Source organism: Streptomyces sp. NPDC037271 (assembly GCF_055603605.1).
Genome location: NZ_JBVJVN010000018.1, coordinates 106977 through 164647 on the forward strand (window position 1 = coordinate 106977; position 57671 = coordinate 164647).

General features: G+C 73.4%; 27 protein-coding genes and 1 pseudogene (1 of these 28 only partly in view). 7 read left to right on the plus strand and 21 right to left on the minus strand.

Annotated features, from left to right (window positions below; translation table 11 throughout):
* Positions 1-159 precede the first annotated feature (159 nt).
* The 3 genes from argG to ACZ7G3_RS26110 form a co-directional block, all read right to left on the minus strand.
* Positions 160-1605: an argininosuccinate synthase gene (gene argG, locus ACZ7G3_RS26100; RefSeq protein ID WP_426521924.1), complete on the minus strand. Its 1446-nt coding sequence runs from the start codon at positions 1603-1605 to the stop codon at positions 160-162.
* Between the two features lie 56 nt (positions 1606-1661).
* The gene (locus ACZ7G3_RS26105; RefSeq protein ID WP_470928472.1) at positions 1662-3101 is read right to left on the minus strand and encodes an NAD-dependent succinate-semialdehyde dehydrogenase; all 1440 of its coding nucleotides are present in this window, start codon (positions 3099-3101) and stop codon (positions 1662-1664) included.
* Positions 3102-3163: 62 nt separating this feature from the next.
* Positions 3164-4432: an aspartate aminotransferase family protein gene (locus ACZ7G3_RS26110; protein WP_470928453.1), complete on the minus strand. Its 1269-nt coding sequence runs from the start codon at positions 4430-4432 to the stop codon at positions 3164-3166.
* A 224-nt stretch (positions 4433-4656) separates the two neighbouring features.
* Between ACZ7G3_RS26110 and ACZ7G3_RS26115 the strand changes: the two genes are divergently transcribed.
* The gene (locus ACZ7G3_RS26115; RefSeq protein ID WP_470928454.1) at positions 4657-6369 is read left to right on the plus strand and encodes a PucR family transcriptional regulator; all 1713 of its coding nucleotides are present in this window, start codon (positions 4657-4659) and stop codon (positions 6367-6369) included.
* A 5-nt stretch (positions 6370-6374) separates the two neighbouring features.
* On the opposite strand, the gene ACZ7G3_RS26120 is transcribed toward ACZ7G3_RS26115, so the two are convergent.
* The 5 genes from ACZ7G3_RS26120 to ACZ7G3_RS26140 all read right to left on the minus strand — a co-directional run bounded on the left by ACZ7G3_RS26120 (position 6375) and on the right by ACZ7G3_RS26140 (position 12630).
* A complete protein-coding gene (locus ACZ7G3_RS26120; RefSeq protein WP_470928455.1) occupies positions 6375-6989 on the minus strand; it encodes a DUF6629 family protein in 615 nt (204 codons plus the stop codon).
* Positions 6990-7165: 176 nt separating this feature from the next.
* Positions 7166-9547 (minus strand): beta-xylosidase/alpha-l-arabinosidase, encoded by a 2382-nt coding sequence (locus tag ACZ7G3_RS26125; RefSeq protein WP_470928456.1) that lies wholly within the window; start codon positions 9545-9547, stop codon positions 7166-7168.
* Positions 9544-10362 (minus strand): carbohydrate ABC transporter permease, encoded by an 819-nt coding sequence (locus ACZ7G3_RS26130; protein WP_426601982.1) that lies wholly within the window; start codon positions 10360-10362, stop codon positions 9544-9546. The genes ACZ7G3_RS26125 and ACZ7G3_RS26130 overlap by 4 nt, the downstream gene beginning before the upstream one ends.
* A complete protein-coding gene (locus ACZ7G3_RS26135; RefSeq protein ID WP_426601983.1) occupies positions 10359-11315 on the minus strand; it encodes a carbohydrate ABC transporter permease in 957 nt (318 codons plus the stop codon). The genes ACZ7G3_RS26130 and ACZ7G3_RS26135 overlap by 4 nt, the downstream gene beginning before the upstream one ends.
* Positions 11316-11325: 10 nt before the next feature.
* Entirely contained in the window at positions 11326-12630 is a 1305-nt protein-coding gene (locus ACZ7G3_RS26140) for an ABC transporter substrate-binding protein (protein WP_470928457.1), read from the minus strand.
* Positions 12631-12768: 138 nt separating this feature from the next.
* Between ACZ7G3_RS26140 and ACZ7G3_RS26145 the strand changes: the two genes are divergently transcribed.
* On the plus strand, positions 12769-13827 hold the full coding sequence (locus ACZ7G3_RS26145) for a LacI family DNA-binding transcriptional regulator (protein WP_470928458.1): 1059 nt from the start codon (positions 12769-12771) through the stop codon (positions 13825-13827).
* Between the two features lie 447 nt (positions 13828-14274).
* Here the strand turns inward: ACZ7G3_RS26145 and ACZ7G3_RS26150 are convergent, their stop codons facing one another.
* A complete protein-coding gene (locus tag ACZ7G3_RS26150; RefSeq protein ID WP_470928459.1) occupies positions 14275-14688 on the minus strand; it encodes a ribosomal maturation YjgA family protein in 414 nt (137 codons plus the stop codon).
* 384 nt (positions 14689-15072) lie between these two features.
* On the opposite strand from ACZ7G3_RS26150, the gene ACZ7G3_RS26155 reads away from it, so the two are divergent.
* The 5 genes from ACZ7G3_RS26155 (at position 15073) to ACZ7G3_RS26175 (ending at position 19905) form a co-directional block, all read left to right on the plus strand.
* The gene (locus ACZ7G3_RS26155; protein ID WP_470928460.1) at positions 15073-17298 is read left to right on the plus strand and encodes an MMPL family transporter; all 2226 of its coding nucleotides are present in this window, start codon (positions 15073-15075) and stop codon (positions 17296-17298) included.
* Between the two features lie 98 nt (positions 17299-17396).
* Positions 17397-18608 (plus strand): sensor histidine kinase, encoded by a 1212-nt coding sequence (locus ACZ7G3_RS26160; RefSeq protein WP_470928461.1) that lies wholly within the window; start codon positions 17397-17399, stop codon positions 18606-18608.
* Positions 18605-19282: a response regulator gene (locus ACZ7G3_RS26165; protein WP_470928462.1), complete on the plus strand. Its 678-nt coding sequence runs from the start codon at positions 18605-18607 to the stop codon at positions 19280-19282. The genes ACZ7G3_RS26160 and ACZ7G3_RS26165 overlap by 4 nt, the downstream gene beginning before the upstream one ends.
* Positions 19283-19352: 70 nt before the next feature.
* The gene (locus tag ACZ7G3_RS26170) at positions 19353-19517 is read left to right on the plus strand and encodes a hypothetical protein (RefSeq protein WP_426601991.1); all 165 of its coding nucleotides are present in this window, start codon (positions 19353-19355) and stop codon (positions 19515-19517) included.
* A gap of 169 nt (positions 19518-19686) precedes the next feature.
* Entirely contained in the window at positions 19687-19905 is a 219-nt protein-coding gene (locus ACZ7G3_RS26175) for an EF-hand domain-containing protein (RefSeq protein WP_426601992.1), read from the plus strand.
* Positions 19906-20189: 284 nt separating this feature from the next.
* On the opposite strand, the gene ACZ7G3_RS26180 is transcribed toward ACZ7G3_RS26175, so the two are convergent.
* The 12 genes and pseudogenes from ACZ7G3_RS26180 to ACZ7G3_RS26235 form a co-directional block, all read right to left on the minus strand.
* Positions 20190-21296: a diiron oxygenase gene (locus ACZ7G3_RS26180; RefSeq protein WP_470928463.1), complete on the minus strand. Its 1107-nt coding sequence runs from the start codon at positions 21294-21296 to the stop codon at positions 20190-20192.
* A gap of 22 nt (positions 21297-21318) precedes the next feature.
* Positions 21319-22692, minus strand: coding sequence for a hypothetical protein (locus ACZ7G3_RS26185; RefSeq protein ID WP_426601994.1), 1374 nt, complete (start codon positions 22690-22692; stop codon positions 21319-21321).
* On the minus strand, positions 22689-30074 hold the full coding sequence (locus ACZ7G3_RS26190) for an SDR family NAD(P)-dependent oxidoreductase (protein WP_470928464.1): 7386 nt from the start codon (positions 30072-30074) through the stop codon (positions 22689-22691). The genes ACZ7G3_RS26185 and ACZ7G3_RS26190 overlap by 4 nt, the downstream gene beginning before the upstream one ends.
* Positions 30075-30170: 96 nt before the next feature.
* Complete coding sequence (locus ACZ7G3_RS26195) at positions 30171-32531, minus strand: MMPL family transporter (RefSeq protein ID WP_470928465.1); 2361 nt, start codon at positions 32529-32531, stop codon at positions 30171-30173.
* 142 nt (positions 32532-32673) lie between these two features.
* Positions 32674-33606 (minus strand): short-chain dehydrogenase/reductase, encoded by a 933-nt coding sequence (locus ACZ7G3_RS26200; RefSeq protein WP_470928466.1) that lies wholly within the window; start codon positions 33604-33606, stop codon positions 32674-32676.
* Between the two features lie 11 nt (positions 33607-33617).
* Complete coding sequence (locus ACZ7G3_RS26205) at positions 33618-33767, minus strand: hypothetical protein (protein WP_426601998.1); 150 nt, start codon at positions 33765-33767, stop codon at positions 33618-33620.
* 313 nt (positions 33768-34080) lie between these two features.
* The gene (locus ACZ7G3_RS26210; RefSeq protein WP_470928467.1) at positions 34081-36888 is read right to left on the minus strand and encodes a SpoIIE family protein phosphatase; all 2808 of its coding nucleotides are present in this window, start codon (positions 36886-36888) and stop codon (positions 34081-34083) included.
* Between the two features lie 218 nt (positions 36889-37106).
* A pseudogene (locus ACZ7G3_RS26215) lies at positions 37107-37625 on the minus strand (type VII secretion system-associated protein); the annotation flags it as partial.
* Between the two features lie 29 nt (positions 37626-37654).
* Positions 37655-55591 (minus strand): lonely Cys domain-containing protein, encoded by a 17937-nt coding sequence (locus ACZ7G3_RS26220; RefSeq protein ID WP_470928468.1) that lies wholly within the window; start codon positions 55589-55591, stop codon positions 37655-37657.
* Positions 55592-55939 (minus strand): hypothetical protein, encoded by a 348-nt coding sequence (locus ACZ7G3_RS26225; RefSeq protein ID WP_470928469.1) that lies wholly within the window; start codon positions 55937-55939, stop codon positions 55592-55594. It lies immediately after the preceding gene.
* Positions 55940-55941: 2 nt separating this feature from the next.
* Positions 55942-56454, minus strand: a complete 513-nt coding sequence (locus ACZ7G3_RS26230) for a YbaB/EbfC family nucleoid-associated protein (RefSeq protein ID WP_426602002.1) — start codon at positions 56452-56454, stop codon at positions 55942-55944.
* A gap of 16 nt (positions 56455-56470) precedes the next feature.
* Positions 56471-57671 carry part of the coding region annotated (locus ACZ7G3_RS26235; protein ID WP_470928470.1) for a coiled-coil domain-containing protein on the minus strand (this coding region is incomplete at its 5' end). 941 nt of the annotated region lie beyond the right edge of the window, so 1201 of the 2142 annotated nt are shown.

Genomic DNA, 57671 nt, shown 5'->3' on the forward strand with positions numbered 1-57671 from the left:
ACCCCCCCCCCCCCCCCCCCCCCCCTCCCCCCCCCCCCCCCCCCCCCCCCCCCCCCCTCCCCCCCCCCCCCCCCCCACAACCCCCCCCCCCCCCCCCCCCCCCCCCCCCCCCCCCCCCCCCGCCCCATCGCCGGTGTGCGGGATCCTCTCGGGGACCGGTCAGTCCGTGCCGGACTCCATCGCGGCGCGGTCCAGCAGCTCGTCGTCGCCGGAGACCTCGCCGCGGGAGGCGATGGCCTGCGCGCCGCCCTCCGGCATGGCACCGATCAGCCCGGTCGCGGCGGCCTGGGCGGCACCGATGGCGGGGTTGGCGGTGCCGATCAGACCGAGCCCGGCGTACTGCTCCAGCTTGGCGCGGGAGTCCGCGATGTCGAGGTTGCGCATGGTGAGCTGGCCGATCCGGTCCACCGGGCCGAACGCGGAGTCCTCGGTGCGCTCCATCGACAGCTTGTCCGGGTGGTAGCTGAACGCCGGGCCCGTGGTGTCGAGGATCGAGTAGTCCTCACCGCGCCGCAGCCGCAGCGTGACCTCGCCGGTGACCGCCGAGCCGACCCAGCGCTGCAGCGACTCCCGGATCATCAGCGACTGCGGGTCCAGCCAGCGGCCCTCGTACATCAGCCGGCCCAGGCGCCGCCCCTCGGTGTGGTACTGGGCGAGGGTGTCCTCGTTGTGGATCGCGTTGACGAGGCGCTCGTAGGCCGCGTGCAGCAGGGCCATGCCGGGCGCCTCGTAGATGCCGCGGCTCTTGGCCTCGATGATCCGGTTCTCGATCTGGTCCGACATGCCCATGCCGTGCCGGCCGCCGATGGCGTTGGCCTCCATCACCAGGTCGACCGGGGAGGCGAACTCCTTGCCGTTGACCGTCACCGGGCGGCCCTGGTCGAAGCCGATGGTGACGTCCTCGGCGGCGATCTCGACGGACGGGTCCCAGAACCGCACGCCCATGATGGGCTGCACGGTCTCCACGCCGGTGTCGAGGTGTTCCAGCGTCTTGGCCTCGTGGGTCGCGCCCCAGATGTTGGCGTCGGTGGAGTACGCCTTCTCCGTCGAGTCCCGGTAGGGGAGGTCGTGGGCGAGCAGCCACTCCGACATCTCCTTGCGGCCGCCGAGCTCGGTCACGAAGTCGGCGTCCAGCCACGGCTTGTAGATCCGCAGCTGCGGGTTGGCGAGCAGGCCGTACCGGTAGAACCGCTCGATGTCGTTGCCCTTGAAGGTGGAGCCGTCGCCCCAGATCTGGACGTCGTCCTCGAGCATCGCCCGGACGAGGAGCGTGCCCGTGACGGCACGGCCGAGCGGCGTGGTGTTGAAGTAGGCGCGCCCGCCCGAGCGGATGTGGAACGCCCCGCAGGTGAGCGCGGCCAGGCCCTCCTCGACCAGCGCCGCACGGCAGTCGACCAGGCGCGCGATCTCGGCGCCGTAGGTCTTCGCACGGTCGGGCACCGAGGCGATGTCGGGTTCGTCGTACTGACCGATGTCGGCGGTGTACGTGCAGGGGACGGCGCCCTTGTCACGCATCCACGCGACCGCGACCGAGGTGTCGAGGCCGCCCGAGAAGGCGATACCGACGCGCTCGCCGGTGGGAAGGGAGGTGAGGACCTTGGACATAGGAAGAGTATGCATGATTACGCATGACCATGCAAAGCCGGTGGTGGTCCACTCCGTCACCGGGCCGGCATCGCGATGTACTGGTACTCCAGGAACTCCTCGATGCCCACCGTTCCGCCCTCGCGGCCGAGCCCGGACTGCTTGACCCCGCCGAAGGGCGCGGCGGGGTTGGAGACGAGGCCGGTGTTGAGGCCGACCATGCCGGTCTCCAGGCGTTCGCTGACGCGGAGGGCGCGGTCGAGGCCCTCGGTGAAGACGTAGCCGACGAGCCCCCACGGGGTGTCGTTGGCGCGGCGTACGACCTCGTCCTCGTCGTCGAAGGTGAGGATCGCCGCCACGGGGCCGAAGATCTCCGTGCTCATCAGGCTGCTGTCCGCGGAGACGTCGGTGAGCACCGTGGGCGGGTAGAAGCAGCCGGGGCCTTCGGGCGTACGGCCGCCGGCCAGGACGCGGGCGCCGCGCTCCACCGCGTCGGACACCAGGGCCTCGACCTTGGCCCGCCCGGCGGCGTCGATGAGCGGGCCGACGTCGACGCCGTCCCGGATGCCGGGGCCCACGACGAGCGCCGCCATCCGCCGGGCGAGGCGCCGCGCGAACGCGTCGGCCACCGACCGGTGGACGAAGAAGCGGTTCGCGGCCGTGCACGCCTCACCCATGTTGCGCATCTTCGCGATCATCGCGCCGTCCACGGCCGCGTCCAGGTCGGCGTCGTCGAAGACGATGAACGGCGCGTTGCCGCCCAGCTCCAGCGACGTGCGCACCACCGTGTCCGCGCACTGGGCCAGCAGCAGGCGCCCGACGGCCGTGGAGCCGGTGAAGGACAGCTTGCGGATGTGACCGCCGCGCAGGAGCGGTTCGCACACCTCGCCCGCCCGGGAGGTGGCGACGACGTTCAGCACGCCGCCCGGCAACCCGGCCTCGTCCAGGATCGCGGCGAGGGCCAGGCTGGACAGCGGTGACTGCGGGGCCGGCTTGAGGATCGTCGTACAGCCGGCCGCGAGCGCCGGGCCGATCTTGCGGGCGCCCATGGCCAGCGGGAAGTTCCACGGGGTGATCAGCAGACAGGGACCCACCGGGCGCCGGGAGAGCAGCATGCGGTGGCGTCCGTCGGGAAGGATGCCGTGGCCGCCGTCGATGCGGACGGCCTCCTCGGAGAACCAGCGGAAGAACTCGGCGGCGTACGCGACCTCTCCCCTGGCCTCCGCCAGCGGCTTGCCCATCTCGGACGTCATCAGGCGGGCGAGGTCGTCGCCGCGGTCGAGGACGATCTCGTACGCGCGGCGCAGGATCTCGCTGCGCGCCCGCGGCGCCGTACGGGCCCACTCCTCCTGCGCCCGGACCGCCGCCTGCTCGGCGAGCCGGGCGTCCTCGGGGCCCGCGTCGGCGACGTGGCAGAGGGTCTCGCCGGTCGCCGGGTCGTCCACGGGCATGGTGGCGCCGTCCGCGGCGTCCGCCCAGGCACCGCCGATGAAGAGCCGGGTCGGGGTGCCGGCCATGAGGGTCGCTGCGTCGGCCATGGCGGGCTGGGTGTCGGCCATGGGGCCCCTCCGGGCGGTGCTCACCGGTTCGCCGCTTCCGAGGTGCCGGCCTCCACGGCGGCCGCCCAGGCCCGCAGCCCCTCGTCGATCCCCGGCTCGTCGATCACCAGCGCCGGGATCATCCGGACGACCTGGTTCCAGGCTCCGCAGAGCAGCAACAGCAGGCCCTCGTCGACGGCGGCCCGCTGGACCCGCGCCGCGGTCCCGGGGTCGGGCTCGCCGTCCTCGGTGACGAACTCGGAGGCCAGCATCAGCCCCATGCCGCGTACGTCCCCGACGGCCGGCGTCCGGGCCGCCACCGCCTCCAGTCCGTGGCGCAGCCGCGCCCCCATGGCCTCGGCGTTCTCCACCAGCTTCTCGTCGCGTACGACGTCGAGCGTGGCGCAGGCGGCCGCGCACGCCACCGCGTTGGCGCCGTACGTGCCGCCCTGCGAGCCCGGCCACGCCCTGCGCATCAGGTCCTCGGAGGCGGCGATCCCGGACAGCGGGAACCCGCTGGCCAGTCCCTTGGCGGTGACGAGGACGTCGGGAGTGATGCCGAAGTGCTCGTGGCCCCAGAACCGGCCGGTGCGGCCGACACCGGTCTGCACCTCGTCGAGGATCAGCAGGAAGCCGTGCCGGTCCGCGCGTTCCCGCAGCCCCTCCATGAAGGCGCGGGTCGCGGGTACGTACCCGCCCTCGCCGAGTACCGGCTCGACGATGACGGCGGCGGTGTCGGCGGGAGAGGAGATCGTCTGGAGGGTGTGGTCGAGTTCCCGGAGGGCGAAGCGGGTGGCGTTCTCCTCGTCCCAGCCGTAGCGGAAGGCGGTCGGGAACGGGGTGACGACCACACCGCTCATGAGCGGCGAGAAGCCGGCCCGGAAGCGGGTGCCGGAGGTGGTCATGGATGCGGCGGCCACGGTCCGGCCGTGGAAACCGCCGTGGCAGACGACGACGTTGGGCCGTCCGGTGGCCTGGCGGGCCAGGCGCAGCGCCGCCTCCACCGCCTCACTGCCGGAGTTGGTGAAGAACAGGCTGTCCAGACCGGCCGGCAGCACCTCGCCGAGCCTGTCGACCAGGCGCCGCAACGGCTCGTGCAGGACGGTCGTGTACTGCCCGTGGATCAGGGTGCCCACCTGCTCCTGTGCGGCGGCCACCACCCGGGGGTGGCAGTGTCCGGTGCTGGTGACGCCGATTCCGGCGGTGAAGTCCAGATAGCGGCGGCCGTCCTCACCATGGATGTGGACGCCCTCGCCCCGGACCGCCACCACAGGCGTGGCCTGGCGGAGGTGCGGCGACAGTGCGGTCATGCTCGTCTCCCGGCGTGATCGTCGGTCTGCTGCGGTCTCCCGAGCCTTCCCTCGGTCCGGAACCCGGCAACGCCTGATCTGTCCGGCCGGGCCGCGGTATCCGGACGTTGTGTCAACCGCTCCGCTCCCGCCGCGCCGCCCGTCCGCGCCGGATGCGCCGCCCGAGCGCTCTTGCGCAGGTCAGTGAGGCTTGTCAGAGTGACAGGGGCGCGCAGGGAGGCACCGTGGGCGAGAAGCGGCACCCGGCTCCGGAGCACGGCCGCGACGGCCCCGGCACCACCGCCGGTCGCGGCGGCCGGGACGCCTCGTCGGCCGGGTGGTGCCCGGGCCCGGCAGGCCGTTCGCCCACCGTCGCCGACGTACTGGCGCTGCCGGTCCTGGCCGCGGGAGACCCGCGGGTGGTCACCGGCCGGGACCACATCGACCGGCCGGTCCGCTGGGTCCACATCACCGAACTGACGGACCCGGCCTCCTTCCTGAAGGGCGGCGAGCTCGTCCTCACCACCGGTATGCCGCTGCCCGACGACCCCACCGGGGTGCGCCGCTACGTCGACGAACTCGCCACCGTCCGCGCCGCGGCCCTGGTCATCGAACTCGTACGCCGTTACCACCGGCCGCCCGACGCCCTGGTCGACGCGTGCCGGGCCCGCGGCCTGCCCCTGGTCACGCTGGCCGAGGACGTCAACTTCCTGGAGGTCACCCAGGTCGTCCACACACTGATCCTCGGCGACCAGGCGGAAGCGATCCGCAGGACGCAGCGCGTCCACGAGGCGTTCACCGCCCTCACCCTGCGCGGCGCCGGCCCCGAGGACGTCCTGCGCGCCGCGGCGGAGATGAGCGGCCGCACGGTCGTGCTGGAGAGCCTGGTCCACCAGGCGCTGCTCTGCGAACCCTCCGGCGGCACGGCACACGCCGCGCTCACCGGCTGGGAGCAGCGCTCCCGGGCCACCCCACCCGCCGACCGCACAGGTGTCCGCGGCCCCGAGGGCTGGCTCGTGGCCCCGGTGGAGTACCAGGGCGAGGGCTGGGGGCGGGTGGTCATGCTCCCCGGCCCGCCCGGCACGCCCGCGCCCGCGGCCTTCGGCCCGGAGGACGTCACCGTGCTGGAGAGAACCGCGATGGCCCTCACCATCGCCCGCCTCACCCACCCCGCGTCCTGGGAACGCACCGCACACCGCAACGCGCTGCGCGACCTCGTCGAGCAGCGCCACCGCTCCCCCGCCGACGCGCGCGCCCGGGTCGCGGCGCTGGGGCTGCCGACGGAGCGCACCCGCTTCGTCGGCGTACTCGTGGACGTCCCGGCGGAAGAGGACACCGCGAGGACCGAGACCCGCCTCGCCGAGGAGCTGACGACGACGGGGGTCCCGGCACTCGTCGGTCTCCTCTCCCCCACCCGCCTCGGCATCCTGCCGGCGCTGCACCCGTCCCGGCCCTGGCGGCAGAGCGTCGAGCGGCTGAGCCGCGCCGCACGGGACCCGGCCCCGGGCACCACCGTGAGCGTCGGCTCCCCGGTCTCGGACCTCGCCGACGTCGCCCGCTCGTTCCGTGAGGCGGCCCGGGTGGCCGAGGCCACCGCGCCCGGTGAGCCCCTCCCGGCGGACCGCTCCTTCCACGAACGGTCCGACATCGGCCTGCGCCGCCTGCTCTTCGCGCTCCGCGACGACACCCGGATCCAGGAGTACGCGGAACGGCAGCTGGGCCGGCTCCTCGACCACGACGCCCGCCACGGCACCGACCTCCTGGCGACCCTGCGCGGCTACCTGGACGCCGCCGGCAACAAGACCGCCGCCGCCCGGGCCGGCGGTCTGTCCCGGGAGACCTTCTACCAACGGCTGCGGACGATCGAACGGCTGCTCGGCCGCGACCTCGGGTCCGGCGAGCAGCGCACCGAACTCCACGTGGCGTTGCAGGCACTCGACGCCCTGCGGGGCCGCTGACCCGCTCACCGCGCTCCGCGTCCGGTCACCCAGCCGAAGAGGACCACCGAGCACACCGCCGCGAACGCGCACCAGGTCGAGACGAACTCCAGCCGCCACAGGGCCCAGCAGACCAGCGCGCCCGCGCCGGCCAGGTACCCCAGCACGCGCAGGCCGCGGTCCCCGGACAGCAGCAGGGAGCCGACCGTGGCCACCAGATAGCCCGCGACCAGCAGCCCGGCGAGGGGCAGGTCCACCACGTAGCCGACGGTGCGGCCGCGGATCTCCGCGCGCACGGGGCGTGTGGCGAGTACGTACGAGAGCACCGTCGCCGTCGCGGCCCCGGCGGCGAGCGGCACGGTCAGCCGGCGCCGCGCGGACCGCGGCGCGGCGCACAGCACGCCCGCCGGCACCCAGAGGGCGAGCAGCGGGAGGGCCATGACCGTCCAGGCCAGGGTGGCCGGACCGGTCCCGCCGTCGGAGGCCCAGACGGCCGCCTCGACCATCTGATGGGCTCCGAGCAGCAAGGGCAGCGCGGCCAGCGGAAGGTCACGGCCCCGCCGTGCCCGGACCACACAGCCCACGCCGACGGCGGCGACCCCGATTCCCGCGACGAGGTCGGCCTCCGCGCTCCAGCACATCCTTGCGTCCTCGGGTCGGCCGACGGGCCCTCCATCGTCACCGATCCGGTGGGGCACGGCCGCGTCGACACGGCCGCACCGCCGAGCCCCCGTTGTGTTCTTCGCGGCTCCGCACTCGAACGAGCGGTGCCCCCCGGGAGTCGCCGGGTGGCACCGCTCGTGGTCCGGCCGGCGGATCAGGCGTCGGCAGCGGCCTCCTGGCCGAAGACGGCGTGCAGTCGCCGCGTGTGGTCGACACGGCGTTCCGGTCCGGTGAGGGTCACCGTCGCCGTCAGGAGCGGGGCGGTGCTGGACGCGGCGAGCCGCAGTTCCAGGTCACCCGGCTCCACCACGCGGTGGCCGTCGCGTCCGGTGAAGGAGGCGACGTCGGCCGGGACCTCGACCCGCACCCTGCGGGCCTCGCCGGGGGCCAGCGGCACCCGCGTGTAGCCGATGAGGCGCTGCACCGGCTGGACGACGGAGGCGACCGGGTCGTGCAGGTACAGCTGGACGACCTCGGTGCCGTGCCGTTCGCCGGTGTTGCGGACCGTGAGTCCGAGCGAGAACGCGCCGTCGGTGGGGGCCTCCTTCTCGTGCACCACGAGGTCGCTCCAGTCGAACGTGGTGTACGTCAGGCCGTGCCCGAAGCCGAAGGCGGGCGTCGGGTCGATGTTCGACACCTCGCTGGCGTGGGCGAGCCGCGCCCCGAGGTAGGTGGTCGGCTGGGTACCGGCTCCGCGCGGCACGCTGACGGGCAGCCTGCCGGTCGGGCTGGTGCGCCCGCCGAGCACTCCGGCGATGGCGGCGGTGCCCTCCTCGCCGGGGAAGAAGGACTGCACGATCGCGGCGGACTCCGCCACGGCCCGGCCCAGCGCGTACGGCCGGCCGGCGAGCAGCACCGTCACGACCGGCTTGCGGGTGTCCAGCAGCGCGTCGAGGAGCTGCTGCTGGGCGCCGGGCAGGGCCAGTGACTCGGCGTCGCAGCCCTCCCCGCTGGTGCCGCGGCCGAACAGCCCGGCGCGGTCGCCGAGCACGGCGACGACGACGTCGGCGTCCAGGGCCGCGCGGACGGCCTCGGGGATGCCGAAGACGTCGCCGTCGTCGACGCCCGTGCCGGGCACGACCGTGAACTCGGTGTCGGGGAACTCGGCGGCCAGGGTGTCGCGCAGGGTGGGCAGCGCGATGCCGACCGGGGTGTCGGGGTGGTGGACGCCGATGTGCTGGGGGAAGGAGTAGCAGCCCAGTACGGCGGTGGGCTCGTCGGCGTTGGGTCCGACCAGGGCGATGCGGCGCGGCCGGTCGAGCGGCAGGGTGCCGTCGTTGCTGAGCAGCACGACCGCCTCCTCGGCGACCGTGCGGGCCAGTTCGCGGTTGCCGGGACCGTCCAGGTCGATCCGGCCGCGCAGGGCGTCCGGATCGTCCAGGTCGGCGCCGTCGAGCGCGGACGGCACCGGGTTCCAGTCCGCGTCGAGGAGCCCGAGCGCGGCCTTCTGGGTGAGCACCCGGCGCAGGGCGCGGTCGATCAGCGCCTCCGGTACGCGGCCGTCGGCGACGGCCTCCGCCAGGGGCGCGCCGAACGTCTTGACGGTGGGCAGCTCGACGTCGACGCCCGCCCGCAGCGCGGCCCCGGCGGCGCCCGCCCAGTCGCCGGCGATGCCGTGCAGCGTCTTGAGGAAGGCGATGCCGAAGTAGTCGGCGACGACGGTGCCGTCGAAGCCCCACGTGTCCCGGAGCAGTCCGGTCAGCAGGTCCTCGTCGGCCGCGGCGGGCACCCCGTCGATGTCGGTGTAGGCGTGCATCACCGAGCGGGCGCCGCCCTCGCGGACCGCCATCTCGAAGGGGGGCAGCAGGACGTCGGCGCGTTCACGCGGGCCCACGGAGGAGGGGGCGAGGTTGCGTCCGGCGCGGGAGGCCGAGTAGCCGACGAAGTGCTTGAGGGTGGCGACGACGCCGGCCTCCTCCAGGCCGCGCACGTAGGCGGTGCCGATGGTGCCGACGAGGTACGGGTCCTCGCCGATGGTCTCCTCGACCCGGCCCCAGCGGGCGTCGCGCACCACGTCCAGGACGGGCGCGAGTCCCTGGTGGATCCCGACGGCCCGCATGTCGCGGCCGATGGCGGCGGCCATGCGCCGGACCAGGTCCGGGTCGAAGGTGGCGCCCCAGGACAGGGGGACGGGGTAGGCGGTCGCGCCCCAGGCGGCGAACCCGGCCAGGCATTCCTCGTGCGCGAGGGCGGGAATGCCGAAGCGGTTCTCGGAGGCGATGCGGGCCTGCGTGCGCATGAGCGAGAGCGCGCCGAGCGCCGGGTCGACGGGGGCGGTGCCGAAGGGGCGCGTGAGCTGGCCCAGTCCGGTGGGCAGGAGCGCGTCGAGGTCGACGGCCTCCTCCATGTCGTGCTGATGGGGGGCGACGTCTCCGCCCTCGTTGGACGCGCCGACCCACACGCCGTACAGCTGGGCGATCTTCTCCTCGGGGGTCATCGCTTCGATCAGCGCGGACACCCGGTCGGTGAGGGTCCGGGCGGGGTCGTTCCAGAGGGGGACTTCGGGGGTGGTCTCTACGGCCACGTCGGCGATCACTTTCCTCCGACGCCCATCAGGCCCTGGACCAGGGCGCGACGGGCGAACAGGTAGACGAGCAGGATGGGCGTCATGGACAGCACCACGGCCCCCAGCAGACCGGGGATGTCGATGCCGTGCGCGGTCTGGAAGTTGTACAGCCCCAGGGTGACCACCTTGGTGGACTCGGACTGGGTCAGGACGAGCGGGAACAGGAAGCCGTTCCACGCCTGGAGCGCGGAGAACACCACGATCGTGGAGAGGCCGCCGCGGGAGAGCGGCACGACGAGCTGGAAGAACATGCGCCGCGGGCTCGCGCCGTCCATCGCCATGGCCTCGTACAGCTCCGGGGAGATGTCACGCATCGCGCCGCTGAGGATCAGCGCGGACATCGGCAGGCAGAACGCGGCCGTGGGCAGGATGACGCCGAGCAGGTTGTCGTACAGCCCGGCCTCGCTGATCAGGTAGAACATCGGCACGATGACGGCCTGGGCCGGGATGGCGAGGCCGAGCAGGAACAGCCGGAAGATCGCCGTCGTGGCCCTGCCGCGACTGCGGACGATCGCGTAGGCGAGCGGCGGTACCAGCAGCAGCACGATGCCGATCACGCTGGCGGTGACGACGAGCGTGTTGAAGAAGTACTGGCCGAAGCCCGAGTCGAAGGCGCCGGTGAAGTTGTCCAGCGTGAAGCTGTCCGGGATCGAGACCGGGCCGTTGTCGGCGTAGTCCTGGCGGGTGCGCAGGGTCGCGGCGAGCATCACGTACAGCGGCAGGCCGACCAGGAAGAGCCAGACGAGCGAGCCGACGCCGGCCACGTAGTTCGGTCGGCGCCTCATGACACACCCTCCATGGAGCTGCGCATCTTGTCGTAGCCGGAGACCCGGACGACGATCAGCGAGATGATCGTGGCCGCCACGACCAGGGCCAGGGCGATCGCGGAGCCGGTGCCGTAGTCGAAGCTCTTGAACGCCTTGTCGTACATGTAGTAGGCGCTGATGGTGGTGTCGGTGCCGGGGCCGCCCTGGGTCAGGATGAGGACCGTCTCGAAGGTGGTCAGGCCGCCGACGATCATCAGGATCATCGAGGTGATCATGGAGGTGCGCAGCTGCGGCAGGGTGATGTGGAAGAACTGCCGGTAGCGGCCCGCCCCGTCGATCTCCGCCGCCTGGTACAGCACCGGCGGGATCGCGCGGGCGGCGCCCTGGTAGATCAGCGTGTGGAACGGGGTGAACTGCCAGGTGCTGACGAAGGCGAGCACCCCGATGGCGGTGGACTGCTCACCGAACAGGTTGCCGTCGCCGAACAGCCAGGCGGCGTCGGCCGGGATGCCGAAGTTCGGGTCGAGCAGCGCCCGCCACAACACGGAGACGGCCGTCGCGGACAGCAGCAGCGGGATGAAGTAGATGACCGACAGGACGGCTCGGTTGCGCTGGTGACCGGCGGCCCAGACACCGAGCAGGATGCTCAGCGGGGTCTGGAGGACCACGCCGAGCGCGGTCAGCAGCAGGGTCAGCCAGATGCTCTCGAGCATGACCGGGTCGTCGACGAGGCGCGACCAGTTGTCCATGCCGACGAACTCGGGCGAGCTGAGGCCGTCCCAGGTCATGAAGGACAGCACCGCCACCATGATCAGCGGGACGATCGCGAAGAGGGCGAAGAACACTGCGGCGGGCAGCGCCCAGGCGAAGCCGGGGCGGCCCACCTCCGTTGCGGACGAGGCGGGCGGCCGCCGCCGGGACTCCTTGCGGGGTCCGGCGGCGGGCCGAGCGCTCGTGAGGTCTGTGGTCATGAGCCGTTCGTCACTCGGTCGGGAGGGCCTGCATGGCCTTGATGAAGCCGTCCGTGTCGAGCTGTCCGTTGAAGAACTGCTGGACGGCCTTGTGCATGTCCGAGCTCGCCTTCTGCGGGTACGCCTGGTCCCAGGACAGCTGGAACGACGGGGCGTCGGCGACGAGGTCGTACTGGAAGCGCGAGTACTCGGGGGTGCCCGAGCCGTCGATGAACTTGTCGGTGTCGGTGGTGGTCGGCAGGTTGCCGATGTCCAGCTGCGCCTTGACGAAGTCGTCGGAGTACATGAGCTTCAGGAACTCGGCGACGGCCTCGGGGTGCTTGGTCTTCTTCATCACCGAGTAGTAGTTGTTGGTGTTGCCGGCGACGTTGCCCGGGTCGCCCTTGCCGCCCTCGACGGCCGGGAAGGCGCTGTAGCCGAGGTCCTTCTCGGCGAACTCCTTGTGGTCCGTCAGCTGCTGGGAGTAGTACCAGGAACCCATCAGCTCGAAGCCGGCCTTGCCCGAGGCCACCAGCTGGACCGAGCCGCCGTTGGTGTACTTGACGGAGTCGTAGTTCTTGCCGAAGGCGCCGGAGTCGACGAGCTCGCTGATCATGTCCAGGGCCTTCTTGCTGTCCGCGCTCTCCCAGGCGCTCTTGTCGCCCCCGATGGCCTTCGCGAACAGCTCCGGGCCGGCTATGCGGTCGTAGAGGTACTGGAACCACATCTGCGTCGGCCAGACGTCGCCGCCACCGAGCGCGATCGGCGTGACACCCGCGTCCTTGAGCTTGTCGACCGCGTCGAGCAGTTCGTCCCAGGTCTTCGGCGGCTCGACGCCGGCCTTGTCGAGGACGGCCTTGTTGTGGAAGAGCAGGACCGGCTGGGTGCCGCGCATCGGGATGCCGTACGGCTTGCCGTCGACGACGGCGTTCTCGAAGACCGTCGGCAGGAACTTCTTCTCCAGGTCCGGGTTCTTCTTGACGAAGTCGTCGAGCGGCAGCAGCAGGTCCGCCTTGACGAACGGCTTGATGCTGCCGCCGCCCCAGTTGAAGAAGATGTCGGGAGCCTCGGAGGTGTTGATGATCGTCTGAAGCTTCTTCTGGTAGTCGGCCCCGGGGATGGTGTCGAGGACGGCCTTGACGTCGGACGTCTTGTTGAAGGTGTCGACGATCTGCTGTTCGACCTTGTTGCTGGCGTCCCCGTAGACCAGGACATGGATCTTGCCGTCGTCCGACGACGCCCCGCCGTTCCCGTCACCACAGGCCGACAGGCTCAGCGCCAGGGCGAGCGTCGCACCGGTCGCGACCAGTCTGGGCAAGCGCGCACGTGTCTTCATCGTTCGCCTTTCGAAAGTTTCGGCACCATCACCGAAAGTCCATGCTGGTCGGACAGTAGAGTGAGACAGGATTTCTGGTCAATGGCCGTGCAGATGCCGACTCAAAACGTTATCGATCGCATGACCTATCCTGCCCGTATGCACGATGAAGTTGAGGTGGGCGCCCGGGTGACCCTGGCCGAGGTGGCGAAAGAAGCGGGGGTCTCACCCCCGACAGTTTCGAAGGTCCTCAACGGTCGTTCGGATGTCTCCAGCACCACCCGGGTCAAGGTCGAGCAACTGCTGGAGGTCCACGGCTACCGCCGCCGGAGCTCGAACCCGCCGCGCTCCCCGCTCATCGAGCTCGTCTTCCACGAGCTGGACAGCGTCTGGGCGATGGAGCTCGTCCGGGGTGTGGAGACCGTCGCCCAGGCGAACCGGGCGACCGTGGTGCTCACCAGGAGCGGCACACGGCACGCACCCGCGCCCGACTGGATCGAGGGTGTGCTCCGGCGCAGGCCACTGGGTGTCGTCCTGGTCTTCTCGTCCGTCCCCGCGGAGATGAAGCACCGGCTGCGGTCACGGAACGTTCCCTTCGTCATCGTCGATCCGGCCGGTGACCCGGACCCCGACGTGCCGTCCGTGGGCTCCGCCAACTGGGCCGGGGGCCTCGCCGCGACGCGCCATCTCACGGAGCACCGGCACGAACGCGTCGCGATCATCACCGGTCCCGAGGACATGCTGTGCTCACTGGCCCGTCTCGACGGGTACCGCTCGGCCATGACCATGGCGGGCCTGACGGTCGACCGGCGCCTCGTCCGTTTCGGCGACTTCCAGGTGCAGGGCGGTTTCGAGCACGGGATGGACCTGCTGGACGGCCCCGACCGGCCGACGGCCGTCTTCGCGGGCAGTGACCTCCAGGCCCTCGGTGTGCTGGAGGCGGCTCGGGTCAGGGGCCTGCGCGTTCCCGAGGACCTCTCGGTGGTCGGCTACGACGACGTGCCCCTGGCCCAGTGGTCGAGCCCGCCGCTGACCACGGTCCACCAGCCGCTGCGCCAGATGGCCGAGGAAGCGACCCGCATGCTCTTCCGCCCGGACGCCCCCGGCCGGGCCGCCCAGCGCATCGAACTGGCCACCCACCTCGTCGTACGGCAGAGCACGGCCCTCGCCGTACGGCAGGGCACGGCGCCACCGGGACGTGTGCCCGAAGGCCCGTGACGAAGCCCTGCCGGTCACCTGCGGCGGACGACTCCGCCCGCGGGTCACGCGGCGGCGGGTCACCTGGCGGCGCGACGTACGCCGTCACACCACCACGCGGTCGTGCGGTCGTACGGTCGTGCAGCCGAAGCACCGGACGGGCCGTCGCCCTCGGCCTCGCCGCCGAGGGCGCGCGCATCGTCGAGCGTCGGCGGGCGCCGACCCCTGGCCGGGGGTGCCGTCGTCCAGGGCGTGACCATGCCGGTACCCGGTGCCGCCGGTGCGCGGGTCCGGCAGGCAGATTCTGGAGCGGGCCACGGGACTTCCTCCCCTCGACCGCCACGAAGACGGTGCGACGTCCGTCCGCCCTTCGCCGGCCCCGCGGCCGGACCTCGCGGTGATGGGGCCCGGCACGACGGACGGAGGCGGCGGATCCGGCCGGCGGGCCGGCCGGGTCGACGACCTGCGTCACCGCCCCGTTTTGCGAGACGCCAGGACGAGCCATCCGGCGAACGCGCCGACCGCGTACCAGAACAGGTCCGGTGGGTTGAACGTGGAACCGAGGACCAAGCGGGCAGCTGTACTGCGCCGGGAGAGTTCCGCCGGCAGCTCGCTGAGCTGCAGGAGCTCCACCCCCCAGCTGACGGCCAGCGCGACCGCCCCGGCTTTCCACGCTGTCACCCGCGGGACGACCAGGACGACGAGGGCGACGATCAGCAGGGTGTACAGGGCGTCCCCGCCGTACTTGGCCACGTCTCCCGCCGCGGCGGCCCTGAGCCCCAGCCCCGCGCCCACGGTCACCGACGCGGCCGCGGCAGCCGACAGGCGCATCCGGTTCGTCCCGCTGTCGAAACCTGCACTGGTTCTGGAAGGCGCGGCCATACCGTCATTCTGCTGGACCGGCTCCGTCCCTCGGCAGCACCCTCGACGCACCCGCGTCCCGGGCGCGCCGCGGGGTGCGGCGTCCCTGCCGCGCGGAAGGGCAGGGTGAGCACGGGAAGCCACGGCCGAGCCGCGCACGCCCTCCGCCACTCGGTCACCTCTCCGTGGACTCCGGGACCACGCGTCGAGGCGGCTACGGCTCCCGCGTCCGCCTCCGCCGTCATCCTCAGGTAGGAGTACGGCCTCGTCGTCCCGCACCAGGCCGGTGTCCCGGCTGGTACCCGGTCACGAGCCCGCAAGGACAGCACTCGCACGATGCCCCGACAGGCCTCGGAAATGCAGCCTTGGTACCTACCTGAGACCTGACCTTGGAGAAACCCTCTCGTGGCTACCTTCCTGTACCGACTGGGCCGTACCGCCTTCCGGCGGCGCTGGCTCGTGACCCTGCTGTGGGCCGTGGTCCTCGGCGGCGTCGGCCTCGGCGCCGTCAAGGCCCCCGCCGCCGGTGACGACGGCACCTCGTTCATGCCGGGCATCGAGGCCCAGAAGGCGTTCGACCTCATCGGGGAGCGGTTCCCCGGCTCGGACGTCAACGGCGCCGACGCGCGCATCGTGTTCATCGCCCCCGACGGGGAGAAGGTGACCGCCGACGACCACCGCGCCGCCATCGACGAGCTGGTGTCCACGGCCGCCGAGGGCCCCCAGGTCGACAACGCCGTCAGCCCCTTCAAGGCCGGCGCGGTCAGCGAGGACGGCTCCACCGCGTACGCCACGGTGACGTACAAGGTCAAGGCAGGCGACCTGACCGACGCCGGCAAGGACGGCCTGGAGAAGGCCATCGACGAAGCCCGTGCCTCGGGCCTCACCGTGGAGGTGGGCGGTACCGCGCTCGCCTCGCAGCCGGCCGCCGGCGGTTCGGCCGAGGCCATCGGCATCGCTCTCGCCGCCGTCGTCCTGCTGATCACCTTCGGTTCCCTGGCGGCGGCGGGGCTTCCGCTGCTCACGGCCGTCATCGGCGTGGGCGTCAGCATGTGCGCGATCCTCGCCCTCGGCAGCGCTCTCGGGCTGTCCATGACCACCGGCACGCTGGCCTCCATGCTGGGGCTCGCGGTCGGCATCGACTACGCCCTCTTCGTGGTCTCCCGTTACCGCGAGGAGCGCGCGAACGGCCGCGACCCGCGGGAGGCGGCGGGTCTCGCGGTCGGCACGGCCGGTTCCGCCGTGGTATTCGCCGGTCTGACCGTGATCATCGCGCTCGCCGGGCTGTCCGTGGTCGGCGTGCCGATGCTGACCAAGATGGGTCTGTGCGCCGCCGGAGCGGTCGCGATCGGCGTCCTGGTCGCGCTGACCCTGGTGCCCGCCCTGCTCGGGATGTGGCCGGACGCCGTCCTGTCCCGCAAGGTCCGCAAGGCGGGCGAGCGGAGCACCGCCGCCCGGCGTCCCGCCGGAGCCAAGGACAACGGCGGCACCCGGTGGGCCCGCTTCGTGATGCGCCGCCCCGTGGCCGTGCTGCTCCTGGGCGTCACCGGTCTGGGAGCCCTGGCCCTGCCCGCCACCCAGCTGGAGATGGGCATGCCCGGCGCCGAGGCCAAGCCCACGTCGACGACGGAACGACGCGCCTACGACGCGCTGGCCGACGGCTTCGGGGCCGGCTTCAACGGTCCGCTGACGATCGTCGCCGACGTCAGGGGCGCGGGGGACCCGAAGGCGGCCGCGACGACGATCGCCGAGCAGATCAGGGACACCGAGGGCGTCGTGTCCGTCACGCCCCCGCAGTTCAACGAGGCCGGTGACGCCGCGCTCTTCTCGGCGGTCCCGGCCACCGGCCCGAACGACGAGGCCACCAAGGACATCGTCCGGACCATCCGCGCCGAGCGCCCCGGCCTGGAGTCGGACACCGGCGCGACCTTCGAGGTCACCGGCAGCACCGCGATGAACATCGACGTCGCGCAGGCCCTGCAGGACGCCCTGGTGCCCTACCTGGCCGTCATCGTGCTGCTGTCCCTGCTGCTGCTCCTGGTGGTCTTCCGCTCCGTACTCGTGCCCGTCAAGGCGGCCCTCGGCTTCCTGCTGTCGGTGCTCGCCTCGCTCGGCACGGTCGTCGCGGTCTTCCAGTGGGGCTGGGGCGCCGAACTGCTGGGCGTCGAGCAGACCGGCCCGATCATGAGCCTCATGCCGATCTTCCTGGTGGGCATCGTCTTCGGTCTGGCCATGGACTACGAGGTCTTCCTCGTCGCCCGCATGCGCGAGGCGTACGTCCACGGCGAGCGCCCCGGCCAGGCGGTCGTCACGGGCTTCCGGCACAGCGCCCGGGTGGTCGTCGCCGCCGCGGTGATCATGATCGCGGTCTTCTCCGGCTTCGTCGGGTCCGGCGAGTCCATGATCAAGACGATCGGCTTCGGTCTCGCCGTCGCCGTGCTCTTCGACGCCTTCGTCGTCCGCATGGCGATCGTGCCCGCCGTCCTCGCCCTGCTGGGGGACAAGGCCTGGTGGCTCCCTCGATGGCTCGACAGGCTACTGCCCCGTGTCGACGTCGAGGGCACCGGACTCACCGAGCGGTCCACTCCCGCGGGCGGCGACCAGCGCCCCCGGGAACCGGTCCGCATCTGATCCACATCCCTCGCCGAGGGGCCGCGCTGCCGTCTCCCACGGCCGCGCGGCCCGTGTCTGTCACGATGTCCTCACAGGCCCGACCCGGAGAACGCACCATGAGCACACCTTGGCGACAACGGGCGGCGAGCCGTCCCCGGACGGCCGAGGCCGTCCTCCTCGTGTCGCTGTTCGCGATCGCCGTCTCCGGCTGTCTCCTGTCTTTGTCCGTGATGCCGGGACCGCCCCCGCTGTGGCCCGCCGTCGCCGTGTCCGCGCTCGCCTGTGCCGCACTGCCCCGGCGCCACGGCCATCCCCTCCCGGTGCTGGCGGTGACCGCGCTGAGCATGGTGGCCCTGGCCGCCATGGGACACCTCGTGACGGCCATGAACATGGGCCCGCTCATGGTCGCGCAGTACTCGGTCAGCCTGCGCACCGAGCGCCGGACGGCCTGGTACAGCGCGCTGGCGGTCACCGCGCTGATGGTCGTCTCCGGTCTGTTCCACGGCTCGCTTCGGGACCAGTGGATCATCGGCCTGGTCAATCCGGCGGCCTGGGTGCCGCTGTCCGCGGCGCTCGGCGGCTACGTGCGGGTCCGCCGCGAGTACGCCGCCGCGAGGGCCGAGCACATCGCCCGCGAGCGCGAGGAGGAGGCCCGCCACCGCGTCGTCCAGGAACGTATGCGCATCGCCCGCGAACTCCACGACGTCGTCGCCCACCACCTCGCCCTGGCCAACGCTCAGGCGGGCACCGCCGCCCACCTCGCACGGGCCGATCCCGAGAAGGCGTACGAGATCCTGGGTGAACTCTCCGGGACCACCGCGGCGGCCCTGCGTGAACTCAAGGCCACCGTCGGACTGCTGCGCCAGGACACCGACACCGACGACGAGCTGGCGCCCGCGCCCGGCCTGGCGCAGCTGCCCGGCCTGGTGGCCGCCTGTGCGACGGCCGGCCTGGAGGTGACCATCATCGAGGAGGGCCGGCCACGGCCGCTCGCACCGGGGCTGGACCTGACGGCGTACCGGATCGTCCAGGAGGCCCTCACCAACGTCACCAAGCACGCGGGCACCCGCACCGCGCGGGTGCGGCTCGCCCACACCCCTCACTTCCTCACCCTGACGATCACCAACGACACCGTCGGTCCCGTGCCCCGGCCCGGGTCCGGTCACGCCTCCGGGCGCGGCTTCGGGCGCGGCTTCGGGCTTCTCGGCATGCGCGAACGGGCCCTCGCCGCGGGCGGTACCTTCCGCGCGGGGCCCCGGCCGGAGGGCGGCTTCGAGGTCGTCTGCACCCTTCCCCTGCACGGCCACGACGAAGGCACCGCCCCATGACCATCCGCGTCCTGCTCGCCGACGACCAGGCCCTGCTGCGGGCCACCTTCCGCATCCTCATCGACTCAGACCCCGGTCTGACCGTCGTCGCGGAGGCCACCGACGGACGGGAGGCGATCGACCTCACCCGCCTCCACACGCCCGACGTGGTCCTCATGGACATCCGCATGCCCGGCACCGACGGTCTGGCCGCCACCGCAGACATCTGCTCCCGACCGGAACTGGCCGCCACCCGGGTCCTGATCCTCACCACCTTCGAGAACGACGAGAACGTCGCCAAGGCCCTGCGCGCCGGGGCGAGCGGCTTCCTCGGCAAGGACGTGGGCCCGGACGTCCTGCTGGACGGCATCCGCACCGTGGCGGCCGGTGACTCCCTGCTCTCCCCCTCGGCCACCCGGGCGCTGATCACCCGTTTCCTGGCCACCCCGGTCGACGACGGGCCCCTCACGTCGCCGGAGCACCTCACCCTGCTCACCGACCGCGAGCGTGAGGTCATGGCGCTGGCCGCGCTCGGCAGGTCCAACCACGAGATCGCCGACCAGCTGGTGCTGAGCCCACTGACCGTGCGCAGCCACGTCTCCCGCGCGATGACCAAGCTCAACGCCCGCGACCGGGCCCAACTGGTCGTGATCGCCTACCAGAGCGGCCTGGTCCGTGCGAGCCCCGGCGGTTGACGCGCACACGGGTCCCTCGGATCGCCGGTGCGGGCGGCACACGACCGTCGCCGGTCTGCTGCGCGCGGGCGTGAGGAGCGGTGGGTTCCGCGCCGACGCCGATGTCGGCGCGGTGGTGGGCGCCCTGATCGGCTCGACTCTCTGTCTGCTGCTGACCGGCCGGGGCGCCGAGGCACCGGTGCGGGCGGAAGGGCTGGTCCGCGCACTGCTGGACGGCCTGCGCGGCGCCTCGTAGCCGGTGAGGGGCGGCGCCACCGGGCGGTCCGGCCCGGCGATGTCCGGCGGACGGTGCCTGACGGCCGTCTGCCGGGGCGGGCACGAGAGCCTGATCCCTCGGTCGCTCCGAGACCGGCGCGGGCGGATACGCTGGCGCCGGCATCGAAGATCACGAAAGGACGAGGTAGATGGCGGACATGGTGGAGAAGGCGGCGCGGAGCGTCTTCGAGCGCTACGACGTGGACGGTGACGGCTTGGTCACCGCGGACGAGTACCGGCGGGTCGTGGCGGAGCTGGAGGGCACCGAGATCACCGAGGCCCAGGCCCGGGGACTGATCGAGTCGCTCGACACCGACGGTGACCGCCGGATGTCCTTCGACGAGTTCTGGGCGGGCATCAACCGCTGACAACGCCGGCCGGCACGGAACGGGCGGTGCTCGGTCCCGACCGGTCCTCGTACCCCGGACCGGCAGGCGGTGGTGGTCCCGGGTCGCGGCGGGCGAACGCCGAGGACGCCGCGGGCGTCCCGTGCCGGAGCGGGCCGGTGTGCCGACGGCCGGGACGCGCGACGCCCCCGTACGCCCCCGCGGTCCACGGGCCGCGGGGGCGTGCGGGTCAGTGCGCGGCGGCGACGCCGGTCGGTTCGTCGGTGTTCTCCCGTGGTCGGACCGTGGCGGGCGCCGTGGCGGCGTCACCGGCCCGTGTCCTCTCCCAGGGAGATCATCGCGGTGACCTCCGCCGTGCGCGCCGTCTCCTCGGCGGCGAACCGCTCCGCGTCCAGCGCCTCGGCGAGTTCGTCGTCCTGGCGCATCAGCCGGTCCAGGTCGCTCCCCCGCACGTCCCCGTCACACAGGCCGGCGAACGCCTCCCGGACCTCGGGGCTCCACAGCCCGAGGTCCCTGACGCAGGGCGCGATCCGGGAGAACAACGCCCGGCGGAAGACACGGAGGTAGTCGCTCTCCTCCGTGATGCGGACGGCCGCCGCCCGGGGCACACCGAAGTTCTCCAGCACCTCGGTGCCGCGCAGCCGGTTCCGCATCAGGTGGCAGCCCTCGATGACGAATTCCTCGCGCTCGGCCAGTTCGTTCGCGGTCAGGCCCCGGTAGTGGTCCCTCATGGCCATCCGGCCGAACGCCACGTGGCGGGCCTCGTCCTGCATGACGTAGGCGAGCAGGTGCCGGGGAAGGGGCCGGCGGGTGGTGTCGCGCAGCAGCCCGAACGCCGCCAGCGCCAGCCCTTCGACGAGGACCTGCATGCCCAGGTACGGCATGTCCCAGCGGGAGTCGCGCAGCGTGTCGTCCAGCAGCGTGCGCAGACTGTCGTTGACCGGGTAGCTCAGGCCGATCTTCTCCCGCAGGAAGCGGGAGAAGATCTCGACGTGGCGGGCCTCGTCCATGGTCTGGGTCGCCGCGAAGAACTTGGCGTCGAGGCCGGGCGTGGTCTCCACGATGCGGGCCGAGCAGATCATGGCGCCCTGCTCACCGTGCAGGAACTGGCTGAACTGCCAGGCGGCGACGTGCCGCCGCAGTTCGCCGCGCCGCTCGGGTCCCAGACGTTCCCAGTACGGAGTGCCGTACAGCGGGAGCGCCTCGTCGGGGGTGCCCAGGGGGTCGGCGGGGTCCACGTCGAGCTGCCAGTCGATCCTGCGTACGGCGTCCCACTGCCGGTCCTTGCCCCGCTGGTAGAGCGCGAGCAGTCGTTCGCGGCCGTCGTCGTACTCCCAGGAGAAGGTGCTCGCCGCGCCGGCGGGCACGGTCCAGTGGCCGGCGACGGACGGGGGCGGGGTGGGTGATGTCACGAGCGTCGTTCTCCTTCCGGTGCTACAGCGGCTGGTCGACGTGGTCGGGGGTGTAACGGACGGCGTGGGCGTACGTGTCCAGCAGTCCCTGGAGCGGGCGTTCGGGGAGGCCGGGCTTCCACAGTTCCACCGCCATCTCGCCGTGGTAGAGCATCGGCCAGCGGACGTACAGCCTGGGATCCGCGGCATCGTTGACGGCCTGCGACCGGGCGGCGGTGTCGGCCGCCACGTCGGCCATCAGGTCGGTCCCGCAGCCGAAGCCGTACGGGTACAGCTCCCGGTTGGGCGGTACCGACTCGATGACCGCCGCGTCGGCCCGGTCGACCCCCACGTGGGCGTGCACGCCGCCGCGGATGAGCGGGGCCGTGCGTTCGCCGTCGGGGTCCACGACCCAGTGCCCGCTCGCCGACCGCCCGAGACGGACCGTGGGAACGGAGGAGAGCAGGGCGCACACCTCCCATGCCTCCACCGACGGCCCCTTGGGGTCGACTCCCTCCGGGGCGAGGACCCGCAGGCGCTCGCCGTGGCTGCGGGGGTGGAGCACGGTGACCTCGTCCTCGCGCAGGTCCCGCTTGTCGACGTCCCAGCTGCCGGAGGCGGTGACCACGACGGCGTCGAGGCCGGGGTCGTAGAGGAACAGCATGCCCTCGCTGAGGCGCTTCCAGCCGAGGTACTCGCGGTACAGCGAGGCGAGGCCGTCCGAGACGTAGCGGTCGATCCGGACCGGTTCGGGGAGCAGGCCGAGCCGGCCCATGCGCCGCCCGGCCTCCGCCAGGTGTGCCGGTGCAGGGGAGGCGGCCCAGGCGGTGGCGGGCAGGGCGTCGCGGACCACGTCGTAGCGGTCGCCGACGTCCCGGGCGCAGGCGGCGGTGACCAGCCGGTCGCGGATCCGGTCGGCCGGCCGCCCGGTCTCGGTGGGATGGCCGCCTTCCAGGGTGAACAGGGTGGCTTCCCGCCCGCCGCGGCCGACCAGGACCACGCGGGGGGCCGCTGTCCGGGCCATGACGGTCCGCCCGATCTCGACCGCTTCGGTGTGCCGCAGGCCGGCGAGCCGCTCGGGGACCTGGGCGATCACCACCGTCCGGCGCGAGCCGACGCGCAGCCCGAGTTCGCCGCACGTCCGGGCGCTCAGCGGTGGGCTCTGCTCGGGAACCCGGTCGGGCAGGGGCTGCGGACCGGTGGGGATGTGCGTGACGATCAGCAGCAGGTCGACGTCGCCGTGCGACGATTCCACGACGGCGTGTCCCTGTTCTTCGAACGCCGCGGTGAGCTGGCGGACGAAGACGCCCAGCGCGGTGTCGTCCGGGTGGGGCCGGCCGGCGACCTGCACCACCAGCGGCCGCCACCACGGCAGTTCGTCGAGTTTCACCGCCGGGCGGTCCGGGAGGCCGGTCATCGGGTGCCTCCGGCGACCGTCGGCAGGATCCGGCGTGCCAGATCGTCGAGGCAGCTCGCCGCCATGAACTCCAGCGCGGGGATGTTGCATCCCAGCGCGCGGTCCACACCGACGGAGAGTTCGACGACCATGAGCGAGTCGAGTCCCAGCTGGTCCAGTTTGCAGGTGCGGTCGACGCGCTCGGGGGTGGTCTGCAGGACTTCGGCCACCAGCGCGGCCAGTTCCTCGGAGACCACTTCCGCCGCCTCGTCGTCACCGAGCGCGGCGAGCCTGGAGCGCAGCGCCTCGGCACGGCCGACCCCCGTGCGTCCGGCGGCCTGACGGCACGCGGCGAAGGCGGGCGGATTCAGCCCGGCGAGCAACTGGCCCATCCGCTCCCAGTCCATCCGGCCGAACACCCCGACGTGGGGCCCGTGTCCGAGTTGTCTCTCGAACGCCTGCCAGATCTCCTCCGGCGTGACCGAGCCGAAACCCAGGCGGTGCAGCGTCTGTTCGAAACCGGTGCGGACGACGAAGCCGGTCTCGGCGACACCGCCCAGGACCTGGGCGGACCCCGGCAGGCCCCGGGCGCGCCGTTGCCTGACCAGGGCCTCCAGATAGGCGTTGGCGGCGACGTAGGCGCTCTGGAGCTTGTTGCCGGCCAGGGCGGCCACCGAGGAGCACACGTGGAAGAAGTCCAGCTCGCGGTCCAGGGTGAGTTCGGACAGTACGGCGGCTCCGCGCACCTTGGGGTGCAGGACGGCGTCGAAGCGTTCGGCCGTCAGCTGGGCGAGCGGGGCGTCGTCGAGGACCATCGCCGCGTGCAGGACGCCCCGCACCGGGCGGCCCGCGTCGTCGGCGTCGGCGATCGCCCGCCGCATCGTCTCGCGGTCGGCCGCGTCGCCGGCGAGCGTCGTCACCCGTGCCCCGGCCGTCGCGAGCCGCTTCAGCAGCGCGGGCGCCTCGGGAGAGTCCGCGCCCCGCCGGCCGACCAGGATCAGGTGCCGGGCTCCCCGTCGCACCAGGTGCTCCGCCAGCGCCGCCCCGAGTCCGCCCAGACCTCCGGTGACCAGGTAGCTGCCGGTGGCGTCCAGGGCCGCCGGGAGCACCGGCTGCTCCACCGCGACCGGCCCGCCCAGTTCGACGACGATCTTGCCCAGGTGTCTGGAGTGGCGCAGGGAGCGGAACGCCTCGGGCACCGCGTCGGCGGAGTGGACCTGGTGGGGCAGCGGCCGGTACCGGCCGTCGGTGACCCGGCGGCACAGTTCGGTGAACTCCTCGGCCGCGACGTTCGGCAACTGCTCGGGGAGGGTCGCCACGTCGACGCCGAAGTAGGCGATGTTGCGCCGGAAAGGCCCCAGGAGGACGGGGGTGTTGGCGTACAGGTCGCGCTTGCCGAGTTCGACGAACCGGCCGCCGGGGCTCAGGCATTCCAGACCGCGTGCGATGGCCTCGCCCGCGAGCGAGTTGAGCACCACGTCCACACCGCGTCCGTCGGTCAGTTCGCGGACGTCCTCGGCGAAGCGCAGGTCCCGCGAGTTGAGGACGTGCCGCACGCCGAGCATCCGCAGCAGGTCGCGCTTGGCCGGCGTACCGGCGGTCGCGATGACCTCGGCGCCGACGGACGACGCGTACTGCAGGGCGGCCAGGCCCACTCCACCGGCCGCGCCGTGGACCAGCACCCGCTCTCCGGCGTGCAGGCGGGCCAGGCGCTCCAGCCCGTACTGGACGGTGAGGAAGACCGCGGGGAGGGTGGCCGCCTCGGTGAAGGACATCCGCTCCGGGACCCGTCCCAGCTGCTCGGCCCGGACGGCGACGTGCGAGGCGAACCAGCCCACTCCGCTGCCGAAGACGCGGTCACCGGGGGCGAGGCCGGTCACTCCGGCTCCCACGGCGACCACCTCACCGGCGCCCTCCAGCCCCAGAGCGGGTCCCTGGAGACCGGGTACCGGCCGGTCGTCGGGGATCAGGCCGGTGGCGAGCATCACGTCGCGGTAGTTCAGGGCGGCGGCCCGTACGGCGACCAGCACCTCGCCTGCCGCGGGGGCGGGGACGTCCTGCGGTTCCCAGACCAGGCGGTGGGCCATGCCGGGGTCGCGCAGGCTCAGCCGGTATCCGTCGGTCTGCCGGCGGACCGGCGGCGCGGCCGTGGTGAACCGGGGGACGAAGCGGCCGGCCCCGGTCAGGACGATCTCCCGTTCGGCCCCGGGGTCGTGCAGTTCGGCGAGCAGCCGCGCCGAGTCCCGTGCGGTGTCTCCCGAGCGTTCCAGCGAGATCATCCGCACCTCGGTCGCGGGGTACTCGCTGGCGACGGTGCGGCCGAGCGCCCAGAGGGCGGCGGCCTCGGGTGCCTGGGGGCGTTCCGGGGCCGGGAAGAGACCGGTCGGGGGCAGGATCAGCCACAGCGAGGTTTCCCGGCAGGTACCGAGGGCGGCCACCACGTCCCGGATGCGGCAGGCGGCGCGGGTGATCGCGGCGGCCGGGTCGGACGCCGGGGCGGTGGGGCCGGCCGGGTAGGCGGGGTCCAGCAGCAGGGCCACGCGGACGGAGGCGTCGGGCCCGGACGGCACCGTCGCGGCCCAGTCCGTCACGTCGAGCGGCAGGGGCCGGGTGCCGAGCGCGTCGGCGAGGGGGCCGGCCAGTGCGTCGGGGGCGGCCGCTGCCACCAGCCACCGGCCGGCCGGTGGCGGCGCCTCGGCGGGCGGCGGGCAGGTGATGGCGGGGGCGGTCGCGCGGCGGGCGAGGATCACCGAGTCGCTCGCGCGCTCCACGTCCGGTGCCTCCCCGGTGCAGGCCACGGCGTCGAAGCCGTGGGCGCCGAGCAGTTCCTTCCACTGCGCACGGGTGAGGAGGGGCGAGTCCTGCCGCAGGGCGGTGTCCGTGTAGTCCCAGTAGTCGTCCAGCACGCCGAAGAAGGTGGACACCCAGTCGCTGTCGTGGCTCTCCAGCGCCAGCAGCATGCCTTCGTCGGCGAGCAGCACGGCGAGCCGGCCGACGGCGGCGGCCAGGTCCTTGGCGGTGTGCAGCGCGTTGGCGGCGATCACCACGTCGAACTCGTGCGCCCGCATGCCCTGTTCGGCGGGGTCGCGGTCGAGGTCGAAGGTGGTGTACTCGACGAAGTCGTAGGCGGCGAACCGGGCCTTCGCCTTCCCCAGGAAGCCGGCCGAGCGGTCGGTGAACACGTAGCGGGTGCGCTCGGGGGGCAGGACGGGCAGCAGCGCGCCGGTCATGCCGCCGGTCCCGGCGCCCACTTCCAGGATGCGCAGGGGCCGGTCGGCGGGCCAGTGCTCGACCATCGCGTCGAGCAGCTCCGCGGCGTAGGCGTTGTGCAGGCGCAGGTGGGGTGCGTTGCCGTAGAGCTGGGTGAGGAAGTGCTGGTCGGCCTCGCCGAAGAGGACCTCGCGGGGGTCGTCCTCTCCGCGCAGCAGGCGGGCGAGTCGCAGCCCGCAGCGGAGACCCGGCAGGGTCAGGGTCAGCGCGTCGGGCAGGTCCGCGAGCAGGGGGCGGATCCGGTCCAGGGGGCCGGTGGCGGTGTCCTGTCCGGTCAGCCGCCAGTGGTCACGGGTGGTCCGCTCGGCGAGGCCGAACGCGCACATGGTCGTGGCCAGCCGGCGGAGGTAGGGCCGGTATTCCGGCAGCGCGCCGGCTTCGCACAGGTCGTCGAGGCCGAAGTCGGGCCTGCCCGGGAGGAGCGTCTCGACGGCACGGCGGGCGAACAGTGCCGCGATCTCTCCGGTCCGGGCCGTCACCTGCTCGTAGTGGTCGTCGATGCTGTCGCGCAGGCGCGCGCGGGCGGGGGCCGTCCGTGTCATCAGCTCGGCGGGAGCGGGCAGCCGCACCGGCGCGGCGCCGCCCCGTGGCGCCGCGCGGAGGACGAGTTCCCGCAACGCGGCGGGGGTGCCGTCGTGCAGGTCGAACCGACGCAGCCGGCAGCCTTCCAGTTCCATGTGGACCCGGCCGTCCCGGTCCGTCAGCGACACGTCCCAGACGGCTTCCCGGCCGCTCGCCCGGACGAGCCGCAGGTGCAGGTGGCCCTCGGACGCCGGCGGGTGCCACAGGCGCACGGCCGTCAGCTCGGCGGGCAGGAAGAGCGCGTCGCCCGTCAGTGCGGCCAGCAGCGGGGCTCCGGCCTGGAGGGCACCGTCGGTGATCACCGGGTGGGCGAGGTAGCCGTCGGTGCTCTGGCCGGTGCGGTAGGAGGCCAGCAGTTCCCCCTCGCCGAGCCGGAACTCGGTGAGGACCTGGAAGGCCGGGCCGTGCGTGATGCCGCTGGCGGCCAGGCCCCGGTAGTGCGCGTCGGCGGGTACGGGGTCGGGGTGGAGCCGGGCGCGCAGCGCGGCCAGGTCGAGGGGGGCGGGCGCCGGGCGCAGGAGGCGGCGCACCCGTCCCTGCGCGTGGTGCTGCCAGGGCGCGTCCGGTCCGGTGCGGCCGGCGATGGTCACGGTCCCGGTCCGCGGGTCCAGACCGGTCTGGAGGAGCAGGTCGTCGGTGCTGTCCTCGCCGGGCAGGAGGCAGGCGCTGGTGATCGAGAGGTCGGTGACTTCCAGCGCGGTCGTGTCGAGGTGGTGACGACCGGCGGCGAGTGCGGCTTCGAGGTGTCCGGTGGCCGGCAGCACGGTGGTCCGGCCGATCCGGTGCTCGGACAGCCATGGGCTGCGTACCGTGCTCAGCACGCCGTGCCAGGCGGGTCCGGCCGTGACGGCACGCTGCCCGAGCAGCGGGTGCAGGGGTACACCGTCGCTGGCGATGCCGGACCACCAGCCGGGCTCGGCCTCCCAGTACCGCTCCCGCTGCCACGGGTAGGCGGGCAGTTCCACCGGTGGTGCCGGCCGGGGGAAGTGCACGTCGGTGTCGACGTCGGCTCCGGCGGCCAGCAGGTGGGCGACGGTTCCTCTGAGGGCCGCCGGGCCGTCGGCGCGCCGGGAGCCGGTTCTCACCACCGCGGCGGGCGAGGTGCCGCCCTGGGTCAGCCGGCGCAGGTAGGGGCCGAGCACGGAGTGCGGACCGATCTCGACGAAGACGTCGAAGCCCTCGGCGGCCAGCGCCTCGACGGCGGGGGCGAACCGCACGGGCTCGCGGACGTTCCGCCACCAGTACTCGGCGTCCAGCGGGCCGGCGTCCCAGAGGCGGCCGGTCACCGTGGAGGCGTACGGCATCGTGGGTTCGGTGGACGGGAGACCGGCCAGGCCGGTGAGCAGGGGCTCCCTGATGGGGTCCATGGCGGCGCTGTGAAAGGCGTAGTCGAGGTCCAGCTCGCGGGCGAACACGCCGCGCTCCTGCACGGACCGGCTGAGGAGTGCCACGTCGGCGCCCGGTCCGGCGACCGTGGTGTCGGTCCTGCTGTTGACCCCGGCCAGTTCGAGCCGGCCGTCGTACGCGGCGAGCTCGGCCGCCAGTTCTTCCTCGGCCAGTCCGACGGCCGCCATGCGCCCCGTGCCGGCCGTGGCTTCCTGGGCCCGGCTGCGTGCGGCGACCACGCGGGCGGCGGACTCCAGGTCGAGCGCTCCGGCCACGCAGGCCGCGGCGATCTCGCCGACGCTGTGACCGACGACGGCCCGCGGCCGCACACCGTGTGCGCGCAGTGCCTCGACGACACCGAGCTGGTAGGCGAACAGCAACGGCTGGGCCACTTCGGTGGACTTCAGCCGCCCCGCGTCGCCCGCCGCCAGCGCGTCGACGACGGACCATCCCAGCAGTCCGTCGAGTACGCCGGCGACGTCCTCCACGGCCCGCCGGAAGGCCGGCTCGGTGCGCAGCAGCTCGGCTCCCATGCCGGGCCACTGCGACCCGTTCCCGGAGAAGGCGAACGCCACACGGCCGTGCGCCACCGCTCTGGCCGTGGCCGAGCCCGGCGCCGGACGTTCTCCGTGGGCGGCTGCCGTCAGGGCGGACGCCGCCTCCTGTCCGTTCTCGGCCAGCACCACGGTGCGGTGGTCGTGCCGGGCCCGCCGCCGCGTCGTGGTGTGGGCGACGCCGTAGAAGGTGCTCGCGTCGGCTTCCTCGAGTCGCTCGGCCAGCCGGCCGCACGCCTCGGTGAGGGCGCCTGGGCCCCGGGCGGTCACCATGACGGGCAGTGGGCCGCAGGCCGCCGCCCGAGGGCCGGGAACGGCCGGGGCGGGGCCCAGCAGCACATGCGCGTTGGCCCCGCCGAAGCCGAACGAGTTGACGCCGACCACCGCGTCGGGGGACACCTCCACGCGGTGCGGCCGGACGGTGGGGCTCAGGTTGAGGTCCTGGAAGCCGATGCGCGGGTTCAGCGGCTGGGCGTGCAGGGTGGGCGGCACCAGGCCGTGCCGCAGCACCAGGATGGCCTTCAGCAGGCCGGGCACTCCGGAGGCCGGTTCCAGGTGCCCCAGATTGGTCTTCACCGAGCCGATGGGCAGCGGGCCGACGGTACGCCGGGTCCCGAGTGCGCGGCCGATGGCCTCGCACTCGATGGGGTCGCCGATCGCGGTGCCGGTTCCGTGGGCTTCGACGTAGACGAGACGGTCCGGGTGCACCGAGGCCGCGGCGTAGGTGGTCGTCAGCAGGCTCTGCTGCGCCGTCCCGTTCGGCAGGGCGATGCCCGGGGTGCGGCCGTCGTTGTTGGCACCGCTGCCGAGGATGACCGCGTGGACGCGGTCGCCGTCGGCCAGGGCGTCGGGCAGCCGTTTGAGCAGCAGCAGGCCGCCGCCCTCGGAGCGGACGTAGCCGTCCGCGTCCGCCGAGAAGGCCCGGCACCGGCCGGTGGGCGACAGCATCGACGCGGCGGAGAACCCGGCGAACACGCGGGGGTCCAGGAGGATGTTGACGCCGCCCGCGAGGGCCAGCCGGGTGCGGCCGGCGCACAGGTGCTCGTACGCCCGGTGGACCGCGGTGAGCGCCGAGGAGCAGGCCGTGTCGAGCGCGAAGCTCTCCCCGTGCCAGTCCAGCAGGTGCGAGATGCGGTTGGCGGTGTTGGCCAGGGCGACGCCCGTCATCGAGTGGACGTCGCCCCTGCCGGGCCCGGCCTGCGCGAGACGGCCGAAGTCGTGGCTGGAGCAGCCGACGAAGACCGCGCCGTCGGTCCCCGCGCAGGTCGCCGGGTCCACACCCGCGTCGTCCAGCGCCTCGACCGCCAGTTCCAGCAGCATCCGCTGCTGCGGGTCCATGTGCTGCGCTTCTCGCGGGGAGATGCCGCGGAAGTACTCGCAGTCGAAGCCCGGGACGTCCGGCAGGAAGCCGCCGGCCACGGTGTAGGAGCGTCCGGGCCCGCGCCGGCCCCCGTCCAGGAAGTCCGCCGCGTCGAACCGGTCCGGTGGGACTTCCCCGACCAGGTCGTCTCCCTTGACCAAGGCGGTCCAGAGTCCGGCCAGGTCACTGATGCCACCCGGAAGTCGGCAGGCGGTGCCGATCACGGCGACGGCTTGAGCCAGCTCGGTCATGGAGCTCCTCACGATGATTGTCGGTAGGTCGGTAGGCCGGTCAGTCAGTAGGTCGGCAGGCAGGCAGGAGGGATGCCGTCCGGATCCGGGCGGCGGTCACCCTGTCTCCGCCTCGGCGGGCCGGCCCGCGGGGGCGGTGCGCCGGCGCAGCGTCGGCGTCCACCAGTTGGCCCCGCCGGCCATCTGCATCACCGCCGGGACGAGGACGCCCCGCACGACGGTGGCGTCGAGGACGACGATCGCGGCCATCGTGGCGCCGAGGACCACCAGGAGGCTGACCTGGGACAGCATCAGGGCGCCCATGCTGACGGCGACGACCAGCGCGGCGGCGGTGAACAGCCGCCCGGTGTGTTCGACGCCGAACACGATGGAGGCGGTGTTGCGGCGGGTCCGGCGCCATTCCTCCGCCATCCGGGAGACGAGGAGGACCTCGTAGTCCACGCAGAGGCCGAACGCCAGGGCGGCGGCGAGCAGCGGCATGGTGATCTCCAGTACGCCCTCGCCCCCTCCGGCCGGCGGTCCGAGGACCTGCCACCGCTGGAAGAGCAGGACCATCAGTCCGAGCGCCGCACCGATGGCCAGAGCGCCCAGGAGCGCGGCCTTGAGCGCGACGAACAGGCTTCTGGTGAAGAGGAGCAGCATGCCGAACACACCGCTGAGCATCAGCGTCGACCACCAGGGCAGCGCGGCCGTCACGGCCTTCCGGGTGTCGGCGAGATGGGCGGCGGTCCCCGCGACCTGCGCGGGCCCCGGCGCCGGAGTACCGCGCACCGCGTCGACGAGTGCCGCGGTGCTCCTCGACTGGACGGGTTCCGCCGCGAACACCACCACCAGCGTCCCGCGCTGCCGGGCCGCCCCGCCGTGCCGTGCCCCGGTGAGCCTGCCGTGGGTGTAGTCCCCCGCCGCGGTGCTCACCCGGGCGGCACCGGGCAGTGCCGCCAGACGTCGCGCGTAGGCGTCCAGCTCGGCCGCCCGGGCCACCGGGTCCGTTCGAGGCAGCACCACGGACAGTTGCCGGTCGGGCGGGTGGGGGAAGTCCGCGCGGACCTCCCCGGCGGCGGTCCGCGCCTCGGCATGGGCCGGCAGGACGGACTCGTCCATCAGGGCGGGCCGGAGCCCGGTGACGGGCACGGCCAGCCCGAGCAGCAGGGCGGACCCGGCCATCGCCCACAGCACCGGTCGTCGGGTCACCGTGAGCGCGACCCGGCGCCACGCCGGACTCACCGAGGGGTCGGTGGAGGGACGGCTCCACGGCGGACGGCGGGACGTGTGCGACCGGTCGAGCCGGCCGCCCAGGGCGGCCACCAGGGCGGGAATCAGGAACAGGGTGCCCGCCGCGCAGAACGCGACGACCACGAGCGACGCGATCGCCAGCGAACGGATCAGCCCCAGGGGGAACACGAGCAGCGCCGCCATGCACCAGGCCATGGTCAGGGCGCAGAACATCACGGCCCGGCCGGTGGTGGACATCGCCCGCCCCACCGCGTCCTCCGGACCCAGGCCGCGGTTCCGCTCCTCGCGGTAGCGCGAGAGGGTGAACAGGGCGTAGTCGACGGCGAGGCCGAAGCCGAGGGCGCAGCTGAGGTTGACGGCGAAGACCGAGACCGGTGTGAGTCTGGTCGCGACCGCCAGCAGGGCCACGGCTCCCGACATCGCGGTCGCACCGATCGCCAGGGGTACGAGCGTGGCGCCCAGGGAGCCGAAGGCCAGCACCAGGACCAGGAACGTCACGGGCAGGTTGAACAGTTCCGAGTGGAGCAGGTCGCGCTCCGCCTGGTCGGTGGCGGTGACGTTGACCCAGGCGGGACCGCTCACCGACAGGGTCAGTTCCGGGGCTGCGGAGCGCAGGGTTGGCACCAGGGTGCGTGCGGTGCGGGCGGCCCCGGACTCGCCGCCTTCGAGGTCGATACGCACCAGGGCGCCGCGTTCGTGGGACGCGCGGAGGGGGTCCAGCCCGGTGCTCCAGTACGACAGTGCCGACGCGACCCCCGGGGACCGGGCGGCGCGTTCGGTCAGCCGCCGTCCCTGCTCCGCCACCTCGGGGGCGTCGACCGAGCGGTCGGACCGGGCGTAGAGGATGAGGTCCGGCGTGCCGGCGGCGAACTGCCGGGCGGCCTTCTCGGCGCGCCGGGCGGCCGTGCCGTCAGCACTGTATCCGCCGTTGGACCACTGGGTGCCTTCGCTCAGGCCGACGAGGGCGCACAGTGTGAGCAGGCAGGCCGTCGAGCCGAGCACGACCCAGCAGTGCCGGAACGACCACCTTGCCACCGCGCCCAGCCGCGCTGCTCCCTTCTTGACCGCGTCCTCGTCCGCGGGCGGCACCGGGCGGGGAGGGGCGGGGCGCTCGGCGGAGCCGAAGGAGGCCCTGACGCGGGCGCCGAGGCGCGCGGTGGAGCGGCGTGCCGGCGGCGTCGCGCCGTTCGCGGACCCGCTCGCGGCGGTCGCCTTGTCGGACATCGGCCGCACCGTCCCTTCGGATGGCCGGATGCTTGCTACGCGTCGTCTGCCGGGTCGGGGCCTGCCCCGCGCCCTGTGCGGCCGGCCACCGCGGGCGCCGTGCCCTCGCGCGTGTGCCGGCCGTTCCGGAGGACATGGGTACTCACTCCGGTTCGGGGGGCGCCGGCGCGGCGGGGGAGCCGGCGTGCGGCGGTCCCGGCGTCGGAGCCGGTGGGTGCGGAGGGCTCGCGGACGCTCCGTTCTCGAGCGCTCGCAGGATCGACCGGAAGCCGGTGTTGCGGATCAGGAGGCGGTCGCAGAGGGGGTTGACCACGCCGCGCAGGATCCCGACGGGCTGCCAGCGACGGGGCACCGTGATGCTCGCGGTACGTCGTTCGATTCCCTGCACCACACGGAGTGCGACGGCTTCCGCGGGAATCGGCGCGGCGAGGGCACGGGGGAAGCCGGCTTCGCGCATCCTCGTGGCCAGATCGTCGCCGCCGAAGGCCGGTCGGGTCATCTCGGTCTCCACCCATCCCGGGTAGAGGACACCGGCGGTGGCCCCATGCGTGCTCAGCTCGACCCGCAGAGCCCGGGCGAACTGCTCGACCGCGGCTTTGGAGGCCGCGTAGGCGCAGTTCACGACGCCGTTGACGTAGGCGTAGACGGACGCGTTGACCAGGACGTGACCGCGATGCGCGCGGATCTGGGGCAGCGCCGCCCGCGCGGTACGCCAGACACCCAGGAGATTCACCTCGATCACGCGCTCGAACGTCGCGGGATCGACGGTGGCGACCGTGGCGGGACGCGCCGGGGCGATGCCCGCGTTGGCGAAGACGACGTCGAGCCTGCCGAAGCGGTCCACGGTACGGGCCACCACGTCGTCCAGTGCCGCCCGGTCCGTCACGTCCACGCTCAGGGGCAGCGTTCCCTCTTCCCCCAGTTCGCGCGCCAGCGCCGCGACCGAGGAAGCGGTGCGGCCGGCCAGCACGAGGTTCGCGCCCCGGGCCCGCAGGGCCCGGGCACAGGCTGTGCCGATGCCGCCGGCGGCGCCGGTGATGAGCACGGTCTTGCCGGCGATTGAGTAGCGAGGCATGGTCGACGCCCTCATCCACGCGGCCGGTGCGCCGCGCCGAGGGCCGTCGGCGCCATGGCCTCGGAGTGGTCCGGCAGCGCCGCGCGTTCTCGCCACCGCCGTGCGGCGTCCGCCGCCATGTGATCCAGCGGGCGCTGCCCCTCGTGCGGAGTCAGACGCATGCCGTCCCCCTGCCCTCTTCTCATTTCACCCGGACCGCGGACCGTGCGACTCGCCGGGAGCACCGGGTCGTGGTCGCTCGCGCGCCGGTCGCCGCCCTCATCGTCGAAGAGGAGAACCGTCCGTCGCCCGGAATCGGCCCCTTCGGCCCCGATGGAATGAATCGGAGGCACGGGTGGCACGGAGCGGCGCGGACCGGCGCATTGGGCCGCCCCCGCGGGCTCCGGCCCGGCGGCCGGCGGGTCGGCCCGGACCGGGCAGGCGTTTCCCGCCCACGGGCTCCGGGCTGCGGCCTGCGGCCCGGGCACGTCCCCGTCAGAGGGCTTCGTCGTTCCACAGGTCGAGCGGGACGGCGCCGGGGTCACCGGGTTCCGCCGCACCGCCGTGAAGGGATTGCTCGGTCCAGATGACCTTGCCCGCGGGGACGTAGCGGGTGCCCCAGCGTTCGGCGTACTGGGCGACGAGGAACAGGCCACGGCCGCCCTCGTCGGTGGTCTTCGCCCGGCGCAGGCGGGGTGAGGTGCTGCTGCCGTCGGACACCTCGCAGATCAGGCTCCGGTCGTACAGCAGTCGCACGGTGATCGGGTCGCCGCCGTAGCGAATGGCATTGGTGATGAGCTCGCTGAGGATCAGCTCGGTGGTGAAGCTGGTGTCGCGCAGACCCCAGTCGGCCAGTTGCCGGGCGCAGGCGGCCCGGACCGGCGCCACCGCCGCGGGATCGCGGGCCACGTCCCACTCGGCGAAGTCCGAGGGGTCGAGGCGCCGCGTGCGGGCCACGAGCAACGCGATGTCGTCGCTCGGCTGAGCGGGCAGCATGGCCTCGATCACCGCCGTGCAGGTGGCCTCCGGGGTACGGCCGGCTCCCGTCAGGGCGGCACGCAGTGCCTCCAGCCCGGTGTCCGGGTCGCGGTAGCGGTTCCGGTCGTGGATCAGTCCGTCGGTGTACAGCACGAGTTTCGAGCCCTCGGGCAGTGTCAGCTCCGCGGCCTCGAAGGGGAGGGTCGCACCCAGCCCCAGCGGTGGGGAGACCGGCAGATGGGGGAAGGTCACGGTCCCGTCGGGCCGGACGACCGCGGGCCCCGGGTGGCCGGCGGTGGCGGCGGTCACCTGACCGGAGACGGGATCGTAGACGGCGTACAGGCACGTGGCCCCGGTGATCTCCTGCCCGTCCTGCTCTTCGGCGGCGGCCTCGTGGGCGTCGATGTGGGCCACCAGTTCGTCCAGATGGCTCAGCAGTTCCTCGGGCGGCATGTCCAGGGTGGAGAAGTTGTACACGGCGGTCCGGAGCCGGCCCATGGTGGCCGCGGCGTGCAGGCCGTGGCCGACGACGTCGCCGACCACCAGTGCCACACGGGCGCCGGACAGGGGGATGACGTCGAACCAGTCGCCACCCACCCCCGCCCGGGCCGGGAGGTACCGGTGGGCCGCCTCCAGAGCGTTCTGTTCGGGCGTGCCGCGGGGCAGGAGGCTGCGCTGCAGGGTGACGGCCATGGCGTGCTCGCGTGTGTAGCGGCGGGCGTTGTCGATGGCGATCGCGGCTCGGGCGGTCAGCTCCTCGGCGAAGGACTTGTCCTCCTCCTCGAACGGCGCGGAGGCGTCCGCGCGCCAGAAATGCGCTACTCCCAGCAAGACCTCCCGCGCCCGCATCGGCGCCACGACGAGGGAGTGGACTCCCCGTTCCAGTACCCGCCGCCCCCGCTCGGGGTTCTGTGCCCGCCAGCCGTCGGACGTCCTGAGATCCGCCTCCAGGACCGCCCGGCAGCTGTCCACCGCGGCGGCGCCGGGGCCGTCGGGCGGGAAGCGGATCAGCTCGCCGACGGGCGAGAGGCCGTAGTCGCCGTTCCGGCCGTGGACGACGGTACGACGCAGCAGGGTGCCCGCGTCCGGCGGCTCCTCACCCCGCCGGACGGAATCCCACAGCTCCACGGTGACGACGTCGGCGAACTTCGGCACGGACACCTCCGCCAGTTCTTGAGCGGTACGCGTCACATCCAGTGTGGTACCCATCCGTGCCCCCGCGTCGTACAGCAGCTTCAGCCGCTCCAGCGCGACCTCCGCCCGCCCCGTCACGGTGGCCAGCTCCGTGGTGTCCCGCAGCGTCACCACGCTGCCCGCCCGGCCCCCGTACGGGGCCGTGGACCGTTTGTTCACCGCCAGCGGCCGGTCCCCGACCAGCCGCACCGCGTCCGTGACCGGCTCGTCCGACGCCAGCAACCGCGTCATCTCGTCGTCCAGCCCCAGGTCCGCCGTCCGGCGCCGCTCCGCGTCCGCCGGGAGGCCCAGCAGACGTCGTGCCTCGTCATTGGCCAGCAGCACTCGCCCTTCCGCCCCGGTGATCAGTACGCCCTCCCGCACGGCGTGCAGCACCGCGTCGTGGTGCTCGTACATCCGGGTCATCTCCGCCGGGCCCATGCCGTGGGTCTGCCTCCACAGCCGGCTCGACACCAGTGCCGCCCCCGCGGTGGACAGCACGAGCGCGGCCACGCCGGTGGCGAGGATGATCGGCAGCTGCCGTTCGACCATGTCACCCACGTTCTCCACCGTGATCCCGGCGGACACCAGGCCGACCACGGAGCCGTCGGCACCGGTCACCGGGACCACGGCCTGCACGGCCTCTCCTGCGCCGGCGGGCAGCGACGGTCCGCCCGCCCGCTCGACGACGGTGCGGCCTTCCAGTGCGGGGCCGATGGTGCCGACGAACTTCTTCCCGATCTGCTTCGGGTCGGGGTAGGTGAGGCGGACCCCCTCGGTGTCCATGACCACCACGAAGTCCACGCCCGCCCTTTGACGGGCCGCTTCGGCTCGCGGCTGGAGGACGGATGACGGATTCGGCGCGCTCAGTGCCTCGGCCGTGCCCGGAGCGTTCGCGAAGGACTCGGCCGCTGTCACCGACATGCGCTCGGCTTCTCTCTCGCTGTCGCCGTCGGCCTGGATCACCAAGGCTGTCACCGCGGCTCCGACCAGCAACAACACGGCAACGACCTGCAACAGGAACGCCTGCCCCGCCGTGGTGCGCAGGCTGAGCAGTGAGCGCGGCCCCGGCCACGAACCGCGACGCGGGCCGTCGGTCCCGCGTTGGTCAGAGCGGCCTCTCGACCGTCGGTTCGGGCGGAATGACCGCATTCCTTCCATGGCTCAATTTCTACCTCGCGGCCCGTGCCGGAAGCGACAACCGGAGCCGAGGGCCCGCGGCGACGGCTCGCACCAGGTGTCCCTGGACAAGGTCGTCGCAATGACGGAGGAGACCGGCGCGGGCATGCCGGTCATGTACGAGGGGACGGGCCCGGGGCGGGCTCGTGGGGAGCGTCATCGGGTGTCCGGGAGAGACGTGCCCTGAGCTGGTCGGGCTCCAGCACGCCACCCGCTGGGCCGGCCGGGTTGACGTAGAGCGCGTGGCCGGGCGGCAGGCGGTCCAGGAGGGCCGGGGCGGTGACGACGTCGAAGGCGAAGCCGCCGACGCGGTCGAGGTGGGGGGAGGCGGTGAAGACCGGGACCACGAGTCCGCCGTCCGCCACGGCGGCGGTCACGGGCGCACCGTCCGGCAGGGTCAGCACCGCCACCTCGGCGGCGGCCAGAGCCCGCAGGACGTCGTCGGCCGGTCCGTAACCGGTGACGGCGAGCTGGAGCGCCGCGTCGACGTCGTCGGTGGGTTCGGGCCAGCCGAGCGATTCCGGGGACGGGCGGTACGCCTCGTTGTCCTCCCACTCCTCGATCTCGCCGGTCGTTCCCGTGCGCCAGCGGCCGACCACGACCCGGTCGGGCGGCAGGCCCTCGCCGTCCCAGCCGGGGTCGATCATGCTGATCCAGTGCTCCGGCGCGAGCCGTGCGGCCCCGACGATGTCCGCGGGGGGCGTGGGCATCGCCGCCGCGCTCCGCTCGTTCGCCTCGTTCACTGCCACCTTGTTCTCCACTCGTCCGCCTGCTTCGTCCACCGGTCCCCCGGACCGCCGGTCCCGAGGGGCGGCAGGCCGAGACTCTCCCGCAGCCGGGCGGCGAGGCGCCCGGCCGTCCTGGGGTCCGTTCCGTCCGCCGCCAGGAGGACGGCGAGCCGGCGCACCGCGTCGCGGTACGCCTCCCCGGCGTACCGCCAGTCCGCGAGCACGGAGTCCGGTTCGCCGTCCGGCAGTACCAGTCCGAGTGCCGTGTCCCACGCCCGGGCGGCGTTCGGGTCCGGGGTCGCGCTTCCGAAGGCCGTGAACGCCGAGCGCCAGATCCGGCGCGACACGGTGGCCGCTACGGCGTCGAGGGCGTCCGGCCACGGGCCGGGGCGTGCCAGCAGCAGCCGCACCTGGTCGAGCGGCGCCAGTCCGCTGCCCCGCACCCCGCCACCGAGTTGCGCCTCGACGTCCATTCCGGGGGTGACCTCGATGCCGGCGTCCCGCAGTTCGTCCAGGGTGACGATCTCGGCGCCGGTGAACCCCGGCGGGGTGCCGGGCAGGTCCTCCGCGCTCACCTGGCCGGCGATCCAGTGGCGCCGGGCGTCCTCGGACGGCGGCGCCTGGGGCGGGGTGCCGTCGCCGGCCGTGATGACCTCGGGGGCGGGTCCGGAGGGCTGGGCCGTGGGTGCGGGCGCGGGCGGACGGGTCTGCGACCAGTGGGCTCCCGTGTCGTCCTGGGGCGCGGTGATCACGAGGAGGGTCTCGTTCACCGCCGGCCGCCGGTCGAGGAGCCGGAGGGGCCTCGTCGGCAGCCACACCGTCCGGGCGGCGCCTGTCCGGGCGGCGATCGCCCCGGCCAGGCCGGCGTCCCCCGGCGCCGCCCCGACGGGGACGACCGTGACGTCCCGGTCCAGCCGTGCCAGGACGGGATCGTGGGAGAGCAGTTCGGCGATCTCCTCGTAGGGCACCGGGCGGGTGGTGCCGTCCGGCCAGGGCATGTCGACCTGTCCCGGGTTGGTGCCGCTCATGTCCAGTACGTATCCCCCGGGATGGGTGTTCTTCCCGGCGCCCTTCCGGTGCCAGGGTGCCAGGGACCCCCGGCTGTCGCTCAGGCCGCCGTCGGGTGAGATCACGTAGCGGTCCGCCCAGAGGCGGCCGGGTGCGGGCTTCCCCGTCCAGCTGCGGCCGGCGCTCGTGCCGTTCACGGACGTGATGAGGGTGCGGTCGTCGAGCGCGCCGTGGCGTTCGAGGTCGTACGCGGCGAGCACGGTGGGGTCGTGGGCGTCGCGGCCGAGGGCCGCCGTCGTGGCCGCCAGCAGGAGGAGGTCCGCCCGCAGGGCCTCGTCCCTCGGGTTGTCGCCGGTGGGCAGGTGGAGCGCCTTCGTCGTCAGGGCGTCGGGGTCGGGGTGGTTCTCCACGCTCTCCACGGCCTGGACCGTCGCCCACAGCGCGTGCTGCCGGTCGGTCGCGGTGACGGGCGCCGACGTGCGCAGTCCCAGCACCTGGCGGGTCCACCGGTCCGGATCGTGGTGGCCGAGGAGGTCGCGGGCCCGGTCCACGGAGGGCAGGGGGACGAAGCCGGGCAGCGCGGACCGCGGGTCGGCGGCCAGGCGCGCCGACGCGGCTTCCAGCGTCGTCCGTACGTCGTCGGGGTCCGGCGGCGCGGGCCGGGTGCCGGGGGCGGTCGTCAGGCCGTGGTGCGCTCGGGTGACCCGGTCGAGCAGGTCGAGCGTCAGCTCCCCGTACTTCCGCAGGTTGCCGTCCCCGCGGCGCATGACCTCCAGGGCGCCGATGCCGCGCAGCAGCCGGCGGTACGTGCCGGCCGGGTCGTCCTTGTCGTGCTCCACGTCCGTGCCGAACGTCGACCGGAGGGCGCGGACCAGTCGCAGTGCGGTGTCCCGGGCCATGGCCGGAGTGAAGTCCGGGGACGTCTCCAGGCCGGCCTGCGCGGCCAGGGTGTCGAGTTCGTCCGGGGTCGGTTCGGGGCGCAGCTTCACCATGTCCACCGGGTCGTTGGCCGGGGTGGTGGCGATGCCGTGGTCGTACAGCTTCCCGTTCGCGTAGCGGCTCCAGTGCTCCCTGTTCGGGGCGTACACGTCGCGCCGTGTCACGTTGGAGACGTCCTGGGCGGCCGACGAGACGGCGAGCGGGTCGGGGACGAACGGGCGGCTGCGCTTCAGGTCGGCGGCGGTGTGCCCCTCCGGTCCGCTGCCCCAGCAGGACAGGAACACGATGGGGGTGTCCTGGTCCAGTCGGGTCACGCTGCGGCGCCGTCGGAGGTAGCCGCCGGTTTCCGCACCCCGGACCGGAACGTTGTTCTGGAACATGTTCTCGACCATGAGGGTCTGCCCCGGCAGGCCGTGGACCACGAAGAAGTAGGGCTTTCGGCCCTTCCACGGCACCGGCCGGGGACTGCCGACCGGCTCACCGGTGACCGGGTCGTAGGCGGACCACTCCGTCGACCGGGTCAGTGCCTGGAGCCACGGTTCGCGCCGGAGCAGGTCCGAGCCGTTGACCACCGCACGGCCGACGGGCCGGCCCTCGTCGGTGAGCGTGACCGACCTGACGTCCGCGTCCCGGAGGGTTCGCCCGTCGATCGTGCGCAGGATGTCCTCCCCGGGTTCCGGCCGTCCCTCGTCCGGTCCCAGGTCGTCGGGCTCGCTGGCGATCCACTCCCCCATCGGCTCGCCCATCGGCTCGCCCGTCGACTCGTCGTCGAGAGCACGGTCGTCGGTCACCTCCATACGGTGCCGGCCGGTGTCGGGGTGCGGTTTCAGGGCGACCTCGCCGCTGTGCGACCACAGCGTCCTGCGCGTCCGGGCCGCGGCCCTGCGCGGCAGGTCCAGTCCCATGGCTCCGGCGTTCGGCGAGACGAGCACCACCTCGGCGGTGTCGTCCCGGCCCGCCAGCTCCTCGTCCAGCGCCAGCAGTTCGGCGAACTCCTCCGGCGACAGCCACCACCGCTTGCTGCCGTCCGGCAGGACCAGCCTGACCTTCGTGTGGTCGCCGTCCTTCGTTCCGATCACGTACGGGACGGGAGCGTCGGGCCGTCGGGTCCACGGCGACGGCTGGGGGTCCCGGCCGTCGCCGTCCACCACGTCGTACGAGGAGACGTCCGTGTCCCGGGCGGGCCGGCCCGTCCAGTTCCGGCCCAGCGGGGTGCCGTCCGGGGCGGTCAGACGGGTGGCGTCGGACAGCAGGCCCCGTCTGCCCAGGTGGTACGCGGTCAGCGCCGCCCGGCCGGTCGCCCGGCCGGCTGCCATCGCCTCGTCCACCAGCTCGTACAGCGCGCGTACACGGTTCGACAGGTCGTCGACGTCGAAGCGCACCGGTGCGGGGGCGGAGTCCGTGGACTCACCGTCCGAGTCGCTGTCGGCGTCGCTGTCCGAGTCGCTGTCCGAGTCGGGGTCGTCTTCGGGGTTGTCGTCGAGGTGCAGGAGGTTCGTGGCGAGCCGGTCCGGTCCGGTGAAGTAGTCCGCCTGGCCGAAGTCCTCCGGGCTCAGTTCCGCCAGCCGGGCGGCCGCCTCGGACAAGGGGGAACGGTCGACCGTGATGACCGCCTGTCGCCGTGCCGCCCGCCCGGTGGCGCCGTCGACCGGGCCGACGGCGCCGATGTCCCGGCCGCCGCTCTCCGTGGTGATCGGGAAGTCCTCGGCCCGTACCGTGCCGCCGCGTACTTCCGCGACGTTGCGCACGGCCCGCTCGCTGAGCTCCAGCTGACGCCGGATCTCGTCGAGGAGGAGGTCTCGCACGGCGTCCGCACGCTGCCGGCCGACCGTCTCGGCGTGCTCGACGGCGTCACCGGACAGGGCGAAGCGCGGGCCGTTGCCGTAACCGGTGACCGTGATCGCGGGGAGCCGGAGACCGGCCCGGAGGTCGCGCAGGCCGGACAGCACGATCTGCTCGGCCAGGTCGGCGAGCTGCCGCCGCTGGTCCGGATCGGTGACGTCCCGGTGGCGATGTTCGAAGGCGACCCGGGACCGGGACGGGGGCAGCGTCGGGGCGGGCTCGGCGGGTCCGTCGTCGTCCGACACCGCCATGTCCTCGGCCTCGGTCTCGGCGTCGGCGTCGACACCGACACCGACATCGAGCGGGTCGTCTTCGGCGTCGGGCTCCGACCGGGGTGCCGGGTGGACCGGGTCGTGGTCCTCGGGGCCCAGTGCCATCGACCGTGTCTTCGGCGGCTCGGGGGCGGGCTCGGGCGGAGGCGGGGGTGCGGGGACGGTCGCGGCGGTCTTCACCTGGTCGGTCCGGACGACGACGCCCAGCCTGGCGCTGAACAGGCCCGCCACGTTGGTCAGCCAGTCGGCGGCTTCCGCGGCGTTCAGGTCCGGGCGGACCGACTCGCTCATGTAACGGCCCGACTTGTCGTTCACCACCCAGGAACGCAGCTTCGCGCTCCAGCGGAACTCACCGGACACCCGACTGCGGCCGGGCAGCGTCCGGCCGGCCGTCCCCCCGCCGGCGTCGGCGAAACCGGCGGCGATGCCGGTGTGGCCCAGCCCGTCCAGCGTCCTGCGCAGCGACTCGGCCGTCAGAGCGGGGTCCTTCTCCCGCATCCCCGCCAGCAGCGCGTCGAACTGCTCCGGTGTGACGACCCCGCTCAGGTCCTCCGTGCCGAGGATCACCCGCCCGTCCTCGGTGACCGTGTACAGCCACACCGCGTCCCGGTTGCCGGTGATCAGCAGGTCCGGATCGACCTCGTCCAACGGCACCCACAGGGGGTTGAGCCGTACGTCGCCGTCCCGGTCGCGTTCCTCGTCCTTGATCCGCTTCGGGAGGACCGGGTCGCCGAACCGGTCGCGGGCTCCCGCGTCGCTGCCGTCGTAGTGGCCGCTGCCGTCGTAGTAGACCTCCGTCTGCCGCGTGGCGTTGTCGGGCCCGGCGCCGCTGACCCGTCGGACACCCGACGGGAGCGACCGCACCACGTCGACCCGCAGGTCGAACGCGTGCGCCAGTAGGGGCAGGAAGACCTCCCCCGCCGGCGTGCCCCAGCGCTGCTCCCAGTTGACGACGGCGTCCAGGAGCGTGGGCAGTTCCGTGTCGTCCAGCGGCGCGGCGCTCTGTGTGTAGGCGGTGCTGAGCAGACGGCCCAGTGCGCTGTCGTGGAGGTCGTCGGGCGTCGGCAGCAGGCCGTGCCGCTCGAGGTGCTCGAACATCCGGCGCGGGCTCAGGTCCTCCGCCTCCGCTTCCACGGCGGCCCGCGCGTCCTGCGGGGAGCTGCCCGGGCCGGCGGGCTGCGCGGCCACGCGGGCGTCGACGTACCGCCTCAGCAGGTCGGCGGGGTCGAGGGCCTCGGGGACGGGGACGTGCCGCACGCCGTGGTGGGCGAGGAGGGCGAGCATCTCGGCCCGGTTCATTCCCTGGACGCGTGCGGCGAAGGCGTCGGCGACGGTCTGCCGGAACTGGCCGACGATCTGCGGATGCAGCCGTCCCGCGCTGCGGCCGACGTAGTCCTCCGCGTAGGACCGCATGGCATGGAGCGCGGCCTGCGCGGGGCCGGTCGGTGGCTCGCCGGTCCTGGCGCGGAGCGCGGTCTGACGGCGCAGTTCGGCGCGTACGGCGTCGGGGTCCCCGAGCAGGTCGTACGCGGCGCGGTCGGTGGCGGCGAGGCCACCCAGGCGACCGCGGATGTGCACGGGGTCGCCGGCCATGAAGGAGTACAGGAGGCACTCGCCCGTGCCGGGCACCGGCACCCGGCGGCCCCTCGCCCGGCCGCTGTCGTTCTCCGGCTCGGAGGCTCCCTTGCCGTCCCCTTGAAGCGGAACGTTCGGCGGCTGGGCCTTCGGCTGCCCGGCCTTCGCCTTGGGCTCCGGGGGCTGCGAGTCCTTGGGCTCCGGGGGCTGGGGGGCCTTCGGCTCCGAGGACTGAGCGGCCTCCGGCGCCGGGAGCTCGGGAGCCTCCGGCTCCGGGAGCTGGGAGGCCTCCGGTGGCAGCGGCTGCGTGCCCGTCGGCGACGACTGCGTGCCCGTCGGCAGCGGCTCCGCGCCCTTCCGCGGTGTCCGGGCGGTCGGCAGGGCCAGTTGGTAGTGGCGGTCGTCGAGGCTCAGCACCACGTGTGCGCCGGAGTGTGCGGACGTGCCGACGAGTCCCTGGAGGCTGCCGACGCCCGCCGGGTCCCCGGGAGCGAAGTCCTGGAAGGCGCCGTCACTCCCGACCACCGTGACGCGTATGCCGAAGGTCCGTGCGGCGAGCAGCGGCAGCAGGTCCGCCGCGGCGTGGTTCCAGCCGGCCTCGGAGGCGGCGTCGCCCCGGCGGAGGAGCTGGGCGATCGCCAGTTCGGCCCGTACCTCGGGAGTCAGGTCGACGGCGTGCGGGACGAGGCCGCCGAGGGCGTCGAACTCACGGCGGGCGGGTGTGCCCGCCGCGAGGTCCAGGTTCGCCGCGGCGATCTCCTCCGCGCTGAAGGCGTCGGTGTGGTCTGGGGTGACGGCGGCCAGCAGGTCGTCGTCGGCGTGGTCGGTGAGCCAGGAGGCCATCCTCCGGCGCAGCTCGGTCATCGCCCGTGGGTCGTCGAGGTCGATGCCTTCCGCGGCCGGCAGTCCCGGGGCGGCGCGTTCGAGGCCGAGGGCGAGCGCGCGGAAGAAGGCGTCACCGTCCCTCGGCACGTCGTGGAGCGTGTACGTCTCGTTCGTGGGTGACGTGAGGACGGTGTCCGGTCCGGTACCGGTCCTGGTGTAGCGGGGCGGGGCCGGGCGCTCGGGCTCGGGCGCCTTGGGCGGGGCCTGGTAGGTCACCTCGGGCGGCTCGGCGAGACCGTCCAGCTCCTGGCGGCCCTCCGCGGTGGCCGCGAGCCGGTGCCAGCGGGTGAGCTGGTCCGCCCCGGCCCGTACCCGGTGGTATTCCGCCGCGGCCTGCTCCGCCGTGTCCCTGAGGGCGGCCAGCTCGGCGCGCCGGGTATCGAAGGCGTCGCGTGCCGTGTCCCGGCGGGCGGTGGCCTCGTCGAGGGCCCGGCCGGGCCCTCTCGCGGACAGCAGGGCCGCGTCGAGCCGCCCGTCGGCCGCCGTCTTCTCGGTACGCGCGGTCTCCAGCCGCAGACCGGCCGCCTTCCGCAGGTGCCCGGCGGTCTCTTCCGCGTCGGCGAGGCGGGCCAGAGCGGCGTCCTGTTCGGTGCGCAGGAGTTCCGCCCAGCCGTCGTGCTCGGGTGCGGCGTACTCGTCCCCGGCGAAGGCGTCGGCCTCGGCCTGTGCGGCGGCCACGGCCGCGTCCGCGTCGCCGTGGTCCCGGCGCGCGTCGGCCTCGGCCCGGGTCAGGGCGTTGTCCGCGTCCTCGGCCCCCGTCCGGGCGAGGCCGACCGGGCGGGCCGCCGCGCGGGCGGTCCCGGCGGCCTCGTCGAGTGCGGCCTGCGCGGCGTCGAGGTCCGCGCGCAGCCCGGCGGAGGCTCGCCGTTTCTTCCAGTAGGCCTTGTCCGCGTCGACCCACGCCTTGCTCGCGCTGTCGACCGCGTCCCACGCGTTCGAGACGCTCTCGGGGAAGTTCGCGTCGGTGATGATCCGCAGGTCCCGGGCGATGTCCTCCCGGATCCAGGTGACGACGTACGCCTCGGACTCCATCGCCTGCGGGCCCGGCCTGGCCCTGCCGAAGGTGCCCCGCAGGTGGTTCGCGAGCTTCGAGTCCACGATGCCGCGGTGCACGTCGCCGACGCCGGTCCAGGTGGCCGGGACGGCGAACAGGAAGGACCGGCCGGTCCGGGGCTTGAGGTTGCGCGAGGTCAGGTGGTCGTCCCCGACGGGCATTCCGTCGCCGTCGAGGTCGTTGGGGCCGGGGCCGGAGGCTCCGATCTGGTTGAGGCCGGCGTTGTGGGCAGAGTCGTACAGGAAGCCGCCGCCGAGGCTCGCGGACTGGCTGTGCTCGACGGACGACGACGTGCCGGCGTTCTCCCCGTACCGTCTGAGCACCTCCAGCTTCTTGCCGTCGGCGACCGTCAGCAGCAGCGCGCGGCTGAAGTCGGGCGCCGAGCGCAGCGTCAGCCGTCCGGTGTCGGTGCCCACGAGGGACTTCTCGGTCAGTCCCGCCACCTGGTAGCCGTCCGGTTCGGTGGTGCGCGGGAAGAACGCCGTGAGCGCCGTGGAGCTGGTGCCGTCCTCCAGCGCCTGCGCCGAGCCGGTGCCGAGGCGGGTCAGTCCGGTCTCCCTGGTCCTGCGCAGGAGTTCGGTGAGGGTGGAGGCGTCGGGACCGTCCTCGGCCTCCAGGGACCGGAGGGAGAAGCCGGCGTCGTACGCCTTGGCGAGGAGGAGGTCGCCGGCCATGCGGATGTTCTCGATGCCGATGATGCCGCGCGGGTGCATGCCGTTCTCGGGGAAGGTGAACGGCCGGGTGACGCCGTCCCCGTCCCGGACCGTCGGTCCCTCACCCGCTCCGGGAAGCGGCACCGGCCGGGGCGGGCCGGCCAGGGCGGGGTCGGCCGCCGGGTCGGGCGCGGGCAGCAGCCGGGCGGCGGCCGCGGAGGTGCCGGTCCCCTCCGTCTCCGTCCGCGCCGGCTCCATCAGGCTGAGCGGCACGTGCTCGCGCAGCGCGCCGACGTCGTCCTCCTCGACGATGCGCAGCCGGCCCCGGAAGCGGTCGAGGGCCGTGGGCTTCGCCTCCGTCGGCGCCGGGCCGGCCGGCGCGCCGGTGTTGGGGGTGTCGTCGGCCTCCAGGGTGATGCGCATCCGGTACGGGGTGACGATCTCCGCGTGGGGTTCGGTGGACGCCGCCCGGTAGATCGTGACGGTGGTGACCGTGTGACTCGACGCGACGCTCTTCCGGTTCGAGCCGCCCTCGGTGTACGTGGGTCCGGCGGCCGGGACGTGGGTGTTGCCGGTGTACACCATCTGGCTGGTCAGGAGGCCCAGGTCCGCGCCGGACGAGGACTCCGAGTTCCGCTGGGCGGTCTCGATGGCCCGCCGGTTCTCCTCCAGCTCCGCGCTGTGGTCGAGTCCGTCGAACACGGGCGTTCCGGGGATCAGTTCGACCCGTGCCCGCACCCGCCGGCTGCCGATCCGGACGCTGTCCCAGCCCCAGCCTCCGGCGGTGACCGGTGTCGACGGACCGGTGGTCGTCATCTCCCCCTTGAGCGCCCGTGTGGCGCGGCCCGTGACCAGCTGCCGGACCCGTTCCCGGCTCTCGTCGTCGAGCCCCAGTTCCCGGATCCGCTTGTCGAAGGCGAGCAGTACGTCCGTGGGGTCCAGCGCGTTCACCGCGTACGTGCCGAAGGCGGCGCCGCGCATCCAGGGCTGCGGCGTCCAGACCTGGCCGGTGTAGCGGGGGACGTCGCCCATGCCGTCGTCGATCAGCCCCATCCGGTGGGCGCTCTTCTCCGGCAGGTGCCCCAGCAGACCGCCCGGGCTGGTCAGTGCCGTGCCCGCCGCTCCGGCGAGGGAGCTCGGCACGAGGGCGCCGGCCGCCGCGGCCGTTCCGATGCGGCCGGTGCCCAGCCGGCTGGAGAGCAGCGCGAACCAGTGCCGCACGTCGCCGGCGACCAGCACCTGGTGGGTGAAGCCCTTGCGGTTCATGTCCGCGACGACCGTGCGGACGACGCTGAGGCTGTGCGCGTGGGACGTCGAGAGGGGGTTGGCGACGATTCCGTACGCGCCCATGAGGCCGTGTCCCGGATTCTGGGCGACGGAGTAGACCAGTTGGCCGCCGAAGACGAAGCCGGTGCTGTTGCTGGTCTTGCCGGCCGCCTGACGGGTGCCGCCGAGCGTCATCTCGGTGTCCATGGACATCGACGGTGTGAGGGCGCGCAGGTTCCCGACCGTCGTCGCGTACCTGAAGGTTCCCCACAGCTCGCCGTACGGGCCCTTGCCCAGCAGGCCGCTGCCCACCAGGCCCAGCGGCCCCGAACTCTGGTCGAAGCTCGACGCCAGGTACTGGGGCGTGAAGGTGCGGACGATCGCGTCCCGGGTGGGGGCGCCCTCCTTCACCAGTTGCCAGGCGCTGCCCGACGCCGTCCGCAGGACCCGGTCCACCTCCGTGGTCAGCGTGGGTGACAGCACCATGTTCACGATGACGAACGGGTGTTGCTGGAACTCCTTGAACTGCGGGGTCCCGCGGTCGGCGAGCCGTCCGGCCGGCTGTTCCGTGCCGGTGCCGGCGGGCAGCACGAGGTCGCCCTTCGCCAGGGCGAGGGCCCGCTCGGTGGGCATGGCCGTGGGGGCGGGCTCGTCGGACAGGTACGGGTTGAGCGCCCCGTCCGCGTACGGGTCCGCCTCGGGCGTGTGCTGGACGGGGACGCCGATGAGCACCTGTCCGGTCAGGGGACCGCCGCCCACGCCCCGCGGCCGGCCCGGCTCCGTCCGGCCGAAGAGCACGTTGACCGGCTCGTCCAGGACCAGCAGTCCCGGCAGTCCGAGGCCGAGGCCGCGGATCAGGCCGCGGGGCCGCCAGTAGCCGCCCATGGTCGCGGTGAGGGACAGGTCGTAGCGGTACAGGTGGGTGGGCTGGTTGCTCACCGACATCGGTTCGTTGGTGACCGTCGACCCGAAGGCGGTCTCCGCCTCCCACTGCCATCCCCGGCGGGCGCCCAGGGTCAGCCCGAGTGTGTTCCGGGGCAGGCCCGCGAGGCCGTCGACGGTGTTGTCGCGGCCCGAGAAGGTGCCCTCGAAGCCCAGGTCGACACCTCGTTTCGCGCTGCTCTGGCCGTCGAGCCGGTCGACGCCCTGGGCGCTGAAGCGCATTCCCTCGTCGGCGTCCTTGCCCTCGTACCGCCGCCCGGTCAGCGCCCCGTGCACCCGGACGGTGTAGTGGGTCTGTCCGACGGAGTCGGGGTCCGTGAGTCTGATCGGCAGACCGATCGTGGTCAGCGCCTCCAGGTTCGCGGTGACGTTCTGCTGGGACAGCACGCCGAGGACCTGCAGGGTGTTCTGGAGCGCGATCCGGTACTTGACGGGATCGGTCCACCGGGGCGGCATGGGCAGGCTCTGGGCCGCCTGGAGAACCTGGTCGGGCTTGCGCCCCAGCAGGTCGTTGAAGCGAGTGCGCCAGCCCTTCGGCAGGTTCGGCGGCAGCAGCTGGTCGAGGGGCACCACCAGTCCTTGGCGCAGATTCGAGATGGCGTCCACCACGCCGTCGGCGAAGGCGTCCAGCAGGGTGCGGCCGACGCCGTCCGCCGCGTCCGGTGTGACACGGGTGCGCAGGCCGTCGTCGAAGGTGAACTCCTTCACCCGGTGCATGCCCAGGGTGCGCGGGCGGTCCACGGTCAGGTAGGCCGGGACGTACGGCGGGGCCGCGCCGTTGCGCAGGGCGAGTGACGTCCCGTCGTCCCATCCGGCCAGCCGCCGTGCCTCGGAGCTGGTCATGCGGTCCAGGCTCCAGGTGAGGAAGCGCGTCGGCGGTGCGTTGTCACCGGCCCGCCGGACCCGCACCGACTTCACGACCAGGTAGAGCGCGGTCCTGGGGCCCTTCACCTGTCCGGCCGACTTGAGGGTGCCGGCCGCGCCGAGTCCGACCGACCAGGTCTTCGCGTACGAGTACTGGGCGGTCGGCCCGAACTGGAGCCGCAGGTCGAAGGGGGCCGTGCCCGGATCGTGGAAGTTGAAGGCGGGGCCGGCGACGGCTTGCAGCAGCAGGCTTCTGCCCTGTGCCCGGCTCCGCTCGCTGCGGACCGTCGAGGTGTTGATGTCCCGCATCTCGGCCTGGTCGGTCTCGCCGACGAGCACCGCCGTCCGCGGTATCAGTTCCTCCACCACGAAGACGCCCAGTGGTGACTTCCTCTTGTCGTCGGCGAACAGCGGCGGGGTGGTGATCCGGCCGCGCGTCATCGTGCCGCCGTGCCGCTGGAAGCTGTCGCCGGAGAAGAAGATGTCCAGCTCGGTGTAGGCCGAGCTGCCGGGGAGCGCTCCGATCTGTCCGGCCGCCCAGTCTCGGATCGCCGCGACGGGGCCGAAGCCCTCGGTACGGACGAAGCGGTACTGGGAGTTGCGGTCCAGGTCGATCGTCCGGGGGATCCGGCCCGGCTCCGGCATCTTCGTCACGCTGTCGGGCAGCCGCACCGAGAGCCCCTTGCGGATGCCGAAGGCGAACCGGGCGGGCGCGGCCGGGTCGGTGTCGGTGCCCGTGACGACCCGCCCGGCGGAGTCGGTGACGCGTATCTCGTAGTGGATGTCGTCCAGGTACGCCCGCGACTTGTCCAGCGTCCGGGTCTCCATCTGGTTCATGCGCTGGTCGGTCAGGGTGTAGCCGACCTTGTCGATGAAGCCGAACCGCAGGGCGAGACGGCCGAAGCCGCCGAACGCCGCGGTGCCCGCCGGACCGATCGGCCCGCCGAGGCCGTACTGGGAGTTGGCCTGCATGTTCTTGGTCAACCCGAAGATCGCGGCGGCCCGGTGCATGCTGTCGATCTTCGTCGCGTCACCGATGCCGTCGTCGAACGGGGCCCAGTTGCCGTGGTGACGCGCTCGGACCCACAGGACACGGGCCTTGCCGTCCGCGTTGACGTACGGGAACGGGCGCCCCTCGCCGTCCGCCAGCGTCTTCGGCTTGTCCCGGAGCGTCTGGCGGATGTCGTCCAGCAGCTGTGTGCCGTCCGCGGGCCGGGCGTCCGGCCTCGTCCCCAGTTCGCGGCCGATGGCGTCCAGGGCCTGGCCGAAGCCGCGCAGGACGACCGTGCTCTGACCGAAGGTGCTGGGACTGGCGAGGAGCTGTTCGAGCTCGGCGGCGGTCAGACCGGACGGCAGCAGCGACTGGAGGTCGTCGACGTAGCCGGGCATCCGCCGGCCGTCCGCGAACCGGGCCGGGGCGCGGCGTTCCCGTGCGGGCGGCGCCATGGCGGGGTCGAGGCGCGGGCGGTCCGGGGAGGGCGGATCGGGCTCGGGGGGCTTCGGAACGAGGGACACCGTCCGGTCCGGCTCCTCGGACGGAGCGCCGGCCCCGAACGTCGTGCCGGGGTCCGTCGCGGGCTTGGGGCTCGGCCGGACGACCGACCAGTCGGCGGCCGCCGGACGGCCCGGCGCGCCGGGCAGCAGGGTGGGGACGTACGGCCGCGACGGCCCGGTGGCGGCCAGGGCCACGCTGCCCCGGGAGGCCCATACGGCCCGGCCGGTCCCGGCACTGATGACGGTGCGCGGGTCGGTGTCCGGGGTGGGGCCGGTGGTCGGTGCGGTGGTCGGGCCGGTGGACGCTCCGGGGGGCGGGGAGGTGGCCGGGCCGGTGGACGCTCCAGAGGCCGGGGCGATGGCCGGACCGGTGGACGCTCCAGAGGCCGGGGCGATGGCCGGACCGGTGGACGCTCCGGGGGCCGGGGCGATGGCCGGGGCCGCCTTCGACACCGCCAGGACGATGTCCGTGCCGTCCGCGGGGCGGGTGTTCAGCACCGGGTCCCGCGCCAGGAGCTCGGCGACCTCCTCGTACGGGACCCGGCCGCGGAAGCCCCCGGGCAGGTTCATGAGCAGGTGGTCCCGGCCGCCCCCGGCCCACACCGTGTAGGCCGCGGGGCCGCCCGGCGCGCTCCACGGCGGTCGCTCCTGGCTCACGGGCCGGTAGCCGCCGTCCGGCTTCGGCGCGGCCACGACGACACGGTCGGTCGCCATGGTGGCGCCCGGCGGGGCCTGCGCCCAATGGCGGCCGACCGGCGCGCCGTTGGCGTCGCGGAGCTGGGTCCCGGGCGAGAGGGCGCCGAGCGTCTCCAGGTGGAAGGCGCCCAGTTCGGTCGGGTTGTCCACGTCGACGCCTACGGCCGCCGCCTGGGCGACCAGGTCGAGCAGCTCGGGCCGCCGGGACGGGTCCGGCAGGTCCAGATGCAGGACCCCGCCGGTGAGGGCGTCCGGGTCGGGGGTCCTGCTCTCCCATTCCAGCGCCTTGACCGTCGCCCAGAACAGCCGGGCCCGCTCGGCGTCCCCGACGGCCGCCGGGCCGTCGCCCAGACGCAGGACGCGGGCGGCCTCGGTGTCCAGGTCCTGGCCCGGGAGACCGCCCAGCCGCCGCGCCGCGGCGGTCACGTGGGGCAGGGCGACGAAGTCGGAGAGCACGGTGCCCGGCTGCTTCCGTACGGCGTCGACGGCCCGGGTGAGCAGGTCACGGTGGGCGTCGGGGCCCAGGGCACCCCGCGGGTTCGCACGGGCCGCGCGTTCGAACAGGTCCATGGAGAACGGGCCGAGGTCGCGCAGGGCCGGGTCGGCCGCCCGCATGGTCTCCAGCGCGCCGATCCCGGCGAGGAGATCGCCGTACCGGCTGTCGTCCTCGATCGCCGCGCCGAAGGCCAGCCGCAGCGCGCGGACCAGCCGCAGCGCCCGTTCGCGGTCGGCGTCCGTGACCGGCTGCGCGGGGTCCGTGTGCAGGCCCGCCGCGCGGGCACGGTCGTCGAGCAGGTCGCCGGCGGGCTCCGGCCGGTGCTCCACCCACGCCCCGCGCCGCCCCCGCGAGTCCGTGTAGAGGCGGTGCACGAACGTCCCGTCCGGCAGCGTCGCGAAGCTGACCATGTGGGTGCCGCCGTACGTGGTCCGGCCGGTCTCGTTGGCGACGTGCTGGCTCTCGCTGACGGCCGCCAGCGGGTCGGGGACGAACGTGTCGTCGATGCCCCTGCGGGTGCGCACCACACCCGGCGGCTTCGCGCTCGAGCACGCCTCCATCAGCACGGCGTGGTCCTTCGGGAGCTGCGCCAGGCTCGGACGCCGCTTGAGCATCCCGCCGGTCTCCCGCTGCCGGGAGTGGTGGGCCGGGTCCCTCGTGGTCGGCACCCGCGTCGCGCCGGGACGGGCGTGGGCGCCGAAGACGTACACCGGCTTGCCGGCGAACGGAACGGGGTCGTCGTCCTTGGCGGACTCCCCACTGGCCGGGTTGTAGTGCCACAGCTCCGACGACTCCGTCGCGAGCTTCAGCGCCGCGATCCGGCGCGGAGCCTCGGAGTCCTCGAACACGCCTCTGCCGATGGTGGCGCCCCCGTCGGTGACGACGCTGTGCGACCGCACCTCGCGTTCCCAGGCGGGGGCGTTCTCGTACTCCGCCGGGTCGAGCACCTGGCCGGGAGTGCTGCGGATCCAGTCGGCGCGCGGCAGCCCCTCCCCGTACAGCAGGGAGACGACGTACGGTCGCGACGGGTCCGGCTGCGGGGACACCTTCACCGTGCCGTTGGCCGACCAGACGTCCCTGCCCACCCGGTCCGCCGCCTGGCGCGGGAGGTCCAGGCCGCGAGAACCGGCCTCGGGCACGAGCAGCACCACGGGTGTCTGTGGGGGGAGCCCGGCGAGCCGGGGGTCGCGGGCCAGCAGTTCGGCGAACACGTCGAGGGGCACCCGGCGCGGGGCGCCGTCGTAGCCGCGTACGACGATCCGTTCGTGGTCGCCCTCCGCCATCACGACGTACGGCTTCGGCTCACCGGGCCGGTGCCAGGGCGCGGGCTGGACGTCACCGCGCCCCAGGGTGCCGTCGGGCTGCCGGGCGACCTTCCCCACCTCGGTGAGGTCGAGGCCGGGCATCGTGGTGTTCGTCCAGTTGCGGCCCCACACGCCGCCGTCGTCGGCGGTCAGCGCCTGGGTGAGGGACAGTGCGCCACGGAGGTCGAGGTGGAAGGCGGACAGGGCGGCCAGGCTGCCCGCGGACTGCACCGCCGGGTCCATCGCCACCCGGAACAGCTCGCTGCGCTGCGCGTCGGTCACCGGGTCGGCGGGGTCCAGGAGCAGCACCTGACGAGTCACGCTGTCCAGGTCGAGCGGGCCGTCGCGGAGCGCGGGGACGGTCTGCCGGAGCTGGTCGAGGTGCGCGAGGGTCTCCCGGAGGGCGGGGTGGAGGGGGTTCGTCGCGATTCCGGGGCCGAACACGTCCGTCAGCAGCCGGTCGTGCAGTGCCTCGGTGGCCGGGTCCGGCTCGGGCCCGGAATCAGACTCGGGTTCGGGTTCGGACGCGTCCTGGTCGTCCTCCCAGTCCATGATCATGTCGACCGAGTCCGGGGAACCGGGCCCGGAGGACTCCCCGGTCGGGCTCTCGGCCGGTGCCCGGGAGCTGAGCGGCGTCTCGTCGACGGTGACGGGCTGGGTGTGCGGCACCTCGCGGGAGGCGACCGGGGTGGGCTCCGCCGTGGAGCCGGTGGTGGCCGGCAGTTCCTCGGACTCGGTCCGCACGGGCCGGTAGGGCTGCGGGACGTCGGACGTGGTCCGGGTCTCGGCCTTCGGCACCGCGGAGGACGGGCTGGTCCGCCCGGACTCCTCGGGCGCGGGGGTACGGGCGTCGTCCGGGGCGACCGTGTCCGAGGCCGACGGCTCGGCGGTGACCGCCGGGTCGCCGGGCGCGGCGGTCTGGGACCGCGGCTGCGGGGTGGCGTTCGGCGTGGCGTGGACCGGGGACGTGGTGGTCGACGGGGCGGGCGCGGTGGAGGTCGCGAGGGGCGCCCGTGGGTTCTGCTGTTGCTGCTGCCGCTCCTCGGGAGTGAACCGGGTCGTGTCGTCGTCCGTCGACCGCTGTCGCTCGGTCCCGTCCGGTGTGAAGTCGCCGCTGCCGCCCGTCCGGGTCGGGAGCGGCTCCGGGACGGAGGAGCCGACGGTGGCGGGCCTGTTCACCGGTGGTGCGCCGTCCGTGCCGGCGGACCAGTCGGTCCCCGGGCTCCTGGTCACCGACGGGTTGAGGGTGGAGAAGACGGTGTCGGTGTCCGGGTCGTCCACGAGGGAGTCCCGGTAGGCGTCCTCGTACGCGTTCGAGGAAGGGGGGTGGTACGACGGCTTGCCCGCGTCCGTCGCCCCGGGCGCTCCGTACGCGTTGACGTTGTTGTCGACGCCGTGGACCGTGTCGTAGTCCGGGAGGGACGGAAAGGACGAAAGGGAGGAGACGGACGAGACGTCGGTGGTGTCGCTGAAGACGGACGCGGTGCCGCTGATGTCACTGGTGTCACTGGTGTCGCTGGTGTCGCTGACGTAGGAGTCGGCGTCGTCGCCGTACGTATCGCTGTACGTGTCGCCGTAGGTGTCGTCCCGGTACGCGCTGCCGCCGTCGTACGTGCCGTCGTACCGGTTCTCGTACTCGTACCGGTTCTCGCTCCCGTTCCGGTCATCGTGCCGATGGCCGCCGCCCGGCAGGTCGTTGATGTCGTCGGGGCCGAAGTCGAGGTTCTGGAAGAACTTGTTGTTCAGCCATTTCCCGCCGTACTCCGCACCCGTGGAGGCCGCTTCGAAGACGAGGCCGCTGAGGCCGGCGCTCAGGAACGTGCCGGGGTTGAGGGTGAACGTGCCCAGGAAGACGAGGCTGGTGAAGGCCTCGGCGAAGGTTTCCGCCTGCCCCTCGTTGACGAAGGTGAACGGGAGCTCGGAGGCTTCCTTCCAGAAATGGTTGTTCTTGAAGTACTTGTTGATGAACTTTCCGCCGACCTCTCCGAAGACGCCCCCGAAGAGTCCCGCGAAGGCGCCGGCGACCGCCGACTGGCCGATGTCCTTCCAGTCGAACTTGTCGCGCCGGCGCTCCGGGTCGTCCGGCGCGGTCATGGAGATCAGCTGCGAGGCGAACGTGACGAACGCCTCCTGGATCGCCTCCAGCAGCACCGACAGCGGCGTGGGGACGGCGCGTCCCAGCCGCTGGAGCAGCAGCAGGATGGTGAGCGCGGTGCGTGCCTTCTGGATGGCGATCTCGGTGAGCGACGTACCGCCGGTGAAGACGGCCAGCGCGGCGATCAGCGCCAGTTCGATGTTCATCAGGATGAACTCGAGGAGGATCTGGTACTTCGCCTCGGACAGCTTGATGGAGCGGTCCACCTGCTGCGCGCCCAGGTCCCGGAGTTCGTCGGAGAACTTCTGGAGATGGTTCTGGCCGTTGTCGTCGACGAAGAGCCTCATCGCGGCGACGAACTCGTCGGCGATCCGCGGCGGGAGCGAGTTCCCGGCGGTGGAGATCGCTCCCTTCATCGCGTCGGACAGGTCCCTGACGTCGTCGGCCAGCCGCTTGTAGGGGTTACGGCTGTCGAAGCCCAGGTCCTCGTTGCCGGTGGCGACGTTCGCGCCCACCCAGACCTCGATGAACTCCCGCAGGCCGGGCGGGAACATGATGGCCATTCAGCGCCTGTTCTCGCTCTCCGAGCCCTGTGCCTCGATGTCTTCCAGGGCCTGGGTCTGCGGTCGCTGCACATGGTCGGCCTCCGCGGCGACCGCGTCGACCAGCGCCATGAACCCACTGGTGATGGCCAGGACCGTGTCCGCCACCTGCTGCTGCTCCCGCCGGACCTGGTCGCCGACCGCGTTGGCGAACTCGTCGTCGCCGCCCTCCTCGCCCCACCAGCCCGCGTAGGCGGCGTTCCCGCTCTCGAACCGGGGCAGCATCTCGTCGCCGTAGCGCACGGCGTCGGCGAGGTACCTGGAACCCTGCAGAATCGCCTGGATGTCGGCGGAATAGTTACCGGCCATGGTTACGCGCCCTCCTGCCGTCCCTGTCGTCGGTCGTCCGTGCCGCGGGCCGCCCCGGGCGGGGCCGCGGGTTCCTCGTCGTCCTCGACGATCTCGTCGCGGAGCCTGCTCATCGCCGTGGGCCCCTTCGTCACGGAGGTCTCGCTGAGCAGCGAGCCGAAGAGGGACTCCCAGTCGACGCCCATGCGTTGCGGGGCGGCGCCGCGCGCGGTCATCCTGGTGAGCGGGTCGAGCGTGGCGACGACCCGGCGGGCCATCTCGGCCCGCGCCGTGTTCGCGGCCTCCAGCACCGCCGCGGAGAGCTGGGCGGCGGCCATGGTCCGGTACTTGCCGTCGAGGAACTCCAGGCTGGTCAACTCGCCCTTCGCGCCGACGGAGACCCGCACCGACCGGTCCGCCGAACGCGCGGTGACGGACGCCGCGTCCAGCTCGGCGCGTGCCGAGGCCGCGGCCTGCTCCGCCGCCTTGAGGTGGGCCATCGCCTGGGCCACTCGGTCCTCCATCGGCTGACTCATCCCGGTCCCCTTCTCCTCAACGTCCCAGGGCCTGCGGCGCGCCGCCCTCGTCGGTGCCCCAGACGTCCTCGTCCTCGGCCAGCCACGTCGTCCGTTCCCTGTCCCCGCTCTCCGTCTGCGGCCTTCCCTCGCCCGCCCCGCCCATGGGCCCCATCGGCGGCATGAAGGGCGTGCTGCTGCTGGTCTGCGTGGACCTGGGGACGACGCGGTGCTCCTCGTCGTCGACGGTCGGCGTGGTGGCGGCCGTCCGGCCGGAGCGGCCGACCGTGGGCTCGATGACGGTCCTGGTGCGCTCGCCGCTGTTGCCGCCGGCCTCGCCGCCCGCACCACGCGCCATCGGCGGGTACATCCCCGGCGAGCCCGCTCCCGTGCCGGTGCCGGCGCCGCCGGCGGAGGAACCCTCCGATGCGTCGCCGGCCTGCGGACGCCCGAGCGCCGAGGCGAGGTCGTCCTGGTTGTAGAGGTTGTCGTCGAACGCGGAGGAATACACGGAGCCCGCCGAGCCCGCCGAGCCGGCTGAGCCCGTTGAGGCCCCCTGGTCGTAGGCGGAGAGGTCGGGGGGCTCGGGGAGGTCGGCGATACGCCGGCGGATCTGCTCGTCGATGTCCTTCTCGTCGGCGTTGATCCTGTCGTACTCGGCCTGGATGTCGCCCATCCGCTGGTCGTACTCGGCCTTGGCGTCCTTGCGCGCCTGCTCGGCCTCGGTGCGCGCCTCCTCGCGTTCCGCCTGGGCGTCGGCCTTCGCCCGGTCGTACTCGTTCCTGGCCTCGGCCTCGGCGGCGTCCGCCCGTTCGAGGGCTTCCCGTTCGGCGGCGTCGATCTCCGCGACCCGCCGGTCGTACTCCTCGCGGGCCTCGTTCTCCTCGGCGCCGGCGGCGATCTCACGCTCGTAGTCCTGGCGTGCCTGAGCCCGTTCCTGCTCGGCGTCCTGCCGCGCCTGGTCCCGCTGTTCCTGGGCTTCGGCCTTCTCCTGCTCGTACTCCTGTCGCGCCGCCGCCTCCTGGCGGTCGGCGTCCTGGAGGGCGGCGTCACGCTCGGCGCGGGCCTCGGCCTTCTGCTGTTCGTAGTCGGTCTGTGCGTCGGCCTTGGCGTTCTGGGCCTCCAGCCTGGCCTGTTGCTTCTCCTGGAGGGCCTCGCGGCGGGCTTCCTCCTGCTGGGCCTCCGCCCTGGACCGCGCGTCGGCCTGCTCCTGCTCGGCCGCCTCCCTCTCGGCACCG

Coding starts and splice junctions, on each gene's coding strand:
- argG (WP_426521924.1), bottom strand. CDS start 1,605: ATGTCCAAGGTCCTCACCTCCCTTCCCACCGGCGAGCGCGTCGGTATC.
- ACZ7G3_RS26105 (WP_470928472.1), bottom strand. CDS start 3,101: ATGGCCGGCACCCCGACCCGGCTCTTCATCGGCGGTGCCTGGGCGGAC.
- ACZ7G3_RS26110 (WP_470928453.1), bottom strand. CDS start 4,432: ATGACCGCACTGTCGCCGCACCTCCGCCAGGCCACGCCTGTGGTGGCG.
- ACZ7G3_RS26120 (WP_470928455.1), bottom strand. CDS start 6,989: ATGTGCTGGAGCGCGGAGGCCGACCTCGTCGCGGGAATCGGGGTCGCC.
- ACZ7G3_RS26130 (WP_426601982.1), bottom strand. CDS start 10,362: ATGAGGCGCCGACCGAACTACGTGGCCGGCGTCGGCTCGCTCGTCTGG.
- ACZ7G3_RS26135 (WP_426601983.1), bottom strand. CDS start 11,315: ATGACCACAGACCTCACGAGCGCTCGGCCCGCCGCCGGACCCCGCAAG.
- ACZ7G3_RS26140 (WP_470928457.1), bottom strand. CDS start 12,630: ATGAAGACACGTGCGCGCTTGCCCAGACTGGTCGCGACCGGTGCGACG.
- ACZ7G3_RS26145 (WP_470928458.1), top strand. CDS start 12,769: ATGCACGATGAAGTTGAGGTGGGCGCCCGGGTGACCCTGGCCGAGGTG.
- ACZ7G3_RS26150 (WP_470928459.1), bottom strand. CDS start 14,688: ATGGCCGCGCCTTCCAGAACCAGTGCAGGTTTCGACAGCGGGACGAAC.
- ACZ7G3_RS26160 (WP_470928461.1), top strand. CDS start 17,397: ATGAGCACACCTTGGCGACAACGGGCGGCGAGCCGTCCCCGGACGGCC.
- ACZ7G3_RS26165 (WP_470928462.1), top strand. CDS start 18,605: ATGACCATCCGCGTCCTGCTCGCCGACGACCAGGCCCTGCTGCGGGCC.
- ACZ7G3_RS26175 (WP_426601992.1), top strand. CDS start 19,687: ATGGCGGACATGGTGGAGAAGGCGGCGCGGAGCGTCTTCGAGCGCTAC.
- ACZ7G3_RS26185 (WP_426601994.1), bottom strand. CDS start 22,692: ATGACCGGCCTCCCGGACCGCCCGGCGGTGAAACTCGACGAACTGCCG.
- ACZ7G3_RS26190 (WP_470928464.1), bottom strand. CDS start 30,074: ATGACCGAGCTGGCTCAAGCCGTCGCCGTGATCGGCACCGCCTGCCGA.
- ACZ7G3_RS26195 (WP_470928465.1), bottom strand. CDS start 32,531: ATGTCCGACAAGGCGACCGCCGCGAGCGGGTCCGCGAACGGCGCGACG.
- ACZ7G3_RS26200 (WP_470928466.1), bottom strand. CDS start 33,606: ATGCCTCGCTACTCAATCGCCGGCAAGACCGTGCTCATCACCGGCGCC.
- ACZ7G3_RS26205 (WP_426601998.1), bottom strand. CDS start 33,767: ATGCGTCTGACTCCGCACGAGGGGCAGCGCCCGCTGGATCACATGGCG.
- ACZ7G3_RS26210 (WP_470928467.1), bottom strand. CDS start 36,888: ATGCGGTCATTCCGCCCGAACCGACGGTCGAGAGGCCGCTCTGACCAA.
- ACZ7G3_RS26220 (WP_470928468.1), bottom strand. CDS start 55,591: ATGGCCATCATGTTCCCGCCCGGCCTGCGGGAGTTCATCGAGGTCTGG.
- ACZ7G3_RS26225 (WP_470928469.1), bottom strand. CDS start 55,939: ATGGCCGGTAACTATTCCGCCGACATCCAGGCGATTCTGCAGGGTTCC.
- ACZ7G3_RS26230 (WP_426602002.1), bottom strand. CDS start 56,454: ATGAGTCAGCCGATGGAGGACCGAGTGGCCCAGGCGATGGCCCACCTC.